This is a genomic window from Saccharopolyspora spinosa NRRL 18395 (genome assembly GCF_000194155.1).
GTDB lineage: Bacteria > Actinomycetota > Actinomycetes > Mycobacteriales > Pseudonocardiaceae > Saccharopolyspora > Saccharopolyspora spinosa.
Window position 1 is genome coordinate 1 of record NZ_GL877884.1, and the last position, 56,472, is coordinate 56,472.

The window sequence follows — 56,472 nt, forward strand, 5'->3', positions numbered from 1 at the left end:
GTGGTCCCTTCAGGCTGGCAGGCGACACCCGGGGCTTCGCTTGTAGCGAACGAGGGGCGGTGTCGGCGAAAGGTGCAGTTGGAAGACGGGGCAGAAGGTGACCTTGTCCCACACAGATCGCACGACATGCAAACGGGGTGTAGGCCAAGAGTGGCCTACACGCCGTTTGACCTGTGGCGCCCCCGGCAGGAGACATCGTCATGTACGCCGACCATCGCGCCCCGGACGAGCCCGACGATCAGTCGCCGAGCGGGGACGATGCCGCCGCGTCGATCATCCCGCTACCCCGCACACCTCCCGACGGCCACATCGAGAACCTGCCACAAACCATCGGTGACCAGTCGGCTTGGCGGTATGATCAAAAACGCACGCGCGGTCATGACCGCCACTTCCCCGGCCACATCACCCGCGTCGGCGGCCCGGAAGGCGAGCAGCGACGCGCCGAACTCGCCGACGTCATCAGACCTGCTGCGCTGGGCCCGAACCCGGCAACACGGCAAGGACCGTTACGCAGATGATCCGGAGGAAGGCACAGCGGCATGATCGGATTGCTTGCCCCGTTCAGGGGGCCGTTGACCCCACCGTCCAGCACACCGTTGGTGCCCCGTCCTTTAGCACGGGGTACCGACGGCCCCCTTACATCCGCCATTCCCGCAGGACATACCCGTGATCGGCAAAATCTGCAGGAGCCAGACTGGTATCGATAACCAGGGTCCGCGCGACACCGCCCGATAGGCAGCAAAGTGGAAAATAACAATCGAGCATCTCTGCTGGATCCTTTCCGTACTGAGCGTCAAAACCCGCGCTTTAGAAAAGTGTGAGAGGACAGCCCGACCATGAGCACCATGAGCCCGAACCTGCCACTACCAGCCACAACGATGCCCCGGCTCCCACACCGAGTACACCTGCCGGCGCACCCAGTCCGGTCGCCGTCCCACGTCCCAGAAAATCACCGGAAAACAGCGGCGCAGGGGCCGATAAAACGTCGACCGACAACATCGACTGGAGGTATCCTAGCTATCAGAAACGACACGGAAGACGGGATTTTTCCGGTCGTGTCATCTGGGTTGAGAATGCCGATTCCGCGCGAATCCGCGAGGAACTATCCGCTGTGATTCGAGATCTCTTGGAATGGGCACAGAACGCAAAACGCGAAAAACTGATCACGAGGAGGTGAGACGTCGTGACCACCGATGACGAATCCGCGGTGAATCCCCCGGCCCCTGCCATCCTGCGGCGCACCGCCGAGGTCTCGGCCACGATGCCTGTGCGGGCCTCGGGCCCGTCGGGCTTGTCGGACTATGCGGTGTCGCCGCTGGGTATGTCCACGGCGGCCCTGCTGCGCGACGAAGTGCGGGTGGCCTTCCTGGGGCGCACGTCGACCGAGGATCAGCAGGACCCGCGCCAGTCGCTGGTGCGGCAGTTGGGCAACTGCAAGACCCCGATCCCGGAGTCCTGGGTCATCGTCGCGCATTTCTACGATGTCGAGTCCGGGCGGATGGAACTCGACCAGCGCGGCCACGGCGAAAACTACGAGCGGTTCGACATCCCCATCGCCCGCGACGGCGGGATCGCCGATCTGCTCGACGAGGCACAGCATCCTGGGCGCCGGTTCGATGTGGTGATCTGCGAAAGCATCTCCCGCGTCGCCCGACGCGCCTACGAGGGACTGTCCGTCGAGCGTGCGCTGGAGAAGGCGGACGTGCCGCTGTTCGCCTCCAACGAGCCGATCACCCTCAGCGGTAGCCGTGCCCAGCGGGTGCTGCAGCGGCGGATCAACCAGTCCATCGCCGAGTACGAGGTGATCAACACCCTCGAACAGTCCTGGGGCGGGTTGTGCACCCACGTGCGTGAGGGCTGGAACATCGGCAAGCCCCCGTACGGCTACAAGGCCAAGACCTACCGTCACCCCAACCCCACCAAGGCGGACAAGGGCCAGATCAAGACCAGGCTCGAACCCGATGGCCTGTGCGCCGAGACGGTGGCGCAGATCGCGCAGTGGCGCTACAACGAGGAACTTGGCTACGACACCATCGCTGAACGCCTCAACGCCGACCCGCAGCGCTACCCGCCGCCAGTACCGCCCGGCAAGCAACGGGCACGCGGGGCATGGGGTAAGACGAGCATCTACGAGATCCTGCGCAACCCGAAATACACAGGGTTCCAGGTGTTCAACCGGCGCGCGTCGCGATCCAAACGCGGCAAGGTCAACGACCCCGTCAAGTGGGTGTGGTCACCGGAGCCCACGCACGAGCCGTTGATCCCGAAGTGGATGTTCGACGAGATGACCGCCCGCACCCAGGCCAAGCGCGGCTCCCGCGCGGGAAACAACCGCAACACTCACCCGGAAGCACGGCGCACGTACCTGTTCCGGGGCATGGTGTTCTGCGCCTGCGGTCGGCGGATGTTCGGCGGCCAGCGGCACAACAAGCCCTACTACCTGTGCTGGCCCCGCAACAACAACCGAGGCCGCCCGGACAAGTACGAGGGCCACCCCAAGACCGTCTACCTCCGCGAAGACCACGTGCTCGACGCCGTGTCACGCTTCTTCGCCGACCGCGTGTTCGGCCCGTACCGGCGGGAGATCCTGGCCGCCGACCTCGACGGCATCGACGACCGCGCCACCCAACAACGCCAAACCGAACGCGAACGCCTCCAACGGGTCCTCGCCGACATCGCTAGCCGCCAGAACTCGATCCTGCGGCAAGCCCAAGACGGCGACCCCGACGACCCCTTCACCAAGGGCCTACGAGGCAGCTACAACGAACTGGAAACCCAGAAGAAGACCACCCTCGCCAGCGTGGCCGAACTCGACGCCGCCGACGAAGCCGAGCCAGGCAAACCCAGCCCGGACGACACGGCCCTCCTCGACACACTGCCCTACCTGGCGCTGAATCTCGCCCACGCCCCCGAGACACTGCTCCGGCGGCTGTTCGAGGTCACCCAGCTCACCGTCCGCCTACGCGACGACAGCGACCACGCCACCATCACGATCAAACTGCCCGCCGACCAACTACCCGACATCGCCCACACGGCGGAAAGGATTAGCCAAGGCATGCCATCTACACAAGAAACACCTGCTCAGCAGGCCACTAGTGCTCGTGTAGATGCTGTACGTGCCCCCGGTCGGGTTCGAACCGACACTTGGACGATTTTAAGTCGTCTGCCTCTGCCAATTGGGCTACGGGGGCCTTCGGCCACGCGCACGCGCGCCGCACTGGTTAGGACGCAGCAGCGCTTCGCTCGGTTCCCAGGAACCGCCGAACGTGTTTTTCTGTTGGCTCTTTCACCAGCTCCCCCGCCCACTCATCGCGACCGACAGGTCCGCGAAGCGACCTCGCACCCAGTCGTGCACGGCGGTCGAGACGTCCGCGCAGTCGGCCCGGTGTTCGAACCAGCGCCAGTCGCAGTTGACGTTCACCTCGAGGAACACCCACTCGTCGCCGACCCCGAGTAAGTCGAAGCCCGCGACGTCCAGCCGCCACTGGCGGCATAGCGCCAGCAGTCGCTGGAGCAGGTCCTCGGGCACCTCGACGCGCTCCACCGCGACCGAATCCGGGTCGACCCACAGCTGCGCCGGGTCGAGCTTCCGCACCCGGAAGCCGATCGCCTGGTCGCCGACGACGAACACGCGCAGTTCCCGGTCTGCGTCCAGATACTGCTGGACGAGCACCGGTGCCGGTTCGCGCGTTTCGCCCGTGCGCCGGATGTCCAACGGCTGCGGGAAGAGGCCGCGCAGCGCGCCCGGTTCGGGTTCGAGCAGGTGGTGGCCGGCCGTCTTGACGATGCACCGGCCGCCGCCCGGACGGCTGCGCCCGGGCATGGTGGTCACCGCGGTCCGCGGCACCCTCAGGCCGGCCGCCCACGCGCCTTGCAGCTGCGTCAGCCGGTCGAGGTGCTCGGTGGAGAGCACCGAGTTCACCTGCTCCCAGTCGCCGCGGCAGGCCAGCCAGTTCGCCACCGCTCGCCACTGCTCGCGGACGTAGGCGCCGTGCACCGTGGTCGGATCGACCGGGATGGCGGTGATGTCGAAGTGCCGCCGCCACACCAGGACCGGGCGCAGCAGCCAGTGCTGGAACTCGATCAGCGGCGTGTCGGTGTAGATGGTGAGGGGGATGTCGAGGCAACGGTCGGCGTCGATGCGCACCATGCGGATGTCGTGGTCCGCCAGCGCCAGCGACAGCTCGTTCATCTCCATGTCGGCGGCGCGGGCCAGCACCAGCACGCACGGCACCGGGTCGCCCGGCTCGTCGGCGACCAGGTCGGCCCGGAACATCCGCTCCTGGAAGTCCAGTGGGGTGTCGGGCGAACGGAAGAAGTAGTCCTGGCCCTGCAACAACATCGGGGTTGGACGAAGGGACGGTTGGTCGGTCGCCCCGGATGGGTTCACGAGACCTGAGGGCCGCCCCTCGGCCGCATCCATGCTCAGTCGTCCTTCTTCCGGAAGACCCGAGATGCTTCCTGGTAGTCCACCGCGAAGTCGGCGAGCGGTCCTTCCTCGACCTCACCACTGCGCAGCAGGGCAGCTAGCTCTTTCAGCGTCAAGGGATTCACCCCTTCCCCCGTTGACGCATCCTTTCAGGTGAAGACCTTGCCACAGTCTTCGATTTCTCACTACAGATTGTCAAGGATAGTCGGCCCCCATATCGCCCGCACGGAGCATCGCCTTGGGTACAAAAAGGCCGCGTGCCTAGTGCGGCACGCGGCCTGGTTGCTGTGAGTGCCCAGCGCTCGGCCGGTCAGCTCGCGGCGGCGCGCTCGAAGGCCGCCCTCGGGTTCTGGATCTGACCCATCGACACCACCTCGCGCTTGAACAGGAACGCCAGCGTCCAGTCGATGATGATCCGCAGCTTGCGGTTGAACGTGGGCATCCGGCTCACGTGGTACGAGCGGTGCATGAACCAAGCGATGAAGCCCTTGGCCTTGAAGCCGTAGACGTCGGCGACGCCCTTGTACAGCCCCATGCCGGCGACCGAGCCGGCGTAGGCGTGGCGGTACTCCTTGGTCGACTTGCCGCGCAGCGCGGCCAGCAGGTTCTTGGCCAGCTGGTTGGCCTGCCGCACCGCGTGCTGCGCGGACGGCGCGCAGGTGGCGCCGGGGTTCTCCTCGGTCTTGGACAGGTCCGGGACCGCGGCGCAGTCCCCGGCCGCCCACACGCCGGGCAGACCCTCGACCTGCAGGTGCGCGGTCGCCTTGACCCGACCGCGTTCGTCCAGCGGCAGATCGGTGTTCTTCAGCACCGGGTTGGCCTTCACGCCCGCGTTCCACACCAGCGTGTCGGTGTCGAACTCGGTGCCGTCCGAGAGCACGGCGTGGCCGCCCTCGACGGACTTCAGGAAGGTGTTCAGGTAGACCCTGATGCCGCGCTCTTCGAGGGCCTTGACGACGTAGACGCCCATCTTCTCGCTGACCTCGGGCATCACCCGGCCAGCGGCCTCGACCAGCGCCCAGGACATGTCGTCGGGCTTGACGTTGTCGTAGTAGCGCGCGGCGTAGCGGGCCATGTCCTCCAGTTCGGCCAGCGCTTCGACGCCCGCGAAGCCGCCGCCGACGAAGGTGAAGGTCAGCAGCCGGTTGCGCAGTTCGGGGTCGTCGGTGTTGGCCGCGGCGTCCATCTTGCCCAGCACGTGGTTGCGCAGGTAGGTGGCCTCACCAACGGTCTTGAGGGAGATGCCCTCCTCGGCGAGGCCGGGGATCGGCAGCAACCGGGAGACCGAGCCGAGGGCCACGACCAGCACGTCGTAGGCGATGGTCTCCGCACCCGTCTGCGGGTTCTCGACCGTGACGACCTTCTCGTCGTGCTTGATCTCGGTGACAGCGGCGGTGATCACGTTGCACCGCTTCAACACTCGTCGCAGTGGCGCTACCACGTGGCGGGGTTCGACCGAACCCGCGGCCGCTTCCGGGAGGAAGGGCTGGTAGGTCATGTGCGGCTGAGGATCGACGACCGTCACGGAGGCCTCGCGGCGACCCAGCTTCTTCTGCAGCTGAAGTGCCGTGTACATGCCGACGTAACCGCCGCCGAGGATGAGAATCCGCGTGGGATCGGATTTACCAGCCATGCGCTCATGGTCGCACCACTGGCCGTATTCGCGCTGCGCCGACCCCCCTTAATGTGACGCCAGTCGCGGGTGGCATCGCTCACGATCAACGCGCTGTGCATGGACATACGCGCTGCGTACGCGCCCTAATTGGGCGGCGGCGGATGATGTCAGAGCGACATCACCGAGGTGTCATGGAGGCTGGTTTCGGCCACCCTACCGAATCTTGAACCCGGATGCCCACGCCCGAGCGATTTCTTCCGGAAGATCGACACCGGTGTCGCGCACGACGACCTGACCATCGAGAAGGCCAAGCCTGCCCAACGCCACCCATTACGCCGGCGTGGTCGGCGAACGCGACCAACTCGGCCGCCCCATCAGTGCCGCGGACGCTCAGATCGCAGCGATCTGCCGTTGCACGTGCGGCAACGCTGGCTACCCGCAACATCAAGGATTTCGAGGAGACGGGAGTCTCGCTCCTGAAGCCGTCGTCAGTCCCGACGCCGTCGCAGCAAACCCGAGTACACCGCGATATCCGCACGACCATCCGCTGCGATGCTCCCGAGCTGCCGTGTCGATCCGGTCTGCGGCCCCGTCGGGGATGCCGGGCGGGAACACCATCGGCGGACTGCCGGAACGCGTTGCAGCCGACCGGCGCGCACACTTGTGCCCGTGCCAGCCGAGGACTGGAAGGCGGCTTACGCGCGTCTGCGCGCCGCACACCTGAGTGCGGTGCGGGCCTCGCTCGAGGACCACGTGGCGCGGCTCGCGTGGCCGCGCGAGCGGATCGAGCGCTACCAGGCCGAGCGACTCCGGTCGTTGCTCGGATTCGCGCGCGAGCGCTCACCGTTCCACTCGGCCCGGATGGCCGATGTCGACCCGACCACGGCGACCGTCGACGACCTCGCACGGCTGCCGGTCATGGTCAAGCAGGAGGCCCAGGACGAGTGGGACAGGATCGTGACCTCGCCCGGCATCGACCGCGCTGGCGCCGAACGGGTGCTGGCCGAGCAGCGCTGGTTCTCCTACACGCCCGCGCGGCACCAGGTGTTCAGCTCGGGCGGTTCGAGCGGCGTGCGCGGGGTGTACGTGTGGGACTGGGAGCAGTTCGTCACGCTCGCCTGCCTCGCGTGGCGGTGGCAGGTGCGTGCCGAGCGCGCTTCCGGATCGCCAGTGCGCCGCGCGCGGCTGGTCGTGCTGGAGGCAGGCGAGCCGCCGCACGCGAGTACGCCGTTGTTCGACGTCGCGACCGGGCCGTCGGCGTCGACCGTCGTGATCCCAGCGTCCGCGCCGTTCGACCGGGTGCTGGAGGCCGTGGCCGAGGCACGGCCCACCCATCTCGTCGGCTACGCCTCGGTGATCGGACGCCTCGCCCGTGCCGCGAGCGCGGGTTCGCTCGACATCGGGCCGGTCCGGGTCAGCACCAACTCCGAGCCGCTGACCAAGGAGGACCGCAAGGCGATCGACACCGCCTGGGGTGCGCCCGTCCACAACCTCTGGGGCTCGACCGAGATCGGCGTCCAGGCGGTCGGCTGCGGACTGGGCGACGGTCTCCACGTCTGCGAGGACGAGGTGATCCTCGAACGGGTTGATCCAGCCGGACGCCCGGTCGGCCCTGATGAGCCGGCCGTGCGCACGCTCGCGACCGGGCTCGCCGGGCGCACGTTCCCGTTCATCCGCTACGACCTCGGCGACGAGGTCACGCTGCTACCGGGGCGCTGCGAGTGCGGCAGCGCGATGCTGCGCGTTGGCGACATCGCTGGACGTCGCGACGACGACTTCCGCTACGGCGAGCGGACGGTCCCGGCCAGCGCGTTCCGGCACGTACTGGGAACTGACCCGCTGATCTCGGAATACCAGGTCCGTCAGACCGCGGGCGGGGCGGACGTGCTCGTCGTCGGCGCGCCAGACGTGTCTGCCGTGAGCGCGGCGCTGGTCTCCTCGCTACGGTCCTACGGGCTCGCGCACCCCGAGATCGACCTTCGGCCCGTCGACCGGATCCCGCGCAACGCCGCGACAGGCAAGCTCAAGCGGTTCATCCCGCTGAGTGATTAGGGGCATCCCGTGGCAGCGGGCTCCGTGCCGCCACCGCCGCCCGCTGCGGGTCGGTTGACCCGAGCACGCTCGACAATGCGCCCAATCCAGCCAAGTACGTCACGCACTCATGGCCTACGGCGGGGCGCACAGTCAGTGGATCCCCGCCAATTCCTTCGCGTGCTCCAGCACGCCGCAGAGCATCTCCGGGCTCAACTTCCCCGTGAAGGTGTTCTGCTGGCTGACGTGGTAGCAGCCGAGGAGGTGGAGGGGGCTCCCGCCGTCCGCCGACGAGAGCTCCACGTGGGCGTTGTGGCCGAACTTCGGGCGGGGTTTGGGGACTTCCCAGGCCGCGTCCGCCAGGACCGGGAGCAGGGCTTGCCAGCCGAACGCGCCCAGCACCACGACCACGTGCAGCGTCGGGCGCAGCAGGTCGAGTTCGCGGACCAGCCACGGGCGGCAGGTGTCGCGTTCGGTCGGCGTCGGTTTGTTGGCCGGCGGGGCGCAGTGCACCGGCGCCGTGATCCGGGTGTGGCGCAACGTCAAACCGTCGTCGATGTGCCGGGCCTCCGGCTGCGAAGCCAGGCCGACGTCGTAGAGCGCCTGGAACAGCACGTCGCCGGAGCGGTCGCCGGTGAAGATCCGGCCCGTCCGGTTCCCGCCGTGCGCCGCCGGGGCAAGTCCGACGATCGCGATCTCCGCGTCGGCCGGGCCGAAGCCGGGCACCGGGCGTCCCCAGTACTCCTCGTCGCGGAACGCCGCGCGCTTGACCCGCGCCACCTCTTCCCGCCACTCGACCAGCCGCGGGCAGGCGGTGCAGTGGGTGATCAGCTCGTCGAGTTCCGCGATCCGGTTCGCGTTCGGGGCTGCGGCGGCGGGGTCGCCGACCGGATCGGCGATCAGCCTGGAGGGCGTGTCGGGCACCTCCCAAAAGTGACAGAAAACCCGTTCGACGGCACGTAATGTGGGCGGCATGGCAGCCAGCGAGGAGAAAACCGACGAGGTCGAGGAATCGACCACCCCGGCCGAACCGGTCGATGATCTGGTCAGCACCCACCACACGATCACCGCGGCGGGCGCGGAACTGGCCTACACCGCGACGACCGGCCGGATCGTGTTGCGCGAAGAGGTCCATACCGACGGCAAGTTCGAGGGCTACAAGCCCAGGGCCGAGGTGTTCCTGACCTCGTACGTGGCCGACGCCGATCCCGGCACCAGACCGGTGACGTTCGCGTTCAACGGCGGCCCGGGCTCCTCCAGCGTGTGGCTTCACCTCGGGCTGCTCGGCCCGCGGCGGGTCGTCTCCGGCGACGCCGGCGATCTCGCACCGCCGCCGTACGGACTGGTCGACAACCCGGAAACCCTGCTGCGGCACAGCGATCTGGTGTTCATCGACCCGGTGTCCACCGGGTACTCGCGGGCGGTCGAGGGCGGCACGCCGGGCGATTTCCACGGCTACCAGCGGGACATCGAGTCGATCGCCGAGGTGATCCGGCTGTGGACCACCCGCAACGGCCGCTGGATGTCGCCGAAGTACCTCGCCGGCGAGTCCTACGGCACCCTGCGCGCCGCCGCGCTCGCCGAGCACCTGCAGTCGCGGCACGGGCTCTACCCGAACGGCCTGCTGCTGATCTCCTCGGTGCTGGACATGGGCACGATCCGGTTCACCGAAGGCAACGACCTGCCGTACTCGCTGTTCCTGCCGACGTACGCGGCGATCGCGCACTACCACGGCAAGCACGGCGACCGGCCGCTGCGCGAGGTCCTGAACGAGGCGGAGAAGTTCGCCGCCGAGGACTACCCGTGGGCGCTGGCTCGCGGCGCGCGGTTGAGCTCGTCCGAGCGCGAGGACATCGTTCGGCGGGTCGCCGCGCTGTCCGGGCTGTCCGAGGAATACGTCGACCGCGCCAACCTGCGCATCGAGCACATCCGGTTCTTCACCGAGCTGCTGCGCGACCAGCGGGCGACGGTCGGCCGGATGGACGGCCGGTTCACCGGCTGGGAGCCGGATGCCGCCGGGGAGCACTTCAGCGACGACCCGAGCATCTCCGGCATCCGCGGCGCCTACGCGGCGGCGATCAACCACTACCTGCGCGAAGAGCTCGACTACGCCAGCGATCTGCCGTATGAGACGCTGTCCAGCCGGGTGCAGCCCTGGTCCTACAAGGAGTTCGAGGGCGCAAGCGTGTCCGTTGTGGACAAGCTCGGTGCGGCGTTCCAGGCCAACCGGCACCTGCGGATCCACGTCGGCTGCGGCTACACCGACGGCGCGACCCCGTACTTCGCGGCCGAGCACGTGCTGGCGCAGCTGCCGATTCCGGAGCGGCTGCGGGAGAACATCGACGTCCGCTACTACCCCGCGGGCCACATGATGTACGTCCACGAGGAGTCCCGGATCCAGCAGTCCGCCGACCTGGCGGAGTTCGTGGCGCAACGCCCGTAGCGGATTTTTCGCATGATTGTTGATCATGCACGTGGGACAAATACGGGACAGCCCGTCCCGGAACGCACCGCGGCCCCCGCTCCAACCCGAGCGGGGGCCGCCTCGTCGTCACATACGAACCAGCGGCCGACCCGGGTGATCACGGACGCCGTCAGGACGTACGGGCAGTCACGTCCTGCTCGATGCGCTCGAAGATGTCGGAGTCTGTCTCCTTCTGCCATTCGGGCATGGATTCCCAGTCTGCGACGTAGGCGGGCTTGGGGTCGGCGATGTGCCGGAAGATTTGGCCGATCCAGCACAGCGCGACGAAGCGACCCTTCTGCTCGCGGGTGAGCTTGCTCGTGCTGCCCTCGGTCGCGAGGGCGAAGTCGTGCACCTGCTGGTACACAGCTGCTGCGCTGGCCCGCTCCCAATCGGGCGTCTCTTCCCACGGCGCGATGTAGCCGGGCTTCGGCTCACCGGGGTAGTGCTTGTTCACCCCGGCGATCCACGCTTCGCGGAAGATACGGCCCTTTTCGTCAGACACTGAACCTCTCCTCACTGCGTTGAGCCGTATGCGGTAATAACACCCTTGATCTGCGAATCCAGGTACCTCACGTGCCGGTCGGCGAGGTACGGCACCAGGTGCTCTCGCAGGTCTCCGAGCTTGCGGCCAACGTATCCGACCGACGCCGTCTGCCGTGCGCTGTCCACTGCCGCGGCGCCGTTCATGACCAGTTGGTCGACGTCACCGCGCTGGGCGCCGACGGTCGCGAGATCGACGAGAACGCTCCCGCGACGTCGGGCTGAGGTGGCTTGCCCCAGCGCCTTTTTCAGTGGAGGCTCGGCCAGGTCCGGGCGGCGCAGCGTGACGAAGCACGAGGCGCGTTCCTCGTCCAACCGCGATCCCTCGAAGCGGAGCCAACCGCTCGCGGGCGCCTTGTCGTGAAGGCCGGCGACTTGCTCGGCCATGTCCAATGCCCGTTGGCAGGCGGGCAGGTTGCCGAGTCCGGCGTACGTTTGCGCCTGGACGGCGGCGACCCAATACCGAGGTAACGGGTTCGACTGTATGACCGCCGGACGCCGCAGGACTCATCGTGGCTCGCGGGATCCCCTGGGCTAGCCACTGCGGCCGACGACTCCTGTGCCCACTCATCTCTGAGCCACCGTCGCTGTGCACGCTCCTCGGCATGAGCGGACGCGGTAGAACGAGGGATGCGGCCCTCGCGCGAACCGGAGCGAGGGCCGCTGCTGCTCCTGGCCCGCGGATCAGCTGCGGAGGAACTCCAGGACGCGATCGGTCTGGCCGAGGATCGCGTGCCCGACCTCGGGCAGGAGGTTCACGGTCGCGTGCGGGACGCATCGGCGCACCCGCCGGGCGGTTCGCGCGGAGTCGAACATGGCGTCGCGTCCGCCGACCATGACGAGCACGGGCATCGTCAGGCGCCGCAACGCATCGTCGGCGAACACCGGCAGCCGCTCCGTACGCGGCTTGAACTGCGTGAAGGTCAGCACCAGGGCGTCGAGGACTGCCTTGTCCTGCACCGGGTCCAGGCCCGCGACCATTCCCGCCGACCGCCGCACGCCCCGGCGGCCGAACGCACGCAGGAGCAGCGCCTTGAACAACCAACCCACCTTCTGCCGCCCCACGCCGCCGGGGCACAGCAGGGCCAGGCTCGCCACCCGCTCCGGCTTGCGGGTGGCGTAGTCCAGCGCCAGCCAGCCACCGAGGGAGGTCGCGACGATCGACGTCCTCGTGATCCCGAGCCCCTTCAGCACATCGTCCAGCCACAACGCGTAGGCCTCGGACCCCAGAGGCGGGCGGGATGGCGCGCTCATGCCCGGCTCGCCGATGACGTCCACGGCGTAGGTGCGGAAGTGCCGCGCCCAGGTGGCGATGTCGGGCAGCCACATCGTCGTGTTCGACCCCGAGCCGTGCAGCAAGAGCACTGGTGGCGCGTCCTCCGGCCCGGAGACGACGACGAACGTCTCCCCCTCACGGGTCGGCACCCGCACGTGCTCGGCGGGGACCGGCCAGGTGCTCAACACCTCCCGGTAGTGCCGCCGGATCTCGCCCGCCCCGGCCTCGGACTTGTAGATCGTGCGCATGACCCCCTCCACATGATCTTCATCATACGATGCAAACTACTCTATCGTTCCCTTCATCGAGATTGATAGGGAATTTTAGGGCCGAGCGGCTGAACCGGGTCACCGCCGAGACGCTGATCACCGCCACCGCCGGGACATCGCGCCCTGAACCGCGACGCCGCAGCGGACTGGAACCACCAGAGGGCCCCGCTCCGAACGGGAGCAGGGCCTTCTGACGCGGAAATCAGTGCTTGCGGACCAACTGGGCCTGGGTGTTGTCCTGCCAGTCCCCAGCCTGGGTCTGGTTGGCGTTGTTGGTCTGGTTCGAGCCGGTGTTGGCGATCTGCTCCTTGCCACCGATCTGGACGACCGTCGAAGGCGAAACGTTCGTGTTCGTCGGCTTGCTCACCTGGATCTCGTTCTGGTTCTGCACCTGCGTCGGGGACCCGCCGTCCTTGACCAGCTGCGCCTGGGCGTTGCCGTCCCAGTCCCCGTCCTGGTCCTGGTCGGCGTTGTTGGTCTGGCTTGAGCCGGTGTTGGCGACCTGCTTGTGGCCGCCGATCTGAACCACGGTCGAGGGCGAAACGTTGGTGTTCGTCGGCTTGCTCACCTGGACTTCGTCCTGGTTCTGCTCCTGCGTCGGAGAGCCGTCGTGGCTGCCGTCGGCCATCGCCACGGCCGTCGCTCCGAGCAGCATCGGGAAGCTCACCGCGGCAACCGTCAGCACGCGCTTCGCAGTACGCATCAAAGCACTTCCTTCCATGAGAACCGGGACTTGCGGCGCCAAATTCCGCGCCGACCAATTCGGACGAGGCATACCGGTCCAACACTTCTCCGCCAGCCTCGCAAGGAATACCGTATCGCCATCGGCACAAAGGTCGGCAACTCGGAACAACCGGGCTCACCTCATTCGGTGACACCGCATTCGGGAATTGAAACCACCGTTCGACGAACGGCACGAGAATCGACATTGTCGCAGCTCAACACGATGCAACAGGCTTTTAGAGGCACACTCCACCCTTTTTCGCGACGCGCAGCGAGCCAAATATGATCAATTTCGCAAGATCACTTTAACCCCTGCGCCAAAAACAAATCTGAATACCAGATCGGAACATCGCCCGAAAAATACGAAAACAATTCCACCAAAGGCGACACCGCGCGGATTCACCGACGGCGGCGAATCCAGCCACCCCAACCACCCGTTCGGATTCATCCCAATTGCCCGAAGCCCGGGCGCGGTCTCCACTCCGGCCTATGCAGCAATCGTTCAGTATGTAGTATGTGTGCTACATGACGACCTATCCTTGCTATGGAAGGCACTGGTGTTATGACAGTCGCGAACGAATCGGCGGCACCACTGCCGCCGGTGCGGTTACCCGACGATGACGCCGCGCTCGACGTCCGCGGCCTGCGGATGCGGTACGGCACGACCGACGTCCTCAAGGGCGTCGACTTCACCACACGCCGGGGCGAGGTGGTAGCGCTGCTGGGGCCGAACGGGGCGGGCAAGACCACGACGATCGAGGTCCTGGAAGGCTTCCGGATGCGTTCCGGCGGTGATGTCCAAGTCCTCGGCACCGACCCGGCGCACGGCGACGAGAGCTGGCGGGCCCGGCTCGGCGTCGTACTGCAGTCCTGGCGCGACCACAGCAAGTGGCGCGTTCGGGAGCTCCTGGCGCACCTGGGGACCTACTACGCGCCGTACTCCACGGCGCAAATCACCCGGCCCTGGGACATCGACGAACTCATCGCGACGGTCGGCCTGACCGAGCACGCGAACAAGCGGGCCGGGCAGCTCTCCGGCGGTCAGCGCCGCCGGCTCGACGTCGCGATCGGCATCGTCGGACGCCCGGAGCTGCTGTTCCTGGACGAGCCCACGGTCGGCTTCGACCCGCAGGCCCGCCGGGAGTTTCACGACCTCGTGCACCGGCTCGCCGACGACAACACCAGCATCCTGCTGACGACGCACGACCTGGACGAGGCGGAGAAACTGGCCGACCGCATCCTGATCCTGGCCGGCGGCCGGATCGTCGCCGACGGCTCCGCCGACGAGCTGTCCCGGCAGGTGGCCGCCGAATCGGAAGTCAAGTGGACCCGCGACGGCCAGCGCTACGTGCACTCGGCCGCCGACGCCACCCGGTTCGTCCGGGACCTGTTCGCGCAGCACGGCGACGAGATCACCGAACTGGAGGTGCGCCGGGCCACCCTGGAGGACACCTACATGGCGATGGTGCGCGCGCACGAATCCGGGCACGGCGAAGACGCCGCGCTGCCCTTCAGCGCCGAGGAGGTCAACCGGTGAAGGCCAACGCCGCACGCACCGGCCTGCAGCGGGGCTGGATCGAGTTCCGCCAAACCCTGACCACCCCGCAGGACCTGTGGGGCTACCTCTTCCCCACCGTGATCCTGCTGGTCGTGATGTCGTTCCAGCGCGGGTCCACAGTGGCCGGGTTTTCGCTGGGCGCGATGACGCTGCCCGGCGCGCTCGGCATGGGCATCGGGTTCTCCGGGCTGATCACCATCGCCCAGCAGCTGACGGTCGAGCGCGAGGACGGCACCCTGCTGCGAGCCAAGGCGACCCCGGACGGGATGTTCGGCTACCTGATCGGCAAGATCACGCTGATCGGGTGCATGTCGCTGGTCAGCCTGGTGATCCTGCTGGTGCCCGGCCTGGTGATGTTCGACGGCCTGGCCACCGGTGTCGACACCTGGCTGACGCTGGTTTGGGTGCTGGTGCTGGGTCTCGTCGCGACGATGCCGATCGGCGCGATCATCGGCTCGCTGTTCGCCAATCCTCGAAGCCTGGGCCTGATCATGCTGCCGATGATGGGGCTGATCGCGATCTCCGGGATCTTCTACCCGATCACCGGGTACCCGGAGTGGTTGCAGTGGATCGCGCAGGTCTTCCCGATGTACTGGCTCGGGCTCGGCATGCGGTCGGCGCTGCTGCCGGACGGGATGGCGGCGGCCGAGATCGGCGAGTCCTGGCGACACCTGGAGACTGCCGGGGTGCTCGGCCTGTGGGCCGTGGTCGGCCTGGTGGTGGCCCCGGTGGTGTTGCGCCGGATGGCGCGGCGCGAGTCGGGGTCGAGCGTGGCCGCGCGGCGCGAGAAGGCCATGCAGCGCGTGCGGTGACGCCGGCGGAGGGGACCATGAGCGAGACGATCTACAACCGCATCGCGATGCTGCGGGCCGAACGCGGGATCTCCCGCCGGCAGCTCTCCGAGGCACTTGGCGTGCACTACCAGACGATCGGCTACCTGGAGCGCGGCGAGTACAGCCCGAGCCTGCACCTGGCGCTGCGCATAGCGGAGCACTTCGAGGTCCCGGTCGAGGTGGTGTTCTCCATCCACCCGTTCCCCCGCATCGGCAGCGGCGAACGCACCGCCTGACCGATCCGACAAGGCGCGAAGGGTGCCTTTTGCCGAGTTCACCCGGCAAAAGGCACCCTTCACCTCGAAAAGACCACCGCCTCCGTGGGCGCCGCCATCCCCGTCGGCCAGTCCGGTCCACACTCCGTCCAAAATGGACCGGCTGGGGACGGGGCGGTCGGCTCGCGAGGAGCGCCGTAGCGCCCAGCAACACCACCGTGACTGAGCGCATTTGTGCCGACATCGTTGATTTGACCGGTTCTTCAGTTCCGCCGCTGGATGGGTGCTCCGCTGCTTAAGATTCGATCTCGGCACTCTGCCGTTACGCGAATCGGAGGGACATGGAGGGGAACATCCTCGATCCGGACAGCGCTCACGAGCGCTTGGCCGCTTGGAAGGACCGGATCGACAAGCTGGCCGCCGACACCCGAGCGATGAGCGAACGGCTGCAGGAAGTACGGGTCACCGCGAGTGACCCGAACGGGCTGACCGAGGTCACGATCGACTCGACCGGCGCGTTGGTGGACCTGCGGCTGACCGACCGGATGCGGCGGACGAGCCCGGACGTCGTCGCTCGCACGATCATGGCGACTCTCGGCGAGGCCAAGAACAAGCTCGCCGACCGGTCGCAGGAGATCATCGCGGACACGGTGGGCACCGAATCCCCGGCGGCACGGGCGATCGCGGACAGCGTCGGGCAGCACCTGCGGAGCGGTCCGGCCCCGGAAAGCGCCGCCGCTCCCGGCGATGACGACCAGGACTACGAGACGCACTCCTACCTCGACGAGCGGCGGTGGTGACATGGGCGACGGGTACAGCGTCGACGCCGAGCAGTTGCGCACCCACGCGAGCAAGGTGTCGGAGATCCAGGCGCGGTTCGGCGCGGTGAAATCCGCCAGCTCGCACATCACGCAGGACGACCAGGCGTACGGGCTGCTGTGCGGGTGGATTTCCGGCGTGCTGGGGGAACGGCACGCCGACCAGGACGAACTGATCGCGTACGTGGCGGAGAACCTCGAACTCGCCGCGGCGGCGCTGCGCGACACCGCCGACTACTACGAATCCCTCGACAAGGACCACGCCGACCTGATCCGCTCCGCAGGCGAGGGCATGCCATGACCGACAACTCACTGGTCGCCCCCGTCGAGTCGTCCCGCGAGGCGTGGACCGGCGCCGGGCTGGCCGACAGCATCGAGGGCCTGGTCGATGCGATCAAGAGCGAGGGCTGGGTCGACGACCTGCTGGCCGGCACGGGCCTCGCGATCGAGGTCGCGGCGAGCGCGCTGGACCCGTTCAGCGCACTGCTTTCCAACGGCCTGGGCTGGGTCATGGAGTACTTCGAGCCGCTGCGGGAGATGCTGGACGAGCTGACCGGCAAGCCGGACGTCGTCATGTCGCACGCCTCGACGTGGAACAACATGGCCCAGGAACTCGGCTCCGTGGCTGAGGACCTGCGCGCGAGCGTCGAGGCGGACGTATCCGGCTGGCACGGCGAGGCCGCGGACGCCTACCGCCGCCTGATGGGCAACAACGTGGAGGCCGTCGGAGGGCTGGCCGCGATCTCCGCGGCGATGGCGGAGGCCACCCAGGGCGCGGGCGGTTTGGTGGAGCAGACCCGCGAAATCGTTCGCGACCTGATCGCCGACCTGGTGGCCAGGGTGATCGTGTGGGCGGTCGAGGCGATCTTCGTGGTCACTATCCCGGTCGTCGCGGCGCAGATCGCCGCCGCGGTGGTCAAGTGGGCCGCGCGCATCTTCACCTACACCACGGCCCTGATCACCAGCCTGACCAACCTCAACCAGCTGCTCAACGATTAGGCGGGCGCGATGCGATTCCTCAGGTTCCTCGCCCTCGCCGTTTGGTTCGGGCTGCACAGCACCAAAACCCCGAACGGCCCCGGCGGAACCCCCCGCGGCAAGAAGAACCAGCCGACGAAGGTCGGCAACGTCGACGCCGGCAAGGGCGCCAAGAGCGCCATCAGGGCCACCAAGGAATACGCCGGCAAGGGTCGGGCCGAACAGGGCGATCAATCCACCAACCCGACCGATCCCTCCGACCCCACGAAGACCGATCCCAAAGCCCAGCAGAAGCAGGCCCTCATCGAGGAAGCCCAGGCGCAGGGGATCAAGATCAGCGCGGACCGGGTCGTGGAGATCGGCAAGGACCCCAACGGGAAGATCGTCTTCCTCGAAGAGGGCAAAGGCGGCCAGCGCGGGGCCGGGCTGGAGCACATCTACGAAGAACACGGGAGCCAGTTCGAGCAAGCCGGGATCCCCAAGGAAGACGTGCCGGATCTAGTCCACAAAGCGGCGACGGAAGGCGAATACACCGGGTACACCCAGGGAAAGGCGCCCGGTCGCCCAATCTACGAGGTCGAGCACAACGGCCAGAAGCAGTACGTCGCGGTAAGCGTCGGCAGCAATGGATTCATCGTCGGAGCCAATATGAGAAGCGGCGATGATCCGTTCAAGGGAGCCCAGAAAGATCCCAAGTCAGAGACCAATCCGAACCACCGGGGATATTAGCGATGAACCAAGCGGAAACCCTGCTCTCGGTGCGTATCTCGCCGGAATGGCGAACGGGTCCGCTCTGGGTCACCACCAGCGCGGATCGCTTCGAGGGTAACGCCGAGCCCGAAGACCTGGCGGAGAAGTTCGGCGTATCCGTGGAACTCGTGGCCGAATTGAACGAGTGGGATGACGAATTCCAGCAGATCTGGGATCCGGCCGACCCCGCTTCTGCGGAATTCCCCAGCGAAGAAGCGGAAGTTCGCTGGGAGGAGCGCGGCAGGCGACTGGCGGAAAAACTGGCCGCCGAACTCGGACCGAGCGTCCGGGTAAGCTACTACAAGGAAATCATCCAGGCTGGCGCGGCGGACAGAGAACGGGACGATGACTGAATCAGGCGCGGATTTGATCAGGAACCGCCACGGCGCGGACTTCGCGCGGTGCGGCGTCAGCGGCGACCTGATCAACAAGCTGGTCATGCACGTCGCGACCAGCGGAACCGAGGCGGCCCGGGTCGTCGGCCACAACCGTCCGGCCTACGTCGTCGAATTCGGCGGCAAGCGGATTCCGGTCGCGCTCAGCATCGCCGCCAGCGGCTATGTGATCTCCGCGCATCCCGAGCCGCTGGCCCGCGTCGACGGTTCGCAGTGGCCTCCGGCGGGAAGCCGTCCGACCAGCGTCCGGCTCGGCGCCGAATGGGGAGCCGGGCCGTTCTGGGTCCGCTTCGGCCCAGAGAAGGCGGTCGCCGCGAACTACCTGCCGGACGAGATCCGGGACGTGCTCGACCTCCCGGCCGACCTGCTGCTGGACATCGCCCGCTGGGACCACGACTACCAGGGCATCCTCGACCAGAACTACCCGCCCGACTCGGCGTTCGCCTCCGAGGATGCCGCGCTGAACTTCCGGCGCACCGGGCTCACCCTGGCCAAGCGCCTCGCCGCCGCGCTGCCGCCGGGGCTCGTCGTCGAGTACGCGGAGAACTTCGGCGACCGCATCCTCACCATGTGAGCGCACGCGAAGCCGTCGGGCGAGCAAGCCGCCCGACGGCCCTTCGCCTCGCCAGAGCAGTTCAGAACTGCTTGGTGAGCCAGGTTTCGAAGGTCATCAGGTCGGGATGGGCTCGGCGCAGGGCCGGGATGTCCACCGTCAGGTCCAGCTCGTTGATCGCGGAGTAAGCGCGGTAGAGGACGGGGTTCTGCTCGCGCAGGGGCTCCAGCGGAAGTTCGACGTGGCGGAGTTCCCGGCCGGTCGCCCGGGACAGCGCGGCGGCGATCTCCGGCGGCGTCAACGAATCCCCGGCGATCTCCACCGCCCGGCCGACGTATTCGTCGGGGTTCTCGAAGGCCAGCGCGGCGAACGCGCCGATGTCTTCCAGCGCGATCAGGGGCTGCGACACGTCGGCCCTGATCGCGCTCACCAACTCGCCGTCCGTGGCAGCCTGCCCCGGCATCATCGCGAGGTAGTTCTCCATGAACGCCACCGGCCGCAGCATCGTGGCGGGTATGCCAAGCGCGCGGATGTGCTCCTCGATCGCCCACTTGTTGTCCAGGGTCGGGGAGCCGATCCGCTGGTCCGCGTTGGTCGCCGAGGCGTAGACGAGGTGCCGCACCCCGGCGGCCCTCGCCGCGTCGGCGACGTTCTTGCCCCACCCGATCTCCTTCTCGTTCGTCAGGTCGGGCGTCAGCTCGGGCGTGATGAAGGTCGGTTGGACGCTGAAAGCGCCGTGCACGCTCCGCATCGCGTCCTCCAGCGCCGCCTGATCGCCCATGTCTCCCTCGACCAGTTCCACACCGGCCTCGGCGAGCCGCCGCGCGGCGGCGCTGGACGCGCTGCGGGTGAATGCCCGAACCCGCCAGCCCCGCTTGAGCAGCTGTGCGGCGGTGGCGCCGCCCTGCTGCCCGGTGGCTCCGACGACCAGTACGACCTCGTCTGCTGTGGACAATTCTGCCTCCGCATCAACGGGCACAACCGGAACGTGCGCCCCGGTTCGCAATATACGGAACGTGCGCCCCGGTTGTCCACGGGAGCGGTAGGCTCGACTTGTGACCACCAAGGACGCCTCGGGAAAGCGGCTGCGCGCGGACGCCCAGCGCAACCGGGAACGGGTCCTGGCCGCGGCCCAGGAGCTGTTCGCCGCCGAAGGCCTGGCCGTCCCCCTGGACGACATCGCCCGCCGGGCCGGCGTCGGGCCCGGCACCGTCTACCGCCACTTCCCCACCAAGGAAGCACTCTTCGCGGCGGTCGTGGTGGAGCGGATCCAGCGGATGGTCGAGGAGGCCCGCGACCACGCGACGGCCGACGATCCCGGCCAGGCGTTCTACGACTACTTCCAGCGAGTGATCGAATACGCCGCGCTGAACAAGGACATCTGCGACGCGCTGGAATCGACGGGCCAGCAACCGCAGACGACCTGCCAGGAAAGCGACTTCGACAACGCCATCGGCACCCTCCTGGCACGCGCGCAACAGGCAGGCGCAGTCCGCGTCGACGTCACGACGGCCGAGGTGCGATCGCTGATCGTGGGAGCCCTGAACATGTACCGCCGCGCAGTGGCCGAGCAACGCCCGGCGAACGAACTAGCGATTCTCTACGCAGGCCTCCGCCCGCTCAGCTGATCTCGGAGCAGCGGTCCGCCGGGGGGGGTGGCCGGGCGCTGGGTCGGGGGCGGAGCGCCCGGCCACCATGAGGCCCGGCGAGGGAGGGGATGCGCCGGACCAGGTCTCGCAGTCAGATGCGCAAGCGCGCAAGGGTCTCGGTATCGAGGTGGTGCCGCCCGGTGGCCACCGCTTCCCGATGTCGCTCTGCCTGGACATCGTCGATCAACTGCCACACATTCAGCGCACCCTCACCCGCACCGCTGTGCTGCGCACGCGGAACACGGACCAGCAGCATGCTCGCGATCAGCACGTTGACCAGGACAAGAGTGCTCACCTGAAGCCAGAACATGATTTCTCCTCATAGTTGCGGGATGCATTTGCAGTGGCCAGGGCCCATGCGCACTTTTTGCTGCTATAGACCCATTTTGGATGCGTTACAGCATCGTCGTGGCTATGTCGGTGATCGGTGGATGAGGCGAACGGCCTGTTTGTTGCGCCTATTGGCGCGAACGGTCCGTTCGCTTCACTCCAGCGATGCCAGATACATCACCGCCGCACAACGAGTTCCCAAACAGCGTCTATAGCAACAAAAAGTGATCACGGCCCGGTGCCCCACCGCGAGCTGATGCGGTGCCAGCAGTCCAAGCAGGTGTCCTCGTCGATCTACTCCGTCTCGGGCGGCAGCCGCTGCACCTGCCACGCCTCCACCCCAACCCCGCAGAACGACGTCACCGCCGCATGCGGCTCAGCCCGCTTCGCGGCCACGCCGAAGGCGTGCCGCCCAACCCCCACCGGCCGCCAAAACCAGTCCACCCCGAAACTTTCGAACATCGCATCTCCCGACTTATTGCAATCCCACTTTACTGTGATTGATGCGTCTCATGAGGCGCAAGCTAAACGATCAACAACCATGCGAACGGGTTAGGCTGCGGAGCACAGATCAAATGCGATGCTCTACGGCATGCCAACACCGACTGTCCGGCGACTGCTCGTAGGTCATCTCTTGCGTCACGCTCGGGAGCAGACCGGTCTCGACCTCGATGCCGCCGGCAAGCTCATCGGGAAGACCAACAGCACGATGAGCAGGATCGAACGCGGCCAAACCGCACTGCCGCAGCATGTGTTGAAGAAACTCGCGAACGCGTACGAGCAGCATGCACCGAACGCCATCGACTTGGACGAACTGCTCGATCTGGCACGCGGGAGCCAGGATCGTGGTCGATGGTCCGGCTATCGGTCCGTGTACTCCAAGTACTTCCGCATGGCAGTGGATCTCGAAGCTGATGCCATCTCGATCTTCCAGTACCAGACCGAGATCGTGCCGGGCTTGCTTCAAACTGAGCAGTACATCCGCGCGCTTTTCACCACCGCACAGCTGCAGCTCAGCGATCAGTCCACTGAGGATGCGGTGGAAGCACGGCTCGAACGCCAATCCGTCTTGACCAAGCCGAAAGCGCCACAGGTCAGCTTCGTACTCTCCGAGTCCTCACTCCGCCGCCGCGTGGGCGATCGGGAGCTGATGGTCACGCAGCTCCACCACACCGCAGAAATCGCGCGACTCCGCAACGTTCAGATCCAGGTTCTTCCGTTCGCCGCAGCAACAGCACCGCGTGCGACCCATGACTTCAACCTGTTCCGCGTGCCGTCGCCTGGCAATGCCGGCCCGCTTGAGTTCGTCTACGTAGAAGACTTCACAGATGGTCGCTACCTCGACGGACACGACGATGTGCACGCATACACTCTGCTGTGGCAACAACTTGTGGCGGCAGCGCTGGACCCGGTGGAGTCCGAAAAATTCATCTTGCGCGTCGCGGACGAGTTCGCTCGATGAAACCGTGGAGGCCCGCGATGAACGGCTGGCGGAAGTCCAGTTATAGCCCACACAACAACAACTGCGTCGAGGTCGGTGTTGGCTTCGACGCCGTCGGGATTCGGGACACGAAGGATCGAGACGGCGGACACTTAGTCGTCGGTCCTGCTCAGTGGCAGGCGTTCCTGCGTGCCGTCAAGAACGACGTGCTCGACACCTGAACCACCCGATCTGGTGAGAGGTGAGGGGCACCCTTGGGCGATATAGCCGCCCAAGGGTGCCCCTCACCTCGAAAGAATCGCTTGTCAGGAGATTACGCTGGGGCGTTCCTCGGCGAAGTGGCAGGCCGAGGGATGGTCGCCCAGGCGGACTTCCAGCTCCGGGACCTTCTTCGCGCAGATCTCCTGTGCCTTCCAGCACCGGGTGCGGAAGCGGCAGCCCGACGGCGGATTCGCCGGGCTCGGCACGTCGCCCGTCAGCCGGATGATCTCGCGCTTGCCGCGCAGCGTCGGGTCCGGCACCGGCACCGACGACAGCAGCGCCTGCGTGTACGGGTGCTGCGGGTGCTCGTAGATCTGCTCGTCGGAGCCGATCTCCACGATCTTGCCGAGGTACATCACCGCCACCCGGTCCGACAGGTGGCGGACCACCCCGAGGTCGTGGGCGATGAACACGTACGACAGCCCGAACTCCTGCTGCAGGTCGCCGAGCAGGTTCATCACCTGCGCCTGGATCGAGACGTCCAGCGCGGACACCGGCTCGTCGCAGATGATCACTTTCGGCCGCAGCGCCAGCGCCCGCGCGATGCCGATGCGCTGCCGCTGACCGCCGGAGAACTGGTGCGGGTAGCGCTGGATGTGCTCCGGGTTGAGCCCCACCACCTCCAGCAGTTCCTGCACCTTCCGCTGGCGCTCGCCCTTCGGCGCCACCTCGGGGTGGATCTCGAAGGGCTCCCCGATGATGTCGCCCACGGTGCGCCGCGGGTTCAGCGAGGTGTACGGGTCCTGCAGCACGATCTGCAGGTCGCGGCGCAGCTTGCGCAGCTCGGCGCCGCGCATCTTGAACATGTCGCGACCCTCGAACAGGGCAGTGCCGCTGGTCGGCTTCTCCAGCCGCATCAGCACCTGCGCCAGGGTCGACTTGCCGCAGCCGGATTCGCCCACCACGCCGAGCGTTTCGCCCCGGTTGAGGTCGAACGACACGCCATCAACGGCGCGCACGTGGCCGATGGTGCGCTTGAACAGCACGCCCTGGGTGACCGGGAAATGCTTGACCAGGTCCCGCACCTGGAGGATCGGCTCAGCCACGGGTCATCAACTCCTCCGCGAAGTGGCAGGCGCTGGCCCGCCCCAGACCCAGCTGGTGGTAGGCCGGCACCTCCTGGCGGCAGCGTTCCCGGGCGCGCGGGCAGCGCGGGTGGAACGGGCAACCCGGCGGCACCGCGAGCAGGTTCGGCGGCAGGCCCTTGATGGTCTCCAGCTCCTGCCCTTTGAGGTCCAGGCGCGGGATCGACCGCATCAGGCCCTCCGTGTACGGGTGGCCCGGCTGCTGGTACAGCGAGTAGGCGTCTGCGGCCTCCACGATCCGCCCCGCGTACATCACCACGATCCGGTCCGCGACCTCGGCGACCACGCCCAGGTCGTGGGTGATCAGGATGAGCCCCATGCCGCGCTCCCGGCGCAGCTCGTCGAGCAGGTCCATGATCTGGGCCTGCACCGTGACGTCCAGCGCGGTGGTGGGCTCGTCGGCGATGAGCAGTTCCGGGTCCAGCGCCAGCGACATCGCGATCATCGCGCGCTGCCGCATGCCGCCGGAGAACTGGTGCGGGTACTCCTTCACGCGCTGCTTGGCGTTCGGGATCTTCACCTGGTCCAGCAGCTCGACGGCCCTGGCCATAGCTGCCTTGCGGGACATGCCGCGGCGCATCCGCAGCTGCTCGGCGATCTGGAACCCGACGGTGTAGACCGGGTTCAGCGCGGACAGCGCGTCCTGGAAGATCATCGCCATCGAGTCCCCGCGCAACTCCCGGCGACGGCTGTCCGACGCCGTGAGCAGGTTCTCGCCCTGGTACCGGATCGCTCCACCGGTGATCGCACCGGGCGGGATGTCGAGGATGCCCATGATGGTCTGCGCGGTGACGCTCTTGCCGGAGCCGGATTCGCCGAGCACGGCGAGGGTTTCGCCGGCGTCGACGTGGTAGCTCACCCCGTTGAGGACCTTGGCCACGCCGTCCCGGGTGCGGAACTCCACGTGCAGGTCGTCGACCTCCAGCAGCCGCTCCGCCGGGGCTTTCTTGTCCACAGTAGACAAAGCGGTTCCTCCTACTTCTGCTTCGGGTCGAGCGCGTCGCGCACGGCGTCACCGAGCATCACGAACGCCAGCACCGTGATCACCAGGAACCCGGCCGGGAAGAACAGCAGGTGCGGCGCCGCCTGGATGTAGAAGCGCGACTCGGCGATCATCACGCCCCACGACACGACCGGGTCGCGCAACCCGATGCCCAGGAACGACAGCGTCGCCTCGGCACCGATGAAGCCGCCCAGCGCGATCGTCGAGTACACCAGCACCGGTGCGAGGCAGTTCGGCAGCATGTGCCGCAGGATGATTCGCGGCGCGCTGGCACCGAGCGCCCGCGCCGCCTTCACGTAGTCCTGCTGCTTCGCCGAGATCGCCGCCGAGCGCATGATGCGCATCGAGATCGGCCAGGACAGCACCGCGATCGTCAGCACGACCTGGGCGACGATCCGCGTCGCGCTGGGAATGGCCACCTCGGCGTTGAAGGTGGTCAGGATGACGATCGCACCCAGCACGAACGGCAGGCCCAGGAAAATCTCCGAAAACCGGGACAGTAGGTTGTCCACCCAACCGCCGAAGAAGCCAGCGATGATGCCGACGGCACCGCCGAACAAAACGGTCAGCAGCGTCGACAGCACGCCCACCGCGATTGATGCTCGGGTGCCGTAGATCGCGCGGGCGAAGATGTCCCGTCCGAGGTTGTCGTAGCCGAACCAGGCCTCGGCGGACGGCGGCTGCCTGGACTTGGCGAGGTTCGTCCACGACGGGTCTACCGAAGTGAACACGCCCGGGAACGCCGCGATGAACAGCAGAACCAGGATGATCAGCGAGGCCGCGATGAACAGCGGGCGGCGCCGCAGGTCCAGCCACGCGTCGCCCCAAAGGCCACGGGGCTTCTGGGACTTGCCCCCCGTGGTCGGGGGGGCCGGCTCCTCCGGTCCCACGGCCGGGCCGGTGACCAGGCTGGCAGCACTTTGGTCAGTCATATCGGATCCTCGGGTCGAGAACCGCGTAGAGGATGTCCACGAGCAGGTTCATCAGCAGGTAAACCAGCACCAGCAGGGTGACGATCCCGGTCACCGTGGCGCCTTCCTTGGTCAGGATCGACTTGAAGACCAGGCCGCCGATGCCGCGGATGTTGAACACGCCCTCGGTCACGATCGCGCCACCCATCAGCGTGCCGAGGTCGGTGCCCAGGAAGGTGATCACCGGGATCAACGAGTTCCGCAGCAGGTGCACGCCGACCACGCGCTTGGGTTCCAGACCCTTGGCGACCGCGGTCCGGACGAAGTCCGCGTGGCGGTTCTCCATCATGGCGGTCCTGGTCAGCCGCGCCACGTAGGCCATCGACAGCGAGCCGAGCACGAAGCCGGGCACGATCAGCTCCCCGATCGACGGGTTCGCGCTGACCGTTGGCTTGATGATGCCGAGTTCGCTGCCCAGGGTGATCTGCAGGACGAAACCGGTGACGAACACCGGCAGCGAGATCAGGAACAGGGTGGACACCAGGACCAGGTTGTCCAGGAATCCGCGGCCGCGCAGGCCAGTCAGGATGCCGGCCGCCAGGCCGATGATGCCCTCGATGACCAGCGCGACGAGGGCGAGCTTGATGGTGGTCGGGTAGGCGTTCTGGATCAGCGTGCTGATCTGGACGCCCGCGTAGGTCTCCCCGAAATCACCCGTTAGGAGCTTCCCTAGGTACTTGAAGTATTGAACGATCAACGGATCGTCCAGGTTGTACTTCTCGTGCATCTCGGCGATGTAGGCGGGCGGACAGCCGCGGTCGCCGCATTTTCCCGCGAACGGGTCACCCGGGATCGCCCAGACGAGCAAGTAGATGATCAGAGTTGTCCCGATGAAGACCGGGATCAGTTGCAGCAGCCGCCGCAACAAGTAGCGACCCATTCGGGCCTCCTAATCACAGCCAATGCAGGGCCCGGCCCGCCCGGATCACGGCGGGCCGGGCTCCGGCTCGGTTCTTACTGCTTCAGGCGCACCGTGGTCAGGTCAAGTTCACGGTAAGCCTTGACCTCACCTTCAGCGATCCGCTCCGAGAAGCCGTACTGCACCGGCTGCGTCCACAGCGGGATCAGCGGCAGGTCGTCGGCCAGCAGCTTCTCCGCATCGGCGTAGGCAGCGGTGGCCGCCTCGACGGTGGGAGCCGCGTTCGCCTTGTCGAGCGCCGCGTCGAACGCCGGGTTGCTGTACTTGTAGTCGTTCGACGACGCGTTCGTGCGGTACAGCTGGGTCAGGAAGGTCTCGATGTTCGGATAGTCGGCCTTCCAACCGGTCCGGAACAGGCCGCTGAACTTGTATCCGTTGGCCTTCTGCCGGAACTCGCCGAACGTCGGGGTCGGGACGAACTGCGTCTCGATGCCGAGGTTCTGCTTGATGCTCGCGGCCACCGCCTGCACCCACTCGTTGTGGCCGCCGTCGCCGTTGGTCTCGACGGTCAGCACGCCCTGGAAGCCACCCGCCTGCTGCAGGTACTGCTTGGCCTTCTCCGGGTTGAACTCGCAGGCCTCGCCGCACTGGTTCGGGCGGTAGCCGTCGACCGCCGCGGTGGCGAAGCCGTCCGCCGGGTCACGACCACCGGCGAACACCTGCTGGGTGATCGTCTTGCGGTCAACGGACATCGAGATCGCCTTGCGCAGCAAGGGGTTCTTGAACTTCGGGTCGTATAGCGGGAAGCCCAGCGTCTGGGTCAGCAGGCCCGGCTTCTGGTGCGCGCGCTCGCCGAGGTCCTGCTTCCACTTGTCACCGATCAGCGCGGAGACCGGGATCGCCCGCAGGAAGTCCAGGTTGCCCGAGGTCAGGTCCTGGTAGGCGCTGTCGAGCTGCTCGTAGACCTTGAACTTGGCGCCCTTGATCGTCGGCTTGTTGGCGCCCGCGTAGTTCTCGTACGCGGTGACGTTCAGCTCCTGATTCGGAACGCGGGACTCGAACTTGAACGGCCCGTTGCCGATCGGGTGCTCCTCGAAGGCCTTCGGGTCCTTGAAGAACGAGTCCGGCAGCGGCATGTAGGCGGAGTAGCCCAGCACGACCGGGAAGATCGTGAACGGCGCCTTCAGCTTGACGGTGAAGGTGTTGTCGTCGACGACCTTGAGGCCCGACAGCTCCTTGGCCGCCGGCGGCGGGGCCTGCTGCGGCCCGTCCTTGCCGTCCGGGTCCTCAGACTGCATCTGGTCGTAGCCGTCGATCTGCTCGAAGAAGCTGGCGCCCTGGAGGCCGTTCGGACCGTATGCGCTGTAGTTCCAGGCGTCCACGAAGTTCTTGGCCTTGACCGGGGTCCCGTCGTGGAACGTCCAGCCCGGCTTCAGCTTGATCGTGTAGTTCTGGTGGTCGGTGGACTCGATCGAGTCCGCGACCGCGTTCTCCACCTTCAGATCACTGGCCCGGTAGTCGACCAGGCCGGTGAACAGGGCGTTGACGATGAAGCCACCGTTTTCTTCGGTGGTGTTAGCCGGGACCAGAGGGTTCTCCGGCTCGCCCCAGTCGAGGGTGACGGTGCCGTCGTCTCCGGAGCCGCTACCGCCTCCACCGCAGCCGGTGGCGATCATCGCCACCGCCAGCGGGGCGGCGACCATTGCGGCCAAGCGTCCCTTTCGCATGTAGGTCCTCCCGCTTCCACGCGTGCCCCAGGTGTTGATTTCCGGGGTCATCACGCGCGGCGGATCATTCACCGCCGCGTCAGACGAGCGTAAACATAAGTGAGAACCATTTCACAGCAATGCCCCGTCACAAAGCCGTCACCTTCTAAATCGTTCCAGTCAACTTTCACCCAAAAGATGGAATTTAGTGTCCAGATCCTGAGAACTAGCTGATAGACAGGGCTATACCGTCCAGGATGTCGTGCTCGCTGACAGTCATGGCGGAAATGCCCGCGCGCTCCGCCAATTCGTCTGCCAACACCTTCACGACCAGCGCACCGCCGCCGATCACGTCCACTCGACCTGGGTGCATGGCGCCGATCGCGGCGCGTTCTTCATGCGTCATCCGAAGAAGATCGTCGGTGATCTGTTCGACTCGAATCTGGGAAACATGGGAAAGATGAATTGCCGCCGGATCGTATTCGGGCAGTCGCTGTGCGATCGCGGACAAGGTGGTCACCGTGCCGGCCACCCCGACCCAGGTGCGCGCGCCCGAACAGTCCACCGCCGCGAACGCGTCGTCGAGGGTCTGCCGGGCCACCTTCTCGGCCTCCCGGACCTCCTCATCGGTGGGCGGGTCACTGCGCAGGCAGCGCTCGGTCAGCCGCACGCAACCGACGTCGGCGGAGTACGCGGCGGTGATGTCGGCGCGCACGCCGTCCCAGGTACCCACGACTAGCTCGGTGGACCCGCCACCGATGTCGGTGACGACGAACGGCCCGTCCTCCGGGTCGAGGTCGCCGACCGCGCCGGTGAACGACAGCCGCGCCTCCTCGTCGCCGGTGATCACCTCGGCGTCGACCCCCAATGTTTCCCGCACCATCGCGAAGAAATCCTCGCGGTTGGACGCGTCCCGGGTGGCCGAGGTGGCCACCATGCGGACCCGCTCGACCCCCTTGCGAACGGCGATCGCGGCATACTCCGCCAGCGCCGCCTGGGTGCGCTCCAGCGCCTCGTCGGCAAGCCGCCCGGTGGCGTCCACGCCCTGCCCGAGCCGGACGATCCGCATCCCGCGGTAGACGTCGCGCAGATCGCGCCGACCGTCGTCATGCGCGGTCACGTCGGCCACCAGCAGGCGGATCGAATTCGTCCCGCAGTCGATCGCCGCGACCCGTGACATCAGCGTCCTCCTCGTTCATCGGATAGCGCCCATTGCGCACCCACCCCAAACTACCGCCTCCCCCGACGTGCCAGGACGAAAAACCCGCCAGACATCCGCAACCACGGCCCAGGGGGAATCAAAGGACGCTTGGCCGCCGAGTGGCCACGCGTCCAGGAAGATCCGCCCGGGATCCAGCCCGGGATCCAGCCCGGGATGATTGTGGGCGACTGCCGTTTCGACTCCTCCTCCACAATATGCAGGCTCGCATCCAGCATCACTGGCGTAACATGCTGGTTGAGATAAATGGGATGAGCGCCACCCATCGGAATACGCCGAATTAGCGGAGTGGCCGAAACACTTCGCCCCGGCGGAATGCCGCCAGAATTAAGGAACTGCCTCCCCGGACTGCCGTCTCCGGGATGAATAACCGAGCCTCCCAGAGTGCCACCTCGTGGGCCTTTGAACCTGGCGTCCACTTGACGAACGAACACGCCACCTGCGTTAACGCCGCCCGGGTGCACGATCAACTCGGCATCGACCCACTCCGGCCGACACCATCAGGCATCGTTCACGGGTTCAGCCCGAGAGCGATCATGGCATTTGCTGGGACTGGCCGAGGCTGATTGGCCGGCGGGTTCAGGTACGCGAGCGCGACCGACTGCGACGTCAGAACAGCAACGACCACGAGAGGGAAAGCCAAAACACAGCGCAATGATTTGCGCGCAATATTGCGCATCCAAGCCCCCGGGTTTAATAATTCACATTCAGCACGAGCGCACGGTATCGCCAAATCTCATCCCACGCCAAGGCGCCCCCACCCATTATCTAGAATGTGTCATCGAGTCTTCTTGAACTCAACAAAAAGGAACCAGGCGCTCTCGCTGGCACAATACTGAGATTACGAAGGTGGTGTCCAAACGTTCGGTACCGCACAAGGCTCAAGCGATCCTGGGGTGCCGGACTCGACGAAGACGGTCTGGCCGGGCACCACGGTGTGCGGGTCGCTCGCCCCCGGGTCGAGGGTCGTGGCTGGCGACTGCTCCGAGGTGGCGAACTCGCCGCTGTTGAGCACCGGCGGGTTGCAGGCCTTCGACGGCTCGCCCGGCGTCGAGCTCGGCGGGGTCGTTGATTCCGGTGCTGGCGCGGCGCTTCCGGGCGGCGGTGCGGATACGCCCGGCGCGGAAATCGGCGGCGCCAGATTCTCCGGCGGAGTCCCGGGAGGCGGCGTAGTACCTGGTGGTGTGCCCGGCGGGGTCGGGTGCGGCGGCGTGCCAGGTTCAGTCGTGGGCGGTGCCACCCCAGGCGACGCACCGGGCGGCGTGGCGCTCGGCGGCGTGCCAGGTTGAGTCGTGGGCGGTGCCGCCCCAGGCGACGCACCGGGCGGTATGGCGCTCGGCGGTGTACCGGGCGGGGTGGTCGTTCCCGGTGGGGTGAGGTCCGGCGGCGACGGTTCCGGGATCTCCAGCGGCGGGACTCCGATCGTCGGCGACTGCTCCGCTGGGCGTGGCGTCGCATCGGGCGGCGGGCCGGTCGGTGCGGGCGTGGCCGGGGTGGGCTGCGGCGCAGGCGCTCCGGTCGGCGTTGGAGGCGCGGGCGGAACCATTGCCAGCACCTGCGGGCCGTCGGGCAGGCGCTCGCCTTCGAGCACGTCGCCGACCTCCGGCGCCAGCTCGGAAGGCGTCGGCGTGACGCCCTTCGCGTACGCGGCCGCCCAGATCAGCACCGTCCGAACGTAGCTGTCGGAGTGGTTGTAGCGGAATACCGCCGCCGCGAGGTTCTGCGGGCTGCGCAAGTCGCCGCCGCTGCACAGGTACCGCGCAGCCGCGAGGCTGGCGTCGTGGATGTTGTGCGGGCTCGCGACCCCATCGTCATTGCCGTCGACGGCGAACTTCTGCCAGGTCGACGGGATGAACTGCATGGGCCCGACCGCCCTGTCCCACACCGGGTCGCCGTCGTAGCGGCCCGCGTCGGTGTCCGGGATCGCCGCGATGCCCGGGTCGCCGGACAGCCGCGGGCCAAGGATCGCCCGCACCGTCGTGCCGAGCACGTCGACGTTGCCGGAACGGGCGTGGCCGGACTCGATCCGGCCGATCGAGGCCAGCACCGACCAGTGCAAACCGCAGCCCTGCCCACCTCGATCCACCTGGTTCGCGGCCCGGACGTAGGCGTCCAGCACCTCTCCCGGGATGCCCAGCGACCCGGTCGGCAGTTCCACCTGCGGCCCCGCGCCGGTAGCGAGTTGCTGCGGATCGGCCGCCCGCGCCAGCACCTCGAGGCTGAGCAGCGGTACCTGCGGGAGGTTCCCGCTCACGCCTAGTTCGCCCGGATCGGGCTCCTCGCTGACCGGCTGCGATGGATCGGTCAGGAACGAACTCGACGCCGCCAGCGTCGTCGGCAGCAGCAGCACCGGAGCCATCGCGGTCACGGCGACCCACTTGCGCGCCCTCCGCCGAGCCGCCGCCGCGCCGAGCCGCGGAGTCGATTTCCACTCGTGCTTGCCGCAGCGCTTGTTGCGAGCCGTCACTAGCTTCCATCCCCAGACGAACATCACCGGAAAAAAACCGAGATGGCTCCTTGGATACACCACCGGTTCGAGGAACGCCGGATGGCGAGCGGGCACGTCACCCGTCCGACTGGTGATCGAATGGGCCGGGCCGGTCCGGTTGCTCCGAACAGGCGGCGCAATCACCGGAATCCCAGCTATTCGGGTGGGTTCGCGCCTACCCTCCGAACATGACGCGCATCGACGCGCGGTCCTCGTTCAGCACCCACCGGGTAGCCAACCAGCGGCCTCCGCTGGCCGGGTTCGATCCGCTGGCCTGCGACCCCGCCCTGGGCGCCGCTCTCACCCGCTACGCCGTCGGCGACCGCACAGCGCTCGCGTTGGAGGCGGGGTTCGCCGAGGCCCGCGAGCACGGTCGCCTCGCCGACGAGCATCCGCCGGAGCTGCGCACCCACGACCGCTACGGCAACCGGGTCGACGAAGTCGACTTCCACCCGTCCCGCCACTGGCTGATGTCGCGCGCTATCGACCACGGCATGCACGCGGCACGGAATGCCCCGGCCGTACCGGGCAGCCGCTGAGCTTGATCTGGGAAGGCTCGGGCAACGTCACCGCGCTGGACCTGTTGCGCGCACTGGACAAATAACCGTCCACTCTGGACGCCGTCCTCGCGGAGCTTCTGTAGCTGACGCTCCAGGCGTTGCTGCTGCTGCGCTTCGCGCCGACGCACGTCGCGGAGTCGTTCGCCGCTACGCGGTTCGCTGCCGCTGGCCGCACCTCTGGTGCGACGCCGATCCCGGGCGCCCGTGCCCTCCTCGACCGCATCGCTGCGACGCGCTGACACGATTTCCGTTGAAATCGCGCCGTTCCGGGCGGGTCAGCGGTTGAGCAGGTAGCGGTGCTCGGGCCAGCGTTCGGCGATCAGGTCGATCGCCTCGTCGCCGAACGGGTTGGCTCCCGGCCCCTTGGCCAGGGCGTGAGCGATGTGCACGTGGAGGCACTTGACCCGGTCCGGCATGCCGCCGGCGCTGACCTGGGTGCCCAGCGATTCGAGCGCGTCGCGTTCCGCGAGGTAGGACTCGTGCGCGTGGCGGTAGCGCTCCGCGACGTCCGGGTCGGTGGTCAGCCGCTCGGCCATCTCCCGCATCAGGCCCTCCGCCTCGAAGGTGGAGGCGTGCGCCACCAGCTGCGGGGCGGTCAAGTAGTACAGCGTCGGGAAGGGGGTGCCGTCCTCCAGCCGCGGCCAGGTCTGGACCACCGTGGGTTCTCCGGCCGCGTCCCGCGCCGCGATCGCGCGCAGGCCGCGCGGCGGCCGGCCGAGCTGCTGGCGGATGCATTCCCGATCCGCATCGCTGACCGTCGGCACGCCCGAGTTCACCGTCAAGATCCCTTTCCCATCACCGAATTCCAGAGCTCTTCGTACCACGGCACGCCGTCTTCGGCGGGGGCGACCGGGGGCGGCGGCGCAGCCGGTTCGGTCGGCACCTCAACGATGTAGGGCGTCTCGCCCGGGCGCACGTAGCCCAGCCGGGCTCGCGCTTCCGCTTCCACCTGCGCCGGGTCGGAGAGCTCCGCCTTGCGCTGTTCCAGCTCCCTGACCTGCTGGGTCAGCTCCGCTTGCTGCTGGTCCTGCTGGGCCAGCTCGGCCCGTTGGCTGAGGTAGGTGCGCAGCGGCACCGACACGCTCAGCGCCATCACGCAGACCAGCATCGCCAGGCCCGCGGCCCGCCTGGTCGAGGAGAGCTTGAACGCTCCCCCCGTGCTGGACCGCGGGCGGGACCGGGTCGACGCCTGCCGACCCGGTCTCCGGCCCGAGGTCCTGGTCCCGTCCCGGCGGACGCGCTCACCACGGCGCTCCGCCGGGGACTCGCCCCGGCGATTGCGCCGCTGTGGATCCGACGCGCGCCCGACCGGCATGGCTCAGCTCTCCGGCGTGAACCGCGGGAAAGCCAGCTCACCCGCGTAGCGGGCGGCGTCACCGAGGGCCTCCTCGATGCGCAGCAGCTGGTTGTACTTGGCGACGCGCTCGCTGCGGGCCGGGGCACCGGTCTTGATCTGGCCGCAGCCGGTGGCCACCGCCAGGTCGGCGATCGTGGTGTCCTCGGTCTCGCCGGAGCGGTGGCTCATCATGCTCTTGTAGCCGCACGAGGTGGCCAGGCTGACCGCGTCCAGGGTCTCCGACAGCGTGCCGATCTGGTTGACCTTGACCAGCAGCGCGTTGGCCGCGCCCCGGCTGATGCCGTCTTCCAGCCGCTCCGGGTTGGTGACGAACAGGTCGTCGCCGACCAACTGCACCTGGTCGCCGACCTGCTCGGTCAGGCTGGTCCAGCCGTCCCAGTCGTCCTCGGCCAGCGGGTCCTCGATGGACACCAACGGATAGGCACCGAGGAGTTCCTGGTAGTACGCCGCCATCTGCTCGGCGGTGCGCTTGGAGCCCTCGAAGTTGTAGGTGCCCTCGGCGAAGAACTCGGTCGCGGCGGCGTCCAGCGCCAGCACGATGTCGCGGCCCAGCTTGTAGCCGGCCTTCTCCACCGCCGAGGCGATCAGGTCCAGGGCCTCGCGGTTGTTCGGCAGGTCCGGGGCGAACCCGCCCTCGTCGCCCAGCCCGGTGGCCAGGCCCTTGGCCTTGAGCACCGACTTCAGCGCGTGGTAGGTCTCGGTGCCCCAGCGCAGCGCCTCGGAGAAGGTGTCCGCGCCGACCGGCGCGATCATGAACTCCTGGATGTCGACGCCGGTGTCGGCGTGCGCGCCGCCGTTGAGGATGTTCATCATCGGCACCGGCAGCACGTGCGCGTTCGGTCCGCCGACGTAGCGGAACAGCTCCAGCCCGGAGGTCTCCGCGGCGGCCTTGGCGACCGCCAGCGAGACGCCGAGGATGGCGTTGGCGCCCAGCCGGGACTTATCCGGTGTGCCGTCCAGGTCGACCAGCTTCTGGTCAACGACGCGCTGCTCGGTGGCGTCCAACCCGGTCAGCTCCGGGCCGATCTCGTCCAACACCGCCGCGACCGCGTTCTCGACACCCTTGCCGCCGTAGCGGGCGGCGTCACCGTCGCGCAGCTCGACGGCCTCGTGCTCGCCAGTCGAGGCACCCGAGGGGACCGCAGCGCGGCTGAGCGTGCCGTCCTCCAATGCAACTTCGACCTCGACGGTGGGGTTCCCGCGCGAGTCGAGGATCTCGCGGGCCCCGACCTGCTCGATGATCGCCACGTGTGCTCCTAACCAGCCTTTGAACTATGGACGAAGCGGGCCGCCCCGGCGTTCCCGCGCACGGCGAACCGGCCGAACGCCCGACGACCGACTACGAGCCTAACGGGGCCGGTGAGGCCGCCGTCGCAGGCTCGCGTGCTGCCAGCGGGCTCGGGGGTTTCGACCCCGATCGGCAAGCCCTCGTTCGGCCGGTGTTCGCACCGATGACACCAGCGGGAAGACCATCCGGACGGACGTCTCGGAACAGCCGATCGGCACGTAACGTTGTCCACGCCATGACGACCGAAGGCACCGTCGAAGCGTTCCGCCGGGCTGAAGAACTGCTCGCGCAGCGCCGCCCCCTGGAAGCCATCCGCGTCTTAGAACCCGTCCTCGACATCGCCGCCGACAAACCCAGCGTGCAACTGCTGCTCGGGCGGGCTTACTACTTCTCGGCGCAGCTGCGCCGCGCCGAGCGGGCGTTCCTGCGCGTGCTGGAGTTCGACCCGTCGGACCACTACGCGCGCCTGGCGCTTGGCCGCACCCTGCAGCGCCTGGGCCGCTTGAACGAGGCACGCGCCCAGATCAGGCTGGCCGCGACGATGCACCCGGTGCCCGCGTACCAAGAAGCGCTGGGCGAGATCAACGCCCACATCGCCACCCGCGACATCTGAACCCGGGCTGCCCTGGCGAGCTGGAACCGCGTGCAGTCGCCCCCCGGCGCGCGATTTCGCGCAGCGTTCGCCCGCGGTCAGCGGCGGCGGTTGCCCGCTTCGGCGTAGGACTCGGCCAGGGCGAACACCTTCTGGCCGTACTCCACCGAGTTGTTGTACGACATGACTCCCGACCACCAGCCCGCACCAGTGGTCATGTCACGGCCGCCCGCGCAGAGGTAGCGGGCCGCGGCCATCGCGGCGTCGTCCAGGTTCTGCGGATCACCGGTCCCGTCGCCGTTGCCGTCGGTCGCCCACTTCCGCCACGTCGACGGGATGAACTGCATCGGCCCGACCGCGCGGTCGTGCACGACGTCGCCGTCGAGCGCACCGCCGTCGGTGTCCGCGATGACCCGGATTCCCGGCGCGCCGTTGAGCGGCACCCCGATGATCGGGCTGGACGGCCGGGCGTCCTCGCGCAGCACGCGCCTGGCGAAGCGGCCGTGGTTGGACTCGATGCGGCCGAGGCCCGCCAGCGTCGCCCAGGAGATCTTGCAGTCCGGCTGGTAACGGCGCATCGCCAGGTCCGCGTTGACGTAGGAGACGATCGCGCGGGCCGGGATGTCCACCACCACCGACACCCCGTCGGCCCACTCCCGCACCGGGTCCGCGCCGGGCGTGAGCTGCGGGAGGGGTTCCTCGACCGGCGGCGCCATCGAGCCGGGTACCACCGGTGCGGGCGCCACGTCCTGTTCGGGCGGCGGCTCGGCCACCGGCGCGGTCGGCGGCTTGCCGAACACGCTGACCAGCCCGACCCCGACGACCATCGCGCCCAGCAGCGCGACGGCGACCACTAGCCGCCCGAAGGCGGCCGAAACAGGAGACGTGGTCCTGATCACGTCGCCAGGCTACTCGTTAGTAGCTCCCGCCTCCAGCGGCCGATCAGCTGCTTCAGGCGAGAGCAACCGCCCCCGATCACTCCGCCAGTGCGAAATCCCCGCAGGCCAGATCCCCGGCACCGGGTACCGACCGCAATTTCAATGGAAGTTGCGGTCCCACAGCCGAGAAGACCGCTGAGGTTCCGCCACCCATACCCCAACGCAAGAAGAGGTTGGAAACGCTCATTGAAATTGCGGACGATCCGCCGGGCAAGGCGGCGGCTGCGACTCCCGCGAGGGCAGCCCCCACCGCAAAGCAAACGCGTCTGGAATTCCGGACGTCAGCCTTCGGCCTGGAGGGCGTGGCTGGTCTTGCCGTAGTAGTCGGCGTAGTCCAGGACTTCCTGGCCGTAGCTGCGGCTTGCGTTGTAGGTCAGCAGCGCCGCCCAGAACCGCTGCGGATCGTTCAGGTCACCGCCCACGCTGCACAGGTAATTGCCCGCGGCCAGGGCGGCATCGTCGATGTCCTGCGGATCCTGGACCCCGTCGCCGTCGGCGTCGATGGCCCAGTCGCGCCAGGTGCTCGGGATGAACTGCAGCGGACCCACCGCGCGGTCCCACACCGTGTCGCCGTCGAACTCGCCGCCGTCGGTGTCCGGAATGCGCTTGACGCCGGAGCTGCCGTCCAGGGGTAGCCCGATGATCGGCTTGCTCGGCCGCCCGGTCTCGTCCAGCCGCGCCCCGCCGAACCGGCCGTGGCTGGATTCCACGGCGCCGATCCCCGCGAGCAGCGACCAGCTGAGCCCGCAGGTCGGCGACTTCGCCTCGATGGCCTGCTGCGCGTAGCCGTAGGCCTGGAGCGCGGCGCGCGGGATGTTGAGCTCGTCGGCCATCGACTCGGCCCAGCCGGCGAGCTGCCGCTGCGGCCGGGCGCTCGGCGGTATCGGCGGCCCGCCCGGCGCGAGCAGCTCCACCATCGGCGGGGCGACGCCGGGGTCGGGCGGCGCGACCGCCGGCGGCGGCGTGAACTCGGCGCTTCCTCGCGACGACGAGACCGGCGGTGCGCAAGATGCCACCAACGTGACCACCGGGGCCAACAGCAGCCATAACCGACGCGGCAAGAGCATCCTCCCTACTACACCCCAGATGCACAGGGGCGCCGATTTCAGCAGGTGCCCCCGTGGAGAAATATCGCCGCGAGACGTGTTTCGTCAGCCGATGCCCGCGACCAGTGTGCGCCACTACTCCGAACGCGCACCCGCCGGGTCCGGCAAATCGGACAGCAGCTCCCGCCAGTCGGCCGCCGAGAGCTCCACCGGCTCCCGGCCGGACTCGCGGGCCCGCCGCTCGGCCGAACGGATGCGCTCGGCGAATGCCAGCGCGACCGCGCGCAGCTGGTCCTCCGGGTCGTGACCGGCCAGCTTCGCCTGCGCAGCGGTGCCGAACAGCACCTCACCAGGGGTTTCGCCGCGCGGCATCGCGTCCGCTGGAATCCCGGCGCGGTTCGCGCGCTGCACCAGCTTGGCGGCCAGGGCCACCGCCGGCTGCCCCAGCGCGACACCATCCACAATGGACTCGCGCTGCTTCTCCTGCTGCTTCAGCTCCTCCCAGCGGGCGTGCTGCGACTCGGCGTCCAGCAGCGCCGGTCCGTCGGCGAAGACGTGCGGGTGCCGCGACACGAGCTTGCTGACAAGGCCCGCGGCGACCGCGTCGATGTCGAACGGATCGGCCGGATCCTCCGTCGCGACCCGCGCGTGGAACAGGACCTGCAGCAGCACGTCCCCCAGCTCCTCGCGCAGCGCCTCCCGGTCGCGGTGCTCGATCGCGTCGAGCAGCTCGTAGGTTTCCTCAACGAGGTATTTGCGCAACGTGTCGTGGTCCTGCTCGGCGTCCCAAGGACAGCCGCCGGGCGAACGCAGCCGGTCCATCACCGTCACCGCGTCCAGCAGCTCGATCCCGGCCGGCGCCGGGGCGGCGATCAGCCGCGCACCCGCGGCGCGGAGCGCGCCGGCGTCGGCGCAGCCGAGTTCGCCGACGATCAGCACGACAGGCTCCCGAGCCGCCTGCGCCAGCAGATCTGCCGCCGCAGGCGGCTCGGCGGCGTCGAGCGCCGCGCGCGTAGCGGGCGCGAGGCCGGGTTCGGCGTAGACGGCGGCGGCGCTGCGCAGCAGCGGCAGCGCCGCGGCCGGTAGGACGTCGCCAAGCCGGTCGTCGACCACGACGACCGCGGAACCTTCCTGCACCCCGACCTCGCTCATGCTGCGATTGTCCCAACCCGCAACACCCGCCGTGGCCCCGGGCACGGAGTCGTTGGTCACGTCGACAGCGGTTTCAATTGAAACCGCAGAGGAACCACAGGTGTCCACAGTTTCAATTGAAACTGTGGACACCACCCCGGAGCTCGCAGTTTCAATTGAAACTGCGGACACCACCGGTCAGCCGGCCGCCGCCGGCGCCGACATCCGGAAGCCGGTGGTTTCGCCCTCGCTCGGGACCGCCACCAGGTTCACCCGGTCCCAGACGCCGTAGCGCGGGCTGAGCCGCACCCCGACGCGGTCCGCCGTGATGCCGAGCAGGTGCATGCCGACGCCTTGCAGCGTCTGATCGTCCGCCCCGCCCGCGGGCACCGCCGGGGGCGCGTCGGCGCGGCGCTCCTTGATCCGCGCGATCAGCCACTGGCCGGAGTTCGTTTCCGGCTCGAACGCCAGCACCGTGCCGGGCTGCGCGCCGAACAACGGCGTCGTGGCCGCGAGCTGCGGGCTGTCCGTGGCACGCAGCTTCTGGTCGAGCGCAGCCGGAACGCCGGCCTTGGCGTCCGCGGTGACGACCGCGGCGGCCTCCGCCGGCCCCTGCGCCATGCGCTTCGCTTTCTCCTCCGCCTCGCCGCGGGTGGTCGCCTGGCTGTAGTCGAAGGTGATGTCCAGCCGGTCGAAGTACTTGCGGCCGAGCTCCGTTGCCAGCAGCTGGGTTCGGGCGACCTCGCGGAGGTTCTGCGGGGTGTAGATCTTGCCCGAGGTCGCGGCCGCCGGCCCGCCCATCCGGTTGATCAGGTCGGCGACCTGCTGATCGGTGACGGTCAGCCGCTCGTCGCGGGCCGCCTGCTCGACCAACTCCTGGCGGACCAGCTGAGCGGCAAGCTGCCTGCCGAGCTCGTCGAGGTTGCCCTGCTGTTGCAGCTGCGGTTTGAGGCCCGGTTCCTTCGCGAGCACCTCGCCGAACCAGGATTGGACATCGGAGACCGGGATGCGGTTGTCGCCGACGATCGCGGCTGCGCCGACCTGGCTGGGGCCGGAACCGCAACCGGCGAGCAGCAGTCCGGCTGCGGCGATCGATGCGAGAAGGCGCCCGTGGCGCGGCATGCGGAACCTCACAGCGGGCACCCTCTCACGAAGTCACGTTTCGGTGAAGCCTCGGCACCGTCCGAAGTCGACGCCCGCGACATTGGTTCGACTCAACGGCCCAACGAACCCTGAGCCAGGTTTATGATCACCTTCTCGCCTTCGACCAGCACCTCGTAGTCGACGCCCTCGGATAGCCCGATGGTCAGCTCGCCGGTGCCGTGCGAGTTGTCGTTGACGACCGCGCTCTGCGCCAGCTCCTGGCCGAACTGCTCGGGTCCGGCGGTGCTGCGGTCCTGGTCGGCGATCTCCACGTAGACGTGCAGGAACGCCTTGCCGGTCATGCCTTCGACCGGCTCACCGGAGCCGCCCCAGACCGGCGCCGTCTCGTTCAGCTCGTGCTTCATCACCTTCAGGCCGCTCGCGTTCGGCAGCTTGCTGAAGTCGAACACGACCCGCTCCTCGCTGCCGTGCACGCCGGCGCGGATTTCCGGCTCGGCGGCGGAGGAAGTCAGGTTCGACACGGCCCCGGACTGGACGGCGCCACCGGCCGATGGGGCGGGGGCCGGCGCCGGGGCGCCCGCGGCACATCCGGTGAGCGCCAGCGCGGACAGCGCGATCGAGCTGGTCGCCAAAATCAGCTTGGTGCGCATGGACATCGGTAGAACCTCTCGACAGGGGAGCTTTTACCCCTAGAGACGCACTGCGGCGCACGAGGTTCCGAACCGCATCGAACTGATCTTCCGGACAGATCACGCCCGATCGGCCGACCCGGAGATCACCAACGAAGAATCCACTGTGGACCATTCTTGGCAACGAGCGCGCATCCACAGTGGAGGGAGTCAGAGCGGCTTCGAATCCTCTTCAGCCGGAACGACTTCCAGCTGGAAGTCCCCTCCGTGGCGTTCGGTACCGGCGATGACCGCCTGCTCCAGCACCTGCGCGCCCTTCTCGCCGCGCTGCATCAGCGGGTCCGCACGCAGGTCCTTCATCAGCGCCACGCACAGCAGCACCATCACCACCGCGAACGGCGCCGACGCCAGGAAGGTCATGTTCTGGATGCCGCTGAGCGCGTTCTCCCCGCCGACGATGAGCATGATCGCGGCCACCGCACCCGTCGCCGCGCCCCAGAACACCACCATCCACCGCTTCGGCTCGATCGAACCGCGCTGCGACAGCGTGCCCATCACCACCGACGCCGCGTCCGCGCCGGAGACGAAGAAGATCGCGACCAGGACCATCACCAGCACCGTGGTGATCGCCGACAGCGGCAGCGTCTCCAGCACCCGGAAGGTCTGCGCCTCTTCGCCGCCGCTGCGGAACACGTCGACGCCGCCCTGCTGCACCCGGATCGAGCTGCCACCGAAGATCGCGAACCACACCAGGCTCACCGCGCTCGGCACCAGGATCACACCGGTGACGAACTGCCGGATCGTGCGGCCCCGGCTGATCCGCGCGATGAACATGCCGACGAACGGCGTCCACGAGATCCACCACGCCCAGTAGAAGATCGTCCAGCTGGACAGCCAGTCGTTCATCGCCGCGCCGCCGGTGGCGCCGGAGCGGGAGGCCATCTCGCCGAAGTCGCGCAGGTAGACGCCGATCGAGGTGGGCAGCAGGTCGAGGATGAACACCGTCGGGCCGACCACGAACACGAAGATCGCCAGCAGCGCGGCCAGCACCATGTTGATGTTGGACAGCCACTGGATGCCCTTGGCCACGCCGGACACCGCCGAGAAGATGAAGCAGATCGTCAGCACCACGATGATCAGCACCAGCACCGTGTTGCCGATCCCGCTGATCCAGCCGGCCGACTGCATGCCGCTCTGGATCTGCAGCGTCCCCAGCCCCAGCGAGGCCGCCGAGCCGAACAGCGTCGCGAACAGCGCGAGGATGTCGATCAGCTTGCCGATCGGGCCCTCCGCGCCCCGCTTGCCGATCAGTGACGTGAACACGGCACTGATCAGCTGCTTGCGACCGCGCCGGAAGCTGCAGTACGCGATGGACAGCCCGACGACGGCGTAGATGGACCACGGGTGCAGCGTCCAGTGGAACAGCGACGTCGCCATCGCGGTCTCCACCGCCGCCTCGCTCAGCGGTTCCACGGTGCCGGGCGGCGGTTCGACGAAGTGCGCCAGCGGTTCTGCGACGCCGAAGAACATCAGGCCGATGCCCATGCCGGCGCTGAACATCATCGCGATCCACGACACGGTGCGGAATTCCGGCTGCTCGCCGTCCTGCCCCAGCGGGATCGCGCCGTAGCGGCTGATCGCCAGCCACAGCGCGAACACCACGAACCCGGTCGCGGCGAGCACGAAACCCCAGCCGATGTTGGTCACCAGCCAGGACAACGCGGCGGACGAGACCCGCGCCAGCGAATCGGTGGAGAACACGCCCCAGCAGACGAAGAAGATCGTGATCGCGGCGGTGACCCCGAAGATCACGAAGTCGGTGCGGGCCGAGTGCTCGGCGGCGAACGCGGCGGGTGACTGCGGTATGCCCGTCTTCTCTGGTTCCGAGGCCTTCCTGGTCATGGTCCCCGCCTCCTCGTCACGCACTGCGAAGCCGGATCAACGGTCACGCCGGGGCGGTATCTCGGCAACTCAGAAGCAACGACGTCCCGGCTGGCCAAGCGCCGTGAGCACTTTCAGGTGCTATGACAGTGCTATGACACCCAACGTGCTCACGGCCGTTCACCAGGCGAAACCTGCGCGGCTGGGCGGGTTCACGCGACCGGGGCGGGTGCGGTGGTGAGGTCCTCCAGGAACTTGGAGCACCAGTCCAGCAGCGCCTCGTCGCGCAGCGGCGGCGCGCCCATCCGGCCTCCTGCCGCGCCTACCGTCGGGCGCGGCACCGACACCGTGCGGACAGCGGGCTTGTAGACCGCCTTCGGGTACAGCCGCTTGAGCCGGACCTGCTTCGAGTCCGGCAGCGCCAGCGGCGCCACCCGCAGCGAAGCGCCCTGCAACGTCACCTCACTGACCCCGTGCTCCCGGCAGACCTGCCGGAAGCGGGCCACCTTCAGCAGCCGCTCCACCGGCTCCGGCAACGGCCCGTAGCGGTCGACGAGCTCGGCGCGCACCGCGTCCAGCGCCTCGCCGTCGACGGCTGCCGCGAGCTTGCGGTATGCCTCCAGCCGCAGCCGCTCTCCCGGCACGTAGTCGTGCGGGATGTGCGCGTCGATGGGCAGGTCGACCCGGACCTCGGTGAGCTCCTCCTCGCTCTCCCCCGGCTCCGCGCCCGCGTGCCGCCGGAACGCGTCCACCGCCTCGCCGACCAACCGCACGTACAGGTCGAAGCCGACGCCCGCGATGTGCCCGGACTGCTCGGCGCCGAGGATGTTGCCCGCACCGCGGATTTCCAGGTCCTTCATCGCGACCGCCATGCCCGCGCCGAGCTCGGAGTTCTGCGCGATGGTCGCCAGCCGGTCGTGCGCCATGTCGGTCAACGGCTTCTCCGGCGGGTAGAGGAAGTAGGCGTAGCCGCGCTCGCGGGCCCGCCCGACGCGGCCGCGCAGCTGGTGCAGCTGGGCGAGGCCGAGCAGATCGGAGCGATCCACGATCAGCGTGTTGGCGTTGGAGATGTCCAACCCGGTCTCGACGATCGTGGTGCACACCAGCACGTCGTGCTCGCGCTCCCAGAACCCCTGGATGATCTTCTCCAGCCGGTCCTCGTTCATCTGCCCGTGCGCGGTGACGATCCTCCCCTCCGGCACCAGTTCCCTCAGCTGGCGCGCGACCTTCTCGATGTCGTGCACCCGGTTGTGCACGAAGAACACCTGGCCGTCGCGCAGCAGCTCGCGCCGGATCGCGGCGGCGACCTGCTTCTGGTCGTACGCGCCGACGTAGGTCAGGATCGGGTGCCGCTCCTCCGGCGGGGTGAGGATCGTCGACATCTCCCGGATGCCGGCCATGCTCATCTCCAGCGTCCGCGGGATGGGCGTCGCGGACATCGTCAGCACGTCCACGTGCGTGCGCAGGGCCTTGATGTGCTCCTTGTGCTCGACGCCGAAGCGCTGCTCCTCGTCGACGATCACCAGGCCCAGGTCCTTGTACCGGATCCCGGTCTGCAGCAGCCGGTGCGTGCCGATCACGATGTCGACCGAGCCGTCGGCCAGGCCCCGGATGGTCTCCTCGGACTCCATCTGGTCGGTGAACCGGGACAGCCCCTTCACGGTCACCGGGAACGACCGCATCCGGTCGGTGAAGGTGTTCAGGTGCTGCTGGGCGAGCAGCGTGGTCGGCACCAGCACGGCGACCTGCTTGCCGTCCTGCACCGCCTTGAACGCCGCGCGCACCGCGATCTCGGTCTTGCCGTAGCCGACGTCGCCGCAGATCACCCGGTCCATCGGCACCGGGCGCTGCATGTCGGCCTTCACCTCGTCGATGGCGGCCATCTGGTCGCCGGTCTCGGTGTAGGGGAAGGCGTCTTCCAGCTCCCGCTGCCACGGGGTGTCCGCCCCGAAGGCGTGCCCGGGCGAGGACTGCCTGGCCGCATACAGCTGCACCAGCTCAGCGGCGATCTCCTTGACCGCCTTGCGGGCCTTGGCCTTGGTGTTCTTCCAGTCCGAGCCGCCGAGTTTGTTCAGCGTCGGCGCCTCGCCGCCGACGTAGCGGGTGACCTCGTCGAGCTGGTCGGTCGGCACGAACAGCCGGTCGCCGGGCTGGCCGCGCTTGCTCGCCGCGTACTCCAGCACCAGGTATTCGCGGGTCGCGCCGCCGACGGTGCGCTGCACCATCTCGACGTACTTGCCGATGCCGTGCTGCTCGTGCACCACGAAGTCGCCGGTCTTGAGCGCCAGCGGGTCGACCGCGTTGCGCCGCCGCGACGGCATCCGGCGCATGTCCTTCGTGGACGTTCCGCCCCGGCCGCCGGTCAGGTCGGCCTCGGTGAGCACCACCAGCGCGATCTCGGGCGCGGCGAAGCCGTCCTCCAGGCCGCCGCGGACCACCGTCACCACGCCGGATTCCGGCTCCGCCGCCAGCCCGTCCTCGGCCAACCGCGCGGGCAGCTCCGCTTCGCGCAGCTGCTGCACGGCGCGCTGCGCGGTGCCCGCACCGGCCACCACCAGCACCGCCGCGCCGCCTGCTGCGGTGTGCGCGCGCAGGTCGGCGAAGGCGCGCTCGATCTCGCCGTGGTAGGCATCCACCGGCTTGAGGACGAGCCGGATGACCTCGTCGTCGTCCTCGCCTTCCTCGCTGGTCAGCTGGGTCAGCGGCCACCACGGCAGGCCGATCGAGACGGTGTGCTCGGCGACCTCGGCCAGGGCGCGGTAGGCCGACGCGCCCAGATCGATGGGTGCTTTGCCGCCGTCGGCGGCGACCATCCAGGAGGCCTCCAGGAACTCCTGGCCGGTGCGCACGAGGTCGGCGGCCCGCGCGTGGATCTTCTCCGGGTCGGCGAGCAGCACGTGCGTTCCCGCCGGGGCCAGATCGGTCAGCAGCCGCATCTCGCCTTCGCACAGCGCTGGGATCAGCGCCTCCATGCCTTCGACCGGCGCGCCCGAAGCGATCTTCTCCAGCATCTCGGCGAGGTGGGTGTCGGTCTGGTGCTGCTCGGCGAGCTTCGCGGCGCGCTCGGCGACCTGCTCGGTGATCAGCAGCTCCCGGCAGGCCGGGGCGAACAGCTCGGTGCTCGGCGCGTTCGGCAGCGAACGCTGGTCGGCGACGGCGAACGGGCGGATCTCGGTGACCTCGTCGCCCCAGAACTCCACTCGCAGCGGGTGTTCCTCGGTCGGCGGGAAGACGTCGACGATGCCGCCGCGCACCGCGAACTCGCCGCGCTTCTCGACCATGTCGACGCGGTCGTAGGCCAACTCCGCGAGCCGCTCGACCAGTTCCTGGAAGTCGTGCTCGGTGCTGACCGCGAGCCGCACCGGGGCCAGCTCGCCCAACCCGGGCGCGATCGGCTGGATCAGGCTGCGCACCGTCGTCACCAGCACCTGGACGGCGCCGTGCGCGTGCTCCTCGGGGTGCGCGAGGCGGCGCAGCACCGACAGCCGCCGGCCGACGGTGTCGGCGCGGGGCGAAAGCCGTTCGTGCGGCAGGGTTTCCCAGGACGGGAACACCTCGATACCGGCCGGACCCAGCAGGTCCGACAACGCCGCCGCGGCCTCCTCCGCTTCCCGGCCGGTGGCGGTGACCAGCAGCACCGGCCGCCCGGCGCCGCCCTCGGCGGCCAGCGACCCCGCGGTCAGCGACCGGGCCGCCGGGGGGCCTTCCAACACCAGGCGCGGCCGCCCGGCCGCCGCCACGACCTGCCGGATGGCGGGATCGCGCAGCACGATTTCGAGCAGTCCGCGCAGGGGACCGGCCTGGCTCATGGAGCTACCTCGCAGCAAGACATGGCGAATGCGGGCACACCCCTACCCGGGACCAACGCCAACACCGGGAGGGGCATCGGGTTCCAGACTACGACCCGGGTGCGACACGAACGCGATGGCCCGAACGCGTTACATGGCCGATGTCACACTGTGCGCATGCTGCTGCGCCGGTCCGCCGCGTTCGCCCTGCTGCTGCCCCTGATCAGCGGCTTGATCGGGTGCACCAGCGCGGACAGCACCGATCGGCCCGCACCGGCGAGCACGGCGGCCTCGGCACCGTCGGCGCTGCGCGTCGAGATCGTCGCGGCCGGGCTCGAGCACCCCTGGGACATAGGGTTCCTGCCGGATGGCACCGCGCTGGTCAGCCAGCGCCCCGGCAGGCTCGTGCTGCTCGCCGATCATCGACCGGGCGCGCTGGTGCGGCCCGTGCAGGCGGACTTCGGCGATGTGCTCGCGGAAGGCGAAGGCGGCCTGATGGGTCTGCTGGTGCACCCGTCATTCGCCGCCAACCGGCGGTTCATCACCTGCCAGACAAACCAGGAGAACGGCACGCCCGTGGACATCCGGCTGATCACCTGGCGGCTTTCCGAGGACGGCTCGCGCGCGGATCGGGTCGGGAATCTGCTCATCGGGCTGCCGGTGAACCGCAGCGGACGGCACTCCGGCTGCCGGCTGGCGCTGGCCGAAGACGGAGCGCTGCTGGTGAGCACCGGGGACACGGCGCGGCCCACGATCGCGCAGGACCGCGGCTCGCTCGGCGGCAAGGTGCTGCGAGTGAACATCGACACCGGCGCTCCCCTGCCGGACAACCCGTTCATCGCGTCACCGAACCCGAGCGAGCGGTTGCTCTACACCTACGGGCACCGCAACCCGCAGGGCGTCGCGCCGCGGCCCGGCGGTCAGGTGTTCGTCGCGGAGCACGGGCCGGACGTCGACGACGAGATCAACCTGCTGCGGCCGGGCGGGAACTACGGCTGGGATCCGTCGCGCGGCGGCACCGAATCCTCTTACGACGAGTCGGTGCCGATGACCGATCTACGCCGATTCCCAGACGCTGTCAAGGCGGTCTGGTCGTCGGGGGACCGAACGGAAGCCGTTTGCGCCGCGACGTTCCTGACCGGTCCGCAGTGGAAGCGCTTCGACGGGATGCTGGCGGTCACGGCGCTCAAGGGCAGCAAGCTGCTGCTGTTCGGGGTCCAGCCGGACGGCTCGGTACACCAGGTGGAGATCCCGCCCGAACTCGACGACACCCACGGCCGGCTCAGAGCCGCCCGCCAAGGCCCCGACGGCGCCCTCTACATCACCACGTCCAACGGCACCGACGACAAGGTCCTCCGCATCACGGCATCCTGAACCGCAAGTTCCATTGAAATCGGACCGTCGATTTCAATGGAAATCGCGGCCCTCCGGCGCGTCAGCCCCCGACACGCCGGCTGCTGTGGACAACTCCCCCAATTTCAATGGAAATCGGACCGTCGATTTCCATTGAAATTGCGGGAGAACAGGCGCACCGGTGCGTCTGGGCTGGGACGTTGCGGGGTCACTTCGTCGAGAGGCGGGGTTTGTGCTCCAGGTGGGACAGGCCGTTCCAGGCGAGGTTCACCAGGTGCGCGCCGACCTCTTCCTTCTTCGGCTTGCGCGCCTCAAGCCACCACTGGCCGGTCAGCGCCACCATGCCCACCAGCGCCTGGCTGTACAGCGGGGCTAGCTTCGAGTCGTAGCCCCGCGCGCTGAACTGAAGGCCGAGGATGTGCTCGACCTGGCTCGCGATGTCGTTGAGCAGGCTGGAGAACGTGCCGCTGTTGCTGGCCACCGGCGAATCCCGCACCAGCACCCGGAAACCGTCGGTGTTGTTGTCGATGTAGTCCAGCAGCGCCCGCGCCGCTTGCTCCAGCAGTTCCCGCGGATGTCCCGCGGACAGGGCGGAGACGACCAGGTCCAGCAGGTTGCGCATCTCGCGGTCGACCACCACCGCGTAGACGCCTTCCTTGCCGCCGAAGTGCTCGTAGACGACCGGCTTGGACACCCCGGCGCGGTGCGCGATCTCCTCGATCGACGTGCCGTCGAAGCCCTTCTCCGCGAACAAGGCCCGGGCCACGTCCAGCAGCTGCTGCCGACGTTCCTTGCCCGTCATCCTGACCCGTGCGGTGCGGCCCTTCGGTCGCGCCTCCGGTTCGGGCGCAGTCCGCCCGCGTCGCCGTGATACCACTCGCACAACCCTAAGGTGCGGGGCCGACACCGATGCGCTGGCCCGATGAAGATGAAAGAGTGCCCGCGCGAACGCCGCTGCGCGGGCACTCCTGGAGCCGGGCGGTCAGCCCTTGTACTCGGTGACCGAGATGCGGGCCAGCCGCTTCTCGTTGGACCAGCGGACGTTCCAGGCCCAGCCGAGCTTCTCGAAGATCCAGATCACCCGCGCCGAGATGTCGATCTGGCCGCGTAGCACGCCGTGCCGGGCGCAGGTCGGGTCGGCGTGGTGCAGGTTGTGCCAGGACTCGCCGAAGGACAGGATCGCTAGCGGCCAGAAGTTCGCCGCCTTGTCCCGGCTCTTGAACGGCCGCTCGCCGATCATGTGGCAGATCGAGTTCACCGACCACGTGATGTGGTGCAGGAAGGACACCCGGACCAGACCGGCCCAGAAGAACGCGGTGAACGCGCCCCACAGCGACCAGGTGAACAGCCCGCCCAGCACACCGGGCAGCAGAAGGCTGAGGGCCGTCCACAGCGGGAACAGCCGGTTGACCTTCACCAGCGCTTCGTCCTTGAGCAGGTCCGGCGCGAAGCGGTCCTCGTTGGTCAGGTCGCGCTCGAACAGCCAACCCATGTGCGCATGCCAGAAGCCCTTCGCCAGCGCGGCGGGCGAGCTGCCGAAGCGCCACGGCGAGTGCGGGTCGCCCTCGCGGTCGGAGAAGGCGTGGTGCCGGCGGTGGTCGGCGACCCACGTGATCGCCGGGCCCTGCACGGCCATCATGCCGAAGATCGCCAACGCGATCTTGACGCCGTGCTTGGCCTTGAACGAGCTGTGCGTGAAGTACCGGTGGAAACCGACCGTCACGCCGAGTCCCGACGCGACGTAGAAGACCAGCGCCAAGCCGATGTCGACCCAGCCAAGGCCCCAGCCCCAGGCCGCCGGCACCGCCAGCACGAGTGCGAGGAACGGCACCAGGACGAACACGTACACCGCCAGCTGCGCCACCCAGGGTCGGGTGCCCGCGGTCAGCGGCTTCGGCCCGGACTCCGCGCGGGCCTCTGTAGGGGCAACGCGCTCGGTTGCTGCGGTCATACTCAATACCTCGAATGGCGTTGGGGAGGTGGGAAAACTGCGGTCAGCCCCGGGAATCACGGCCCCGCAACACCTCCACCCTACGGGACCGTAACCTACGCAAGCGTAAGTTCTTTGATGCCGAATCGTCACCCCCGGCCCCAAAATTGCGGCGTGTCGCACCCACTCGGGCGTGTCCGAATCGCCCTTGTTCACCCGAACAGCCGTGATCTTGAACGCAACCATGCGACAGCTCGGTACGTCACATACACGTGCCAGCCCTCGACGAAACCCGCGAACAAACCAGCCCGACGCCGACCCGGCAGCCAGGGCATGCCACGATGTCGGCCGGGTACCACCGCCTGTCAGCCCGGGCCGGTAGGCTCGGGTACCGGTGCCAGGAGTCGCATGCTGGCACTGCGGGCCAACAGCACCCGATCCGCCGTGGTGTAAAGGCAGCACCTCGGATTTTGGTTCCGATGGTCCAGGTTCGAATCCTGGCGGCGGAGCGAGCGGTCCTCCCAGGTCCGATGCGGCGCGCGGCCGGCAACACCGCGCAGCGCGCCGCGCGGGCTGCCGGGGTGGAATGGTGAACAGGGGGTGTGCGCCGCTGCGCGACGACACGACCGCCGTGCGCGATGACCCGGTGGCCACGCTAAGCGAGGTGTCCGACGCGTGGCTGGTGGGACGCGCACGCGAACTCAACGCAGTCGGCCAGCACAGCGACACGGCCAGTCAGCGCTGCACCATCCGTGAAGCCGACAACCTGCTCGCCGAGGCCCAGCGACGCGGCGAACCGCGCATAGTCGGCCAACTCCTGCGGCACTGCGCCTCGATGCGGCTGGTGACACCCGGCCTCGTCGACAGCGCCGATCCCCTGCTCGACGAGCTCCTCATGCACACCCGGCGGCATGGACTGGACGTCCTGCTGGCCGATGCGCACGCGCTGCGCAGTCGGCGCGCTCTGCTCGGCGGCAGCGAGGACACTGCGCTCACCGAGGTCGCGCACGGCCTGGCAATGCTCGACGACGAGCTGATCCCGGACCGCACGTTGGGCCGCCGGTCGTGGGAGCGTCTGCTGGCCACCTCGCTGATCGACATCGGCCTGGTGCTCACCCAGCTCGGCGTCTACGAGACGGCCGACGAGGTGATGACCCGCGCCCACCAGCGGATCCGGGAGAGCGGCGGCCCGCACGAGATCGCGGTGCACATGATCAACCGGTGCCGGATGCTGCTGGGCTGGGGACTGCGACTGGAGCGCATAGGGCAGCGCGAGGAGGCTACCGCCCGGTTCACCACCGCGTCGGCCATTGCGGTCGCGGTGGAGGGCCCGTGGCGCGAGTCGCTGTTCCCCCGGGTGTCCGACCGCCCCGCTGCCGAGCAGGTGCCGGTGCTCGGCGCCGCCCACGCGCTGGCGCAGCCACACGTGGAGCACATCGAGCGACTCAAGGTGCTGCGCGCCCTGGACCGGGCGATCCACCCGCGGGAGAAGATCATCGTCGCGATCGCGCTGTCCCGGTGCCTGACCCGCGCGGACCTCAGCAAAGAGGCGGTGCGTGTGCTGTCGGACACCCGCGCGGACACGGCCAGCGACACGTCGGAGCCGACCCTGCGCATTTCGCTGGCCCGCGAGTACGCGCAGCTGATCGAAGTCGGCACCGGAGTCACCCACGACGCGCTGCGGGACTACGCACTGGAGCTGGAGACCGAGCTGTGGACGATGCGCCAAGCCCGACTGTCCACTTTGGTCACCAGGTTGGAGAACTCGCGGCTGATCCACCGGCACGACGCGATCACCCGGCAGGCCCTGCAGGACCCGCTCACCGGCCTATCGAACCGCCGCGCGCTGGACGACCGCCTGGAGACGCTGCTCAACACGCCCGATGCGCAGCCGCTCGCCGTGGCGCTGGTCGACCTCGACGGGTTCAAGGGCGTCAACGACCGCTGCTCGCACGCGGAGGGCGACGACGTGCTGCGCACCGTCGCGATGACCCTGCGCGACACCCTGCGCACCGATGACTTCGTGGCCCGCTACGGCGGTGACGAGTTCGTCGTGCTGTTGCCTGGCGCGACCCTCGGTGCCGCGCAGGCCGCGCTGCAGCGCACCGCCGAGGCGGTCGACCGGCTGCCTGGCGAGCTCTCGCGCGGCGTGACCCTGTCGATCGGCGTCGTCGCGATGCGCCCGCAGGAATCGGCGGCGCAGGTGCTGGCGCGCGCGGATGCCGCGATGTACCAGGCGAAGCGCGACGGCGGCAATCGCGTCTCGGCGTTCTCCGGCGTGACTAACGACCCGCCGGACAGACCGGCCGAAGATCACTCGGTGTGGATCCCCCCGGACGCCCTCTGACGTCTTCCAGTGGTGCGCGAAGGGCCCCTTCGACCTGCCCAGTCGGGCGGAGGGCCCTCCGCCCATGTCAGATCCCTGGTTCAGCGGCGTGTGATCGGCCACAGCGGGCAGCGCCGCAGGGGTTCCGCGAATGCAGGGAAGATCACAAAGCCGCAGCTAGGGGGCTGACTCCGCACACGGAATACCAGCGGTCGGCGGTACCATCACATCCGCCGGACAGGCGCGCAGGGGCACCGGAGCCGAGGGGGCGGCGGCCCGGTTACCCTTCACCCGCTTGGACGCAACAGGCACTGTCGGCCCGACGGCTGATCGACGCCGCCGAGCCGCTTCTAGAGATCAAGGGAGAGCGCTGATGCTCCAGGGCGACACCGCCCAGCCCTCCTCCCGCAGCGATGCGTCTTCGGAAACCGTCAGCACGATCGTGCTCGCCGCTGGCGAGGGCACCAGGATGCGATCGGCGACACCGAAGGTGCTGCACCGGCTCGCGGGCAGGCCCCTGGTCGAACACGCCGTGCGCGCTGCGGCCGGTGTCGACCCCGATGCACTGGTGGTCGTGCTGGGGCACGGCCGCGACGCCGTCGCCGAGCACCTGAAAGGCCTGGCCGGCGCCCTCGACCGCCCGATCGGCACCGCGGTGCAGGAACAGCAGCTCGGCACCGGGCACGCGGTCTCGTGCGGACTTTCCGAACTGCCCGACGGCCTCACCGGCACGGTACTGGTCAGCTACGGCGACGTGCCGCTGCTGGACAGCGACACCCTGCGCGGCCTGCTCGCCGAGCACCGCGACTCCGGCAACGCCGTCACCGTGCTGACCGCGGTGGTCGACGAGCCGACCGGTTACGGCCGGATGCTGCGCGACGCCGAGGGCCGGGTGACCGGCATCGTCGAGCAGAAGGACGCCACCCCCGAGCAGGCGGAGATCACCGAGATCAACTCCGGGGTCTACGCCTTCGACGCGGAAGTGCTCACCAACGCGCTCAAGCGGCTGTCCACCGACAACGCCCAGGGCGAGCTCTACCTGACCGACGTCCTGTCGATCGCGCGCGACGACGGCCGCCCGGTCGGCGCCCTGGTCTGCGCCGACCCGTGGCTGGTGGAAGGCATCAACGACCGGGTGCAGCTGGCCCGCCTCGGCGCCGAGATCAATCGCAGGCTGCTGCTGCGCTGGATGCGCGCGGGCGTCACGATCACCGACCCGAACTCGGTGTGGCTGGACTGCGACGTGGTGCTGGAGCGCGACGTCCTGCTGGAGCCGGGCGTGCAGCTGCGCGCTGGCACCACCGTCGGAGAGGGCGCGACCGTCGGCCCCGACACCACGCTCACCGGCTGCGTGATCCACCCAGGCGCCTCCGTGGTGCGCACCCACGGTGAGGGCGCCGAAATCGGGCCGGACGCCCAGGTCGGGCCGTTCGCCTTCCTGCGCCCCGGCACGCGGCTCGGCACGAAGGGCAAGATCGGCACCTTCGTCGAGACCAAGAACGCCGCGATCGGCGACGGCACCAAGGTGCCGCACCTGAGCTACGTGGGCGACGCGACGATCGGCGAGCAGAGCAACATCGGCGCCGCCACCGTCTTCGTCAACTACGACGGGGTGGCCAAGCACCACACCGTGATCGGATCACACGCCCGGACCGGCGCGGACAACATGTTCGTCGCCCCGGTCGAGGTCGGCGACGGCGCCTACACCGCCGCCGGCTCCGTGATCACCCAAGATGTCCCGCCAGGGGCGATGGCGGTCGCCCGCGGGAAGCAACGCACCATCGAAGGCTGGGTCGCCAGACGCCGCCCCGGCACCGCCGCAGACCAGGCCGCGCAACAGGCTTTGTCGAAAGAACCAACCACCAATCCGACGAACGGCGCCCAGTGACGGACGTCTTACGGGGAGGGACGATGACCGTGAGTGCCATGTCTGCGACCCCGAAGAAGAGCCTCAAGCTCTTCTCCGGTAGCAGTCACCCGGAACTTGCCGAGGAGGTGGCCAAGCAGCTCGACGTAACGGTCACGCCCCAGGCTGCCTACAAGTTCGCTAACGGCGAGATCTTCGTGCGCTACGACGAGTCGGTGCGCGGCTGCGACGCCTTCGTCATCCAGTCGCACTGCAACCCGCTCAACGACGCCATCATGGAACAGCTGCTCATGGTGGACGCGCTCAAGCGCGCCAGCGCCAAGCGCATCACCGTGGTCATGCCGTTCTACGGCTACGCGCGCCAGGACAAGAAGCACAAGGGTCGCGAGCCGATCTCGGCGCGGCTGATGGCCGACCTGTTCAAGACCGCCGGCGCGGACCGGATCATGGCGGTGGACCTGCACACCGACCAGATCCAGGGTTTCTTCGACGGCCCGGTGGACCACCTGATGGCCCAGAAGCTGCTGGCCAGCTACATCCGCGACACCTACGCGGGCGAGCAGATCACCGTGGTCTCCCCCGACTCCGGCCGCGTCCGGGTGGCGGAGAAGTGGGCCGACGACCTCGGCGGCACGCCGCTGGCGTTCATCCACAAGACCCGCGACCCCAGCAAGCCCAACCAGGTGGTCGCCAACCGCGTCGTCGGTGACGTCGAGGGCCGGCTGTGCGTGCTGGTCGACGACATGATCGACACCGGCGGCACCATCACCAAGGCCACCGAGCAGCTGCTAGCGGCCGGTGCAAAGGACGTCATCATCGCCGCCACCCACGCCGTGCTGTCCGGCCCGGCGGTGGACCGGCTGTCGTCCTGCGGCGCGAAGGAGGTCGTGCTGACCAACACGCTGCCGATCCCGGAGGAGCGCCGGTTCCCGAACCTCACGGTCCTGTCGATCGCCCCGCTGGTCGCGGAGGCCATCCACCAGGTCTTCGAGGACGGCTCCGTCACCAGCCTCTTCGACGGCCGCGCCTGACCGAGCGAGGTCGAACGGCCACTTACCACGAGCGGCCCCGGTCCACTTCGGACCGGGGCCGCTCGCCGCTTCGCGGTTCCGCCCCCCGCACCGCAACGCGAGAAGAAGCTGGAAAACGCTCGATGGAAATCGCGTGGTGATCAGACGGTGGTGACGACCTCGTCGTAGTCGAGGCGGGGCAGGCGGTCGAACCAGGGGTTCTCGCCCGGCTTGCCGATGTTCACGACCACCAGCGACTGCTGCTTGCCCGCCGGGAAGAACTCCGCGTTGATCCCGGCCGCGTCGAACCCGGTCATCGGGCCTGCGGCCAGCCCTGCGGCGCGCACGCCGAGGATGAAGTACGCGATCTGCAGGCTCGCGTTGAGCGTCGCGTTGTTCAGGCGGAGCTCGTCGTTGGCCGCGAACATGTCCTTCACGCCTTCCAGCTGCGGGAACACGCGCGGCAGGTTCTCGTGGAAGTCGGTGTCAGCGGCCAGGATCGCCACCAGCGGGGCCTTCTCGGTCTTGGCCCGGTTGCCCTCCATCAGGTGCGGCAGCAGCCGCTGCCGGCTCTCCTCGGAGCGCACCAACAGGATCCGCAGCGGCTGCTGGTTCATCGACGTCGGGGCCCACTTGACCAGGTCGTAGATCGCCTGGACCTGCTCGTCGGTGACGGGCTCGTCGCTGAAGCTGTTGGCTGTGCGGGCGTCGCGGAACAGCAGGGCCTGGGCGTCCGCGCCGAGCACCAGCTGCTCGGCCTGGTCGATCGCGGTCATGAGCTAACTCCTGGAGCCGTCGGGTGGGAATCGGGGACTCGCACGGGACGGCGCGAGCCACTGTCATCTCAACATTTTTGAGCCTTCAAGTATTTCAGGACCGGCCTTCTGTGACTGGAATCACCGATCCCGAGGCTGCTCAGTAGCCGACCGTGAAGCGCTGCCGCCGGTGCGCGGGCCGCTCCAGTTCGTCGACGAACGCGATCGCGTAGTCGTCGCCACTGATCGAGGAGTTGCCGTCCGCATTTGTCACCAGCACGTCGCCGCCGAGCCGGTAGGACCCGGTCCGCTCGCCCGGAGCGTGGGCACCGAAGTTCGCCGGGGGGCTGACGTAGAACCAGTCCACCCCGGCGGGCGCCTCCTGGAGCGCCGCGAGCACCTCCGCGTGCGCGCCCGCCTCCGGCTTGAACTCGTCCGGGAATTCCGAGGTATCG

The 56,472-nt window shown here is 68.4% G+C and carries 53 protein-coding genes, 2 tRNA genes and 1 pseudogene (1 of these 56 only partly in view); 23 read left to right on the top strand and 33 right to left on the bottom strand.

Annotation, left to right across the window (positions count from 1 at the left end):
• Positions 1-200: 200 nt before the first annotated feature.
• Both SSPN_RS0140370 and SSPN_RS63200 read left to right on the top strand, forming a co-directional pair.
• On the top strand, positions 201-518 hold the full coding sequence (locus SSPN_RS0140370; RefSeq protein WP_010316207.1) for a hypothetical protein: 318 nt from the start codon (positions 201-203) through the stop codon (positions 516-518).
• Between the two features lie 980 nt (positions 519-1,498).
• Positions 1,499-2,482 (top strand): annotated as a pseudogene (locus SSPN_RS63200) (recombinase family protein); the annotation flags it as partial.
• 57 nt (positions 2,483-2,539) lie between these two features.
• Here the strand turns inward: SSPN_RS63200 and SSPN_RS58965 are convergent.
• The 4 genes from SSPN_RS58965 to SSPN_RS0140410 all read right to left on the bottom strand — a co-directional run bounded on the left by SSPN_RS58965 (position 2,540) and on the right by SSPN_RS0140410 (position 6,062).
• Complete coding sequence (locus tag SSPN_RS58965; protein ID WP_202799022.1) at positions 2,540-2,713, bottom strand: hypothetical protein; 174 nt, start codon at positions 2,711-2,713, stop codon at positions 2,540-2,542.
• 404 nt (positions 2,714-3,117) lie between these two features.
• Positions 3,118-3,191 (bottom strand) — tRNA-Leu (locus SSPN_RS0140395).
• Between the two features lie 95 nt (positions 3,192-3,286).
• Complete coding sequence (locus SSPN_RS0140400) at positions 3,287-4,423, bottom strand: ATP-grasp domain-containing protein (RefSeq protein WP_049887749.1); 1,137 nt, start codon at positions 4,421-4,423, stop codon at positions 3,287-3,289.
• Positions 4,424-4,739: 316 nt separating this feature from the next.
• Positions 4,740-6,062: an NAD(P)/FAD-dependent oxidoreductase gene (locus SSPN_RS0140410; protein WP_010316227.1), complete on the bottom strand. Its 1,323-nt coding sequence runs from the start codon at positions 6,060-6,062 to the stop codon at positions 4,740-4,742.
• A gap of 651 nt (positions 6,063-6,713) precedes the next feature.
• Here SSPN_RS0140410 and SSPN_RS0140415 point away from each other — a divergent pair.
• Positions 6,714-8,096 carry a phenylacetate--CoA ligase family protein gene (locus SSPN_RS0140415; protein WP_237710982.1) on the top strand — a complete coding sequence of 461 codons (1,383 nt, stop codon included), beginning with the start codon at positions 6,714-6,716 and terminating at the stop codon, positions 8,094-8,096.
• 132 nt (positions 8,097-8,228) lie between these two features.
• Here the strand turns inward: SSPN_RS0140415 and SSPN_RS0140420 are convergent, their stop codons facing one another.
• Positions 8,229-8,924, bottom strand: coding sequence for a uracil-DNA glycosylase (locus SSPN_RS0140420; RefSeq protein ID WP_237710985.1), 696 nt, complete (start codon positions 8,922-8,924; stop codon positions 8,229-8,231).
• Between the two features lie 124 nt (positions 8,925-9,048).
• Between SSPN_RS0140420 and SSPN_RS0140425 the strand changes: the two genes are divergently transcribed.
• The gene (locus tag SSPN_RS0140425) at positions 9,049-10,518 is read left to right on the top strand and encodes a S10 family peptidase (protein WP_010316232.1); all 1,470 of its coding nucleotides are present in this window, start codon (positions 9,049-9,051) and stop codon (positions 10,516-10,518) included.
• 151 nt (positions 10,519-10,669) lie between these two features.
• On the opposite strand, the gene SSPN_RS0140430 is transcribed toward SSPN_RS0140425, so the two are convergent.
• From SSPN_RS0140430 to SSPN_RS0140445, 4 genes are all read right to left on the bottom strand, one after another.
• Complete coding sequence (locus tag SSPN_RS0140430; RefSeq protein ID WP_010316234.1) at positions 10,670-11,044, bottom strand: hypothetical protein; 375 nt, start codon at positions 11,042-11,044, stop codon at positions 10,670-10,672.
• A gap of 11 nt (positions 11,045-11,055) precedes the next feature.
• Positions 11,056-11,469 carry a hypothetical protein gene (locus SSPN_RS48245; RefSeq protein ID WP_010316241.1) on the bottom strand — a complete coding sequence of 138 codons (414 nt, stop codon included), beginning with the start codon at positions 11,467-11,469 and terminating at the stop codon, positions 11,056-11,058.
• A gap of 297 nt (positions 11,470-11,766) precedes the next feature.
• Positions 11,767-12,606 (bottom strand): alpha/beta fold hydrolase, encoded by an 840-nt coding sequence (locus tag SSPN_RS0140440; protein WP_029536229.1) that lies wholly within the window; start codon positions 12,604-12,606, stop codon positions 11,767-11,769.
• 223 nt (positions 12,607-12,829) lie between these two features.
• Positions 12,830-13,330, bottom strand: a complete 501-nt coding sequence (locus tag SSPN_RS0140445; RefSeq protein ID WP_010316244.1) for a hypothetical protein — start codon at positions 13,328-13,330, stop codon at positions 12,830-12,832.
• 669 nt (positions 13,331-13,999) lie between these two features.
• Between SSPN_RS0140445 and SSPN_RS0140450 the strand changes: the two genes are divergently transcribed.
• The 9 genes from SSPN_RS0140450 (at position 14,000) to SSPN_RS49820 (ending at position 19,471) form a co-directional block, all read left to right on the top strand.
• Positions 14,000-14,887: an ABC transporter ATP-binding protein gene (locus SSPN_RS0140450; protein WP_044577443.1), complete on the top strand. Its 888-nt coding sequence runs from the start codon at positions 14,000-14,002 to the stop codon at positions 14,885-14,887.
• Positions 14,884-15,720: an ABC transporter permease gene (locus SSPN_RS0140455; protein ID WP_010316246.1), complete on the top strand. Its 837-nt coding sequence runs from the start codon at positions 14,884-14,886 to the stop codon at positions 15,718-15,720. Before SSPN_RS0140450 ends, SSPN_RS0140455 begins: the two co-directional genes overlap by 4 nt.
• 17 nt (positions 15,721-15,737) lie before the next feature.
• On the top strand, positions 15,738-15,977 hold the full coding sequence (locus SSPN_RS0140460) for a helix-turn-helix transcriptional regulator (RefSeq protein ID WP_010316247.1): 240 nt from the start codon (positions 15,738-15,740) through the stop codon (positions 15,975-15,977).
• A 320-nt stretch (positions 15,978-16,297) separates the two neighbouring features.
• Entirely contained in the window at positions 16,298-16,756 is a 459-nt protein-coding gene (locus SSPN_RS0140465) for a YbaB/EbfC family nucleoid-associated protein (protein ID WP_010316248.1), read from the top strand.
• Position 16,757: 1 nt separating this feature from the next.
• Positions 16,758-17,075 carry a type VII secretion target gene (locus tag SSPN_RS0140470; RefSeq protein WP_010316249.1) on the top strand — a complete coding sequence of 106 codons (318 nt, stop codon included), beginning with the start codon at positions 16,758-16,760 and terminating at the stop codon, positions 17,073-17,075.
• A complete protein-coding gene (locus tag SSPN_RS0140475) occupies positions 17,072-17,773 on the top strand; it encodes a WXG100 family type VII secretion target (RefSeq protein ID WP_010316250.1) in 702 nt (233 codons plus the stop codon). Before SSPN_RS0140470 ends, SSPN_RS0140475 begins: the two co-directional genes overlap by 4 nt.
• 9 nt (positions 17,774-17,782) lie before the next feature.
• Positions 17,783-18,481 (top strand): hypothetical protein, encoded by a 699-nt coding sequence (locus SSPN_RS58115; RefSeq protein ID WP_010316251.1) that lies wholly within the window; start codon positions 17,783-17,785, stop codon positions 18,479-18,481.
• Between the two features lie 2 nt (positions 18,482-18,483).
• Positions 18,484-18,855, top strand: a complete 372-nt coding sequence (locus SSPN_RS0140485; protein ID WP_010316253.1) for a hypothetical protein — start codon at positions 18,484-18,486, stop codon at positions 18,853-18,855.
• Positions 18,848-19,471 (top strand): hypothetical protein, encoded by a 624-nt coding sequence (locus SSPN_RS49820; RefSeq protein ID WP_049887751.1) that lies wholly within the window; start codon positions 18,848-18,850, stop codon positions 19,469-19,471. The genes SSPN_RS0140485 and SSPN_RS49820 overlap by 8 nt, the downstream gene beginning before the upstream one ends.
• Positions 19,472-19,532: 61 nt before the next feature.
• Here the strand turns inward: SSPN_RS49820 and SSPN_RS0140495 are convergent, their stop codons facing one another.
• Positions 19,533-20,405, bottom strand: coding sequence for an NmrA/HSCARG family protein (locus SSPN_RS0140495; protein WP_010316256.1), 873 nt, complete (start codon positions 20,403-20,405; stop codon positions 19,533-19,535).
• A 100-nt stretch (positions 20,406-20,505) separates the two neighbouring features.
• On the opposite strand from SSPN_RS0140495, the gene SSPN_RS0140500 reads away from it, so the two are divergent.
• The gene (locus tag SSPN_RS0140500) at positions 20,506-21,078 is read left to right on the top strand and encodes a TetR/AcrR family transcriptional regulator (RefSeq protein WP_010316258.1); all 573 of its coding nucleotides are present in this window, start codon (positions 20,506-20,508) and stop codon (positions 21,076-21,078) included.
• A gap of 112 nt (positions 21,079-21,190) precedes the next feature.
• Here SSPN_RS0140500 and SSPN_RS0140505 read toward each other — a convergent pair whose 3' ends face one another.
• Entirely contained in the window at positions 21,191-21,409 is a 219-nt protein-coding gene (locus SSPN_RS0140505; RefSeq protein WP_010316260.1) for a hypothetical protein, read from the bottom strand.
• Positions 21,410-21,723: 314 nt separating this feature from the next.
• A complete protein-coding gene (locus tag SSPN_RS57405) occupies positions 21,724-21,891 on the bottom strand; it encodes a hypothetical protein (protein WP_010316262.1) in 168 nt (55 codons plus the stop codon).
• Positions 21,892-22,009: 118 nt separating this feature from the next.
• Here SSPN_RS57405 and SSPN_RS0140515 point away from each other — a divergent pair, with 118 nt between their 5' ends.
• Positions 22,010-22,891, top strand: a complete 882-nt coding sequence (locus tag SSPN_RS0140515) for a helix-turn-helix domain-containing protein (protein ID WP_010316263.1) — start codon at positions 22,010-22,012, stop codon at positions 22,889-22,891.
• A gap of 17 nt (positions 22,892-22,908) precedes the next feature.
• Entirely contained in the window at positions 22,909-23,091 is a 183-nt protein-coding gene (locus tag SSPN_RS0140520) for a DUF397 domain-containing protein (protein ID WP_010316265.1), read from the top strand.
• An 84-nt stretch (positions 23,092-23,175) separates the two neighbouring features.
• Here the strand turns inward: SSPN_RS0140520 and SSPN_RS0140525 are convergent, their stop codons facing one another.
• The 7 genes from SSPN_RS0140525 to SSPN_RS62015 all read right to left on the bottom strand — a co-directional run bounded on the left by SSPN_RS0140525 (position 23,176) and on the right by SSPN_RS62015 (position 32,441).
• Entirely contained in the window at positions 23,176-24,177 is a 1,002-nt protein-coding gene (locus SSPN_RS0140525) for an ABC transporter ATP-binding protein (protein WP_010316267.1), read from the bottom strand.
• A complete protein-coding gene (locus SSPN_RS0140530; RefSeq protein WP_044577403.1) occupies positions 24,170-25,180 on the bottom strand; it encodes an ABC transporter ATP-binding protein in 1,011 nt (336 codons plus the stop codon). The genes SSPN_RS0140525 and SSPN_RS0140530 overlap by 8 nt, the downstream gene beginning before the upstream one ends.
• Positions 25,181-25,191: 11 nt before the next feature.
• On the bottom strand, positions 25,192-26,151 hold the full coding sequence (locus SSPN_RS0140535; RefSeq protein WP_010316271.1) for an ABC transporter permease: 960 nt from the start codon (positions 26,149-26,151) through the stop codon (positions 25,192-25,194).
• Complete coding sequence (locus SSPN_RS0140540) at positions 26,144-27,070, bottom strand: ABC transporter permease (RefSeq protein ID WP_010316272.1); 927 nt, start codon at positions 27,068-27,070, stop codon at positions 26,144-26,146. The genes SSPN_RS0140535 and SSPN_RS0140540 overlap by 8 nt, the downstream gene beginning before the upstream one ends.
• A 74-nt stretch (positions 27,071-27,144) precedes the next feature.
• Positions 27,145-28,776 (bottom strand): peptide ABC transporter substrate-binding protein, encoded by a 1,632-nt coding sequence (locus tag SSPN_RS0140545; RefSeq protein ID WP_010316274.1) that lies wholly within the window; start codon positions 28,774-28,776, stop codon positions 27,145-27,147.
• A gap of 205 nt (positions 28,777-28,981) precedes the next feature.
• A complete protein-coding gene (locus SSPN_RS0140550; protein ID WP_010316275.1) occupies positions 28,982-29,935 on the bottom strand; it encodes a Ppx/GppA phosphatase family protein in 954 nt (317 codons plus the stop codon).
• 880 nt (positions 29,936-30,815) lie between these two features.
• On the bottom strand, positions 30,816-32,441 hold the full coding sequence (locus SSPN_RS62015) for a lytic transglycosylase domain-containing protein (protein ID WP_272941806.1): 1,626 nt from the start codon (positions 32,439-32,441) through the stop codon (positions 30,816-30,818).
• A gap of 209 nt (positions 32,442-32,650) precedes the next feature.
• Here SSPN_RS62015 and SSPN_RS0140565 point away from each other — a divergent pair, with 209 nt between their 5' ends.
• Positions 32,651-33,001 (top strand): acyl-CoA dehydrogenase, encoded by a 351-nt coding sequence (locus tag SSPN_RS0140565; RefSeq protein ID WP_010316279.1) that lies wholly within the window; start codon positions 32,651-32,653, stop codon positions 32,999-33,001.
• 296 nt (positions 33,002-33,297) lie between these two features.
• Here the strand turns inward: SSPN_RS0140565 and SSPN_RS0140575 are convergent, their stop codons facing one another.
• Genes SSPN_RS0140575 through eno form a run of 3 tightly spaced genes read right to left on the bottom strand, consistent with a single transcriptional unit; the run spans position 33,298 to position 35,627 of the window.
• Positions 33,298-33,798 (bottom strand): DUF501 domain-containing protein, encoded by a 501-nt coding sequence (locus tag SSPN_RS0140575; RefSeq protein WP_010316287.1) that lies wholly within the window; start codon positions 33,796-33,798, stop codon positions 33,298-33,300.
• A gap of 2 nt (positions 33,799-33,800) precedes the next feature.
• Entirely contained in the window at positions 33,801-34,337 is a 537-nt protein-coding gene (locus SSPN_RS56110) for an FtsB family cell division protein (RefSeq protein ID WP_029536231.1), read from the bottom strand.
• A gap of 3 nt (positions 34,338-34,340) precedes the next feature.
• On the bottom strand, positions 34,341-35,627 hold the full coding sequence (gene eno, locus SSPN_RS0140585; protein ID WP_010316291.1) for a phosphopyruvate hydratase: 1,287 nt from the start codon (positions 35,625-35,627) through the stop codon (positions 34,341-34,343).
• Between the two features lie 275 nt (positions 35,628-35,902).
• On the opposite strand from eno, the gene SSPN_RS0140590 reads away from it, so the two are divergent.
• The gene (locus tag SSPN_RS0140590; RefSeq protein ID WP_010316293.1) at positions 35,903-36,280 is read left to right on the top strand and encodes a tetratricopeptide repeat protein; all 378 of its coding nucleotides are present in this window, start codon (positions 35,903-35,905) and stop codon (positions 36,278-36,280) included.
• A gap of 77 nt (positions 36,281-36,357) precedes the next feature.
• Here SSPN_RS0140590 and SSPN_RS0140595 read toward each other — a convergent pair whose 3' ends face one another.
• From SSPN_RS0140595 to mfd, 7 genes are all read right to left on the bottom strand, one after another.
• A complete protein-coding gene (locus tag SSPN_RS0140595; RefSeq protein WP_010316295.1) occupies positions 36,358-37,158 on the bottom strand; it encodes a lytic transglycosylase domain-containing protein in 801 nt (266 codons plus the stop codon).
• 320 nt (positions 37,159-37,478) lie between these two features.
• Entirely contained in the window at positions 37,479-38,258 is a 780-nt protein-coding gene (locus tag SSPN_RS0140600; protein WP_010316297.1) for a lytic transglycosylase domain-containing protein, read from the bottom strand.
• A 120-nt stretch (positions 38,259-38,378) separates the two neighbouring features.
• Entirely contained in the window at positions 38,379-39,395 is a 1,017-nt protein-coding gene (locus SSPN_RS0140605) for a nucleoside triphosphate pyrophosphohydrolase (RefSeq protein WP_010316299.1), read from the bottom strand.
• A 177-nt stretch (positions 39,396-39,572) separates the two neighbouring features.
• Positions 39,573-40,496 carry a SurA N-terminal domain-containing protein gene (locus SSPN_RS0140610; protein WP_010316302.1) on the bottom strand — a complete coding sequence of 308 codons (924 nt, stop codon included), beginning with the start codon at positions 40,494-40,496 and terminating at the stop codon, positions 39,573-39,575.
• Positions 40,497-40,588: 92 nt separating this feature from the next.
• Positions 40,589-41,134 (bottom strand): AMIN-like domain-containing (lipo)protein, encoded by a 546-nt coding sequence (locus SSPN_RS0140615; RefSeq protein WP_010316303.1) that lies wholly within the window; start codon positions 41,132-41,134, stop codon positions 40,589-40,591.
• Positions 41,135-41,317: 183 nt separating this feature from the next.
• Positions 41,318-43,009 carry a BCCT family transporter gene (locus SSPN_RS0140620; protein ID WP_010316305.1) on the bottom strand — a complete coding sequence of 564 codons (1,692 nt, stop codon included), beginning with the start codon at positions 43,007-43,009 and terminating at the stop codon, positions 41,318-41,320.
• Between the two features lie 191 nt (positions 43,010-43,200).
• Positions 43,201-46,797, bottom strand: a complete 3,597-nt coding sequence (gene mfd / locus SSPN_RS0140625; RefSeq protein WP_010316306.1) for a transcription-repair coupling factor — start codon at positions 46,795-46,797, stop codon at positions 43,201-43,203.
• 156 nt (positions 46,798-46,953) lie between these two features.
• Here mfd and SSPN_RS0140630 point away from each other — a divergent pair, with 156 nt between their 5' ends.
• Positions 46,954-48,150: a PQQ-dependent sugar dehydrogenase gene (locus SSPN_RS0140630; protein WP_010316308.1), complete on the top strand. Its 1,197-nt coding sequence runs from the start codon at positions 46,954-46,956 to the stop codon at positions 48,148-48,150.
• Between the two features lie 187 nt (positions 48,151-48,337).
• Here the strand turns inward: SSPN_RS0140630 and SSPN_RS0140635 are convergent, their stop codons facing one another.
• Both SSPN_RS0140635 and SSPN_RS0140640 read right to left on the bottom strand, forming a co-directional pair.
• Positions 48,338-48,931 (bottom strand): TetR/AcrR family transcriptional regulator, encoded by a 594-nt coding sequence (locus SSPN_RS0140635; protein WP_010316310.1) that lies wholly within the window; start codon positions 48,929-48,931, stop codon positions 48,338-48,340.
• A gap of 180 nt (positions 48,932-49,111) precedes the next feature.
• Positions 49,112-50,080, bottom strand: a complete 969-nt coding sequence (locus tag SSPN_RS0140640; protein WP_010316312.1) for an acyl-CoA desaturase — start codon at positions 50,078-50,080, stop codon at positions 49,112-49,114.
• A gap of 417 nt (positions 50,081-50,497) precedes the next feature.
• Here SSPN_RS0140640 and SSPN_RS0140645 point away from each other — a divergent pair.
• The 4 genes from SSPN_RS0140645 (at position 50,498) to SSPN_RS0140660 (ending at position 55,283) form a co-directional block, all read left to right on the top strand.
• Positions 50,498-50,568, top strand: a tRNA-Gln gene (locus SSPN_RS0140645).
• Between the two features lie 77 nt (positions 50,569-50,645).
• Entirely contained in the window at positions 50,646-52,406 is a 1,761-nt protein-coding gene (locus SSPN_RS0140650) for a GGDEF domain-containing protein (protein ID WP_237710983.1), read from the top strand.
• A gap of 352 nt (positions 52,407-52,758) precedes the next feature.
• Positions 52,759-54,273: a bifunctional UDP-N-acetylglucosamine diphosphorylase/glucosamine-1-phosphate N-acetyltransferase GlmU gene (gene glmU, locus SSPN_RS0140655; RefSeq protein WP_010316314.1), complete on the top strand. Its 1,515-nt coding sequence runs from the start codon at positions 52,759-52,761 to the stop codon at positions 54,271-54,273.
• A gap of 38 nt (positions 54,274-54,311) precedes the next feature.
• Complete coding sequence (locus SSPN_RS0140660) at positions 54,312-55,283, top strand: ribose-phosphate diphosphokinase (RefSeq protein WP_237710986.1); 972 nt, start codon at positions 54,312-54,314, stop codon at positions 55,281-55,283.
• 140 nt (positions 55,284-55,423) lie between these two features.
• Here the strand turns inward: SSPN_RS0140660 and SSPN_RS0140665 are convergent, their stop codons facing one another.
• Positions 55,424-56,038 (bottom strand): malonic semialdehyde reductase, encoded by a 615-nt coding sequence (locus SSPN_RS0140665; RefSeq protein ID WP_010316316.1) that lies wholly within the window; start codon positions 56,036-56,038, stop codon positions 55,424-55,426.
• A gap of 139 nt (positions 56,039-56,177) precedes the next feature.
• Positions 56,178-56,472 carry the final stretch of an NAD(P)-dependent oxidoreductase gene (locus SSPN_RS0140670; protein WP_010316317.1) on the bottom strand. 341 nt of this gene lie beyond the right edge of the window, so only the last 295 of its 636 coding nucleotides appear in the window; its start codon lies off the right edge, out of view; it ends in the stop codon at positions 56,178-56,180.

Coding starts and splice junctions, on each gene's coding strand:
- SSPN_RS0140425 (WP_010316232.1), top strand. CDS start 9,049: ATGGCAGCCAGCGAGGAGAAAACCGACGAGGTCGAGGAATCGACCACC.
- SSPN_RS0140630 (WP_010316308.1), top strand. CDS start 46,954: ATGCTGCTGCGCCGGTCCGCCGCGTTCGCCCTGCTGCTGCCCCTGATC.
- SSPN_RS0140440 (WP_029536229.1), bottom strand. CDS start 12,606: ATGCGCACGATCTACAAGTCCGAGGCCGGGGCGGGCGAGATCCGGCGG.
- SSPN_RS0140535 (WP_010316271.1), bottom strand. CDS start 26,151: ATGACTGACCAAAGTGCTGCCAGCCTGGTCACCGGCCCGGCCGTGGGA.
- SSPN_RS0140450 (WP_044577443.1), top strand. CDS start 14,000: ATGCGGTACGGCACGACCGACGTCCTCAAGGGCGTCGACTTCACCACA.
- SSPN_RS0140545 (WP_010316274.1), bottom strand. CDS start 28,776: ATGCGAAAGGGACGCTTGGCCGCAATGGTCGCCGCCCCGCTGGCGGTG.
- SSPN_RS57405 (WP_010316262.1), bottom strand. CDS start 21,891: ATGTTCGAAAGTTTCGGGGTGGACTGGTTTTGGCGGCCGGTGGGGGTT.
- SSPN_RS0140665 (WP_010316316.1), bottom strand. CDS start 56,038: ATGACCGCGATCGACCAGGCCGAGCAGCTGGTGCTCGGCGCGGACGCC.
- SSPN_RS0140445 (WP_010316244.1), bottom strand. CDS start 13,330: ATGCGTACTGCGAAGCGCGTGCTGACGGTTGCCGCGGTGAGCTTCCCG.
- SSPN_RS0140620 (WP_010316305.1), bottom strand. CDS start 43,009: ATGACCAGGAAGGCCTCGGAACCAGAGAAGACGGGCATACCGCAGTCA.
- SSPN_RS0140635 (WP_010316310.1), bottom strand. CDS start 48,931: ATGACGGGCAAGGAACGTCGGCAGCAGCTGCTGGACGTGGCCCGGGCC.
- SSPN_RS56110 (WP_029536231.1), bottom strand. CDS start 34,337: ATGCCGGTCGGGCGCGCGTCGGATCCACAGCGGCGCAATCGCCGGGGC.
- SSPN_RS0140505 (WP_010316260.1), bottom strand. CDS start 21,409: ATGTTCTGGCTTCAGGTGAGCACTCTTGTCCTGGTCAACGTGCTGATC.
- SSPN_RS0140400 (WP_049887749.1), bottom strand. CDS start 4,423: ATGGATGCGGCCGAGGGGCGGCCCTCAGGTCTCGTGAACCCATCCGGG.
- SSPN_RS0140650 (WP_237710983.1), top strand. CDS start 50,646: ATGGTGAACAGGGGGTGTGCGCCGCTGCGCGACGACACGACCGCCGTG.
- SSPN_RS0140610 (WP_010316302.1), bottom strand. CDS start 40,496: ATGCCGCGCCACGGGCGCCTTCTCGCATCGATCGCCGCAGCCGGACTG.
- SSPN_RS0140520 (WP_010316265.1), top strand. CDS start 22,909: ATGAACGGCTGGCGGAAGTCCAGTTATAGCCCACACAACAACAACTGC.
- SSPN_RS0140470 (WP_010316249.1), top strand. CDS start 16,758: ATGGGCGACGGGTACAGCGTCGACGCCGAGCAGTTGCGCACCCACGCG.
- SSPN_RS0140370 (WP_010316207.1), top strand. CDS start 201: ATGTACGCCGACCATCGCGCCCCGGACGAGCCCGACGATCAGTCGCCG.
- SSPN_RS0140540 (WP_010316272.1), bottom strand. CDS start 27,070: ATGGGTCGCTACTTGTTGCGGCGGCTGCTGCAACTGATCCCGGTCTTC.
- SSPN_RS0140410 (WP_010316227.1), bottom strand. CDS start 6,062: ATGGCTGGTAAATCCGATCCCACGCGGATTCTCATCCTCGGCGGCGGT.
- SSPN_RS0140605 (WP_010316299.1), bottom strand. CDS start 39,395: ATGAGCGAGGTCGGGGTGCAGGAAGGTTCCGCGGTCGTCGTGGTCGAC.
- glmU (WP_010316314.1), top strand. CDS start 52,759: ATGCTCCAGGGCGACACCGCCCAGCCCTCCTCCCGCAGCGATGCGTCT.
- SSPN_RS0140615 (WP_010316303.1), bottom strand. CDS start 41,134: ATGTCCATGCGCACCAAGCTGATTTTGGCGACCAGCTCGATCGCGCTG.
- SSPN_RS0140515 (WP_010316263.1), top strand. CDS start 22,010: ATGCTCTACGGCATGCCAACACCGACTGTCCGGCGACTGCTCGTAGGT.
- SSPN_RS0140590 (WP_010316293.1), top strand. CDS start 35,903: ATGACGACCGAAGGCACCGTCGAAGCGTTCCGCCGGGCTGAAGAACTG.
- SSPN_RS49820 (WP_049887751.1), top strand. CDS start 18,848: ATGACTGAATCAGGCGCGGATTTGATCAGGAACCGCCACGGCGCGGAC.
- SSPN_RS48245 (WP_010316241.1), bottom strand. CDS start 11,469: ATGGCCGAGCAAGTCGCCGGCCTTCACGACAAGGCGCCCGCGAGCGGT.
- SSPN_RS0140460 (WP_010316247.1), top strand. CDS start 15,738: ATGAGCGAGACGATCTACAACCGCATCGCGATGCTGCGGGCCGAACGC.
- SSPN_RS58115 (WP_010316251.1), top strand. CDS start 17,783: ATGCGATTCCTCAGGTTCCTCGCCCTCGCCGTTTGGTTCGGGCTGCAC.
- SSPN_RS0140485 (WP_010316253.1), top strand. CDS start 18,484: ATGAACCAAGCGGAAACCCTGCTCTCGGTGCGTATCTCGCCGGAATGG.
- SSPN_RS0140565 (WP_010316279.1), top strand. CDS start 32,651: ATGACGCGCATCGACGCGCGGTCCTCGTTCAGCACCCACCGGGTAGCC.
- SSPN_RS0140465 (WP_010316248.1), top strand. CDS start 16,298: ATGGAGGGGAACATCCTCGATCCGGACAGCGCTCACGAGCGCTTGGCC.
- SSPN_RS0140475 (WP_010316250.1), top strand. CDS start 17,072: ATGACCGACAACTCACTGGTCGCCCCCGTCGAGTCGTCCCGCGAGGCG.
- mfd (WP_010316306.1), bottom strand. CDS start 46,797: ATGAGCCAGGCCGGTCCCCTGCGCGGACTGCTCGAAATCGTGCTGCGC.
- SSPN_RS0140640 (WP_010316312.1), bottom strand. CDS start 50,080: ATGACCGCAGCAACCGAGCGCGTTGCCCCTACAGAGGCCCGCGCGGAG.
- SSPN_RS0140550 (WP_010316275.1), bottom strand. CDS start 29,935: ATGTCACGGGTCGCGGCGATCGACTGCGGGACGAATTCGATCCGCCTG.
- SSPN_RS0140660 (WP_237710986.1), top strand. CDS start 54,312: ATGTCTGCGACCCCGAAGAAGAGCCTCAAGCTCTTCTCCGGTAGCAGT.